Source organism: Pseudomonas sp. AK181 (assembly GCF_051122975.1).
Classification (GTDB): domain Bacteria; phylum Pseudomonadota; class Gammaproteobacteria; order Pseudomonadales; family Pseudomonadaceae; genus Aquipseudomonas; species Aquipseudomonas lactis.
In genome coordinates, this window is the sequence record NZ_CP146348.1 from 2,104,625 (window position 1) to 2,160,386 (window position 55,762).

Here is a 55,762-nt window from a genome sequence, read left to right on the forward strand (position 1 = left end):
TGGGCAATTGGGTCTTCATGCCGAGCGCGGGAATCACGTTCAGGCTCACCAGTACGAAAAACACCAACAGGAACATCATCACGTCGATCATCGGGATCAGCTCGATGTGCGCCTTGCGTTTCTTGGGTTCGTCCCAGGTTCTCATTCCGTTACCCCGTCATTGAATTAGGGGCAAAACGCTAACAGCCAAAAATGACCGATTGGTTAACTTTAATTGACCGTTTAGAGGCTCTAGGACGCGTCTTTCAGAAAACTTACCGGTCAGTTTTCAAGCGTAATGAAACTGACACTCGGGGCATCCATGCTTGAGAAATTTATCTTGAGAGCCGGCTCCCATGCCCACTGCACTGCCTCAATTGACGACCCCGCGACTGTTGTTGCGCGCCCTGCAAATGCACCAGGCGCAGGTGCTTTTTACGCTTGCCAATGGGCCGAAAATTGCCGACAACACGGCGAACATTCCATCGCCCTACACCTTGGAAACCGCTCAGGATTTTATTGCCGGGATCGCTGACAAGTACCGCACCGGTGAGCTGTTGAACCTGGGGATGCATGTGCGCGGCACCAACGAATTGGTCGGCATGGTCAGCCTGCGTATCAATGCTCGGCATCACTATGGGCATTTGGGTGGCTGGGTGGCCGCGCACTGCCGTAACCAGGGGTATGCGGCGGAAGCGGCGAGCGCGGTGATGGACTTCGGCTTCGCCGAGCTAGGGTTGCTGCGCGTGGGCAGCCAGTGTTTCGCGCGCAACAAGGAATCGGCGCGGGTCATGGAGAAGATCGGCCTGCGCTATGAAGGCTGCATGCGCCAGGCGTTTTTAAAGAACGGCGTGTATGAGGACATGCTCGGGTTTGCCACCGTGCGTGACGACTGGGAGCGCTGCCGGTGAGCGGCGAGGTCGACCACGGCCGGCGCCGGGTCCTCGGCGGGCTGGCGGTTGCCACGGCGTTTTCTATTCTCAGCCCGTTTGCGCGCAGTGCCGGGGTGGATTATCCGTTTACCCTTGGCGTGGCTTCCGGCGACCCGCTGCCGGATGGCTTTGTGATCTGGACGCGCCTGGCGCCGTTGTTCAATGCTGCGGATGGCCGTGGCGGCCTGAGTCGCTCGGTGCCGGTGCGTTGGCGGGTGGCCAGCGATGCGGCGATGACGCGCATTGTGAAGCGGGGCGAAGTACTGGCGACGCCGCGTTTCGCTCACGCAGTGCATGTCGAAGTGGCGGGGCTGGCGGCGGATCGGCCGTATTGGTACCAGTTTGAAGGGCTCGGTGCGCAGAGCCCGGTGGGCCAGTCGCGCACGATGCCGCCGCTGCACGCGATGGCCACGGCCCGGCTGGGCTTTGTGTCCTGCTCGCACTGGGAGCGTGGCTATTTCAGCGCCTACCGACACCTGGCCGCCGAGCAGCCGGACCTGGTGTTTTTCCTCGGTGATTATATTTACGACAGTTCCTATGCGGCGGAGTCGGGCAAGGTGTTTCGTTCCCACGGCAGCGGCAATGCGCAAAGCCTGAGCGATTACCGCAACCGCTACGCACTGTACAAGACCGATCCAGACCTGCAGGCCCTTCACGCCGCGGCCCCCAGCGTCGTGACCTGGGACGATCACGAGGTACAGAATGACTACGCCAACCGCTGGTCCCAGGACCCGAAGGTGGCGGTGGCGCAGTTTCTCAAGCAACGGGCCGCGGCGTACCAGGCGTTTTACGAACACATGCCCCTGCGTGCCAGCAGCGTGCCGAAGGGGCCGGACATGCGCATCTACCGGCGCCTGGATTACGGCCAGCTTGCGCGTTTCCATGTGCTTGACGGTCGCCAGTACCGTTCCGAGCAACCGTGCATCGCGGCCAATGGCAGCCACCAAGGGCATATTGTCACCACCCCTTGCAGCGACCTGCGTGACCCTGGCCGCACGTTGCTCGGCTGGCAGCAAGAGGCCTGGCTGGACCAAGGATTTGCCCAGTCCAAGGCGCAGTGGAATGTCATCGCCCAGGATTTGCTGGTGGCGCCGCTGATGCAGCGTGACCTCACCAACCATAAGCTTGGCCGCTGGACCGATGGTTGGGATGGCTACATGGCTAACCGCTCACGGATGCTGGCGTCGATCGTGCGCAACCGGGTGAAGAACCCGGTGTTCTGGGGTGGGGATATTCATTCGTTCTGGGCCACCGACCTGCATGCCGACGCCGACAGGCCAGACTCGGCGGTGGTCGCCACCGAGTTTGTCGGCTCGTCGGTCACCTCCGACGGCCCGCCCTATGACGCGTTTATGAAGATCATGCCGCTCAACCCCCATGTGAAGTTCTTCGACAGCCGTCAGCGTGGCTATGTGTCGGTGGAGTTGGCGGCCAACACCATGTTGACGAATTTTCGTGCGATCAGCGACCCGCGTGACCCGGCGGCGACGGTGTCGACATTGAAGTCGTTCGTCAATGAACCGGGCCAGCCGAGCATGGCCCTGTAGGAGCGAGCTTGCTCGCGAAAAACTCACAGGCACCGTGTGCAACCTGACTGCTCGCGTTATCGTTGACGTTCTTCGCGAGCAAGCTCGCTCCTACAGTGTCAGGGTGTCAGCGAGGCTGTAGCGCACCGACAGTGCACCTTTTTTCTCTGACAACGCCAAGATCGTTACCTGGCCCAGTTCGCCCAACGTTTGAACATGGGTGCCGCCACAGGCGTATGCGGGTAATTCGCCGAAGCCGACTTCGCGGGTGCCGTCTTCCAGGGTCATATGGCGGGGATAGTCGGCGGCGATCCATGTATTAACCCACTGCTGGAGCGTCTGCGCATCCATGTCTTGCGCGGCCTGGCCACGGATAAAGGTGATCTTGCCTTCGCCCGGCCAATGGTGGGCCTTGATCGGCATCCAGCCCAGGCGTTCGCCAGCATTGCCAATCAAGTGCCCCGCCGAATGCAGGCGCGTGTGCAAGGCGCGGCGCTGTGCGTCGACTCGCGCAATGGCGGGTCCTGGTTCCAGGGGGCGGTCGACATAGTGCACCACCTGTTCGGCTTCCTGCATGACTCGCAGTACCTGGCTGTCGCCGAGCCAGCCGGTGTCGAACGGCTGGCCACCGCCTTGGGGATGGAAAATCGTCGACTGCACAATCACGGCGAATTGCTCTTCGTGCGGGGTGCAACTGAGCACTTCCAGCTCGGCCGTCAGGTGGTCGTGGGTAAAAAACAGGCGCTCGGTCATCATCTACATCCGCATCAGGGTTCTGTGGGCAGTATAAATAGTGCGCAGATGAGTGATAATCTGCTCAATTATCAATGGACCTGTGCGTCATGAGCATCAATCTTCCTTTGCCGTTATTGGGTGAAATGGCGATTTTCGTCAAGGTCGTGGAAACCGGCAGCTTCTCCGAAGCGGCGCGGCAACTCAGCGTTTCACCTTCGGCGGTGAGCCGCAGTATCTCGCGCCTGGAACACGCCCTGGCCACGCGCCTGCTGCAACGCACCACGCGCAAGCTGCGCCTGAGTGAGGGCGGCGAGGAGGTGTTCAAGCGTTGCCAGGAGATGGTCAACGCAGCGCGCTCGGTGATGGAAATCAGCGGGCAATTCACCCATGAAGCCGAGGGCCTGGTGCGGGTCAGTGTGCCCAAGGCGGTGGGGCGATTCGTGGTGCACCCGCATATGCCGGAATTCTTGCGGCGCTATCCCAAGGTGGATGTGCAATTGATCCTGGAAGATCGGCATGTGGATTTGATCGACGACAACGTCGACTTGAGCATCCGCATCACCGACAGCCCGCCGCCGGGCTTGGTCGGGCGCCAGTTGTTGCCCATCGAACATTTGCTGTGCGCGACGCCGCAGTACCTGGCCGAGCACGGTACACCGAGCCATCCCCATGATCTGCTTGGGCACAGTTGCATCTATCTGGGTGAGACACCGGGAGATTCACGCTGGAAGTTTCGCCAGGCTGGCAAGGCGGTAACGGTCGGCGTGCGCGGCCGGTATGCGGCTAATCACACTGGGGTGCGGCTGGAGGCGGCGTTGCAGCATGTCGGGATTGCCAGCTTGCCGTATTTCACCGCACGGCATGCGTTGGAAGCGGGGGAGTTGGTGCAGGTGTTGCCGGGGTGGGATTTTATTGCCTCGTACCATGGCGAGGCGTGGTTGCTGCATTCGCCCACACGGTACATGCCGCCGAAGTTGCGGGTGTTTATCGATTATCTGGTGGAGTGCATGGCCAAGGAGCCGACGCTGCGCCGACGGTAGGAGCGCGGTTGCTCGTTCCAACGCTCTGCGTGGGAATGCCACCTTGGACGCTCCGCGTCCTGCCTTTATGCCTGTGCACGGGTGACGCAGAGCGTCACAGGATGGGTTCCCACGCAGCGCGTGGGAACGAGCATAGTTGTCAGTGTTTGCTCTGGTCCTGAGGCATCGCCAGCAGCTGTTTTTCCTGGTTCCAGTCGAACGGTTCGTCGTTCTGTTCGGCTTCATAGCGACGTTCTTCCAGGGCCTGGTACAGGTCCAGTTCTTCGTCGGGCATGAAGTGCAGGCAGTCGCCGCCAAAGAACCACAGCAGGTCACGGGGCACCAGGTGGGCGACTTGCGGGTAACGCAGGATGACCTGGCTCATCAGGTCCTGGCCAAGGTACTGGCTTTCGATCGGGTCGATTGGCAACAGGGCGCGTAGTTCATCGAAGCGCTCCAGAAACAGTGCGTGGCTTTCCTCGGGCACCTGTTCGGCTTCGCCGACGGCAACCAGGATGCTGCGCAAGTGGTCGAGCAAGACGAGATGATCGGCAACGACGTTGGACACGAGATAAGGCCTCTAAAGCAAAAACGGGCGCGAGAGTATAAGCCTCTCGCGCCCGTTTTTATATGACCGCTCGACTCAGCGGACTTTACCCTCTGCCTGCATCAGCTCTTCCTTGCTGAAATCATCCACGTCGATCACCTTGCGTCGCGCAGCTTCGGCATCGCGCAGAGTTTGCGCCTCGGCCGGTTGCAGCACGCCGGCCTGCAACGCCGCGTCGATGACGTGCTCACCGGCCACCGGTTTGACCTGGCCGCTCTTGAGCGCGCTGTGGAGTTTCTTCTGCAAGGGGTGGCTGGCACCGAGCAGGTCGTAGGCATGTTGCAGGGCGCCCACCGGATCTTCTGCCGATTGCGGGCGATAACAGCCGGCCAGCAACTCTTCCAGGGTCGGGTCGCCCTTGGCGCGGCCGATCACGGCGGCCACTTCGGCATCCAGCGCGTCGGACGGCCCGGTATGACGACGCCCGAATGGGAACACAATCACCCGCAGCAGGCAGCCCAGCACCTTGTTCGGGAAGTTGCTCAGCAGCTCATCCAGTGCACGTTCCGATTCACCCAGGCTTTCTTCCATGGCCCAGGCAAACAGCGGCTCCAAGTGGTCCGGCGAGTCCAGGTCGTGGTAACGCTTGAGCGCCGCCGAGGCCAGGTACATGTGGCTGAGCACATCACCCAGGCGAGCGGACAGGCGTTCGCGGCGCTTGAGCTCGCCACCCAGCAACATCATGCTCAGGTCGGCCAGCAGGGCAAAGGCAGCCGCCTGGCGGTTCAGGGCACGGAAGTAACCCTGGCTCAACCGGTTGCCCGGGGCTTTTTCGAAGTGCCCCAAGCCCAGGTTCAGCACCAGAGTGCTGGCGGCGTTGCTTACGGCAAAGCCGATGTGTTGCATCAGCAGGCCGTCGAATTCCTTCAACGCCTGGTCATGGTCTTCGCGACCGGCCAGGGCCATTTCCTTGAGCACGAAGGGATGGCAGCGAATCGCGCCCTGGCCGAAGATCATCAGGTTACGCGAGAGGATATTGGCGCCTTCCACGGTGATGAAGATCGGTGCGCCCTGCCAGTTGCGGCCCAGGTAGTTGTTGGGCCCCATGATGATGCCCTTGCCGCCGTGCACGTCCATGGCGTGGCTGATGCACTCGCGGCCGCGCTCGGTCAGGTGGTACTTGAGGATCGCCGACAGCACCGACGGCTTCTCGCCCAGGTCCACAGCGTTGGCAGTGAGCATGCGTGCGCTGTCCATCAGCCAGGCGTTGCCACCGATGCGTGCCAGGGCTTCCTGGATGCCTTCGAAGGCCGACAGTGGCACGTTGAACTGTTCGCGCACCTGGGCGTATTGCCCGGTCACCAGGCTGGTGAACTTGGCGGCACCTGTGCCGACCGCGGGCAGCGAGATTGAACGGCCGACCGACAGGCAGTTCATCAGCATCATCCAGCCCTTGCCGAGCATTTCCTGGCCACCGATCAGGTATTCCAAGGGGATGAACACATCTTTGCCGGAGTTGGGGCCGTTCATGAAGGCGGCGCCAAGCGGCAGGTGACGACGGCCGATTTCCACGCCAGGGGTGTCGGTAGGAATCAACGCGAGGCTGATGCCCAGGTCTTCTTCTTCGCCCAGCAGGTGGTCCGGGTCATGGGCTTTGAAGGCGAGGCCAAGCAAGGTCGCGACCGGGCCGAGGGTGATGTAGCGCTTCTCCCAGTTCAGGCGCAGGCCGAGGGTTTCCTTGCCTTCCCATTCGCCTTTGCAGATCACCCCGGTGTCGGGCATGGCGCCCGCATCGGAGCCGGCCAGCGGGCCAGTGAGGGCGAAGCACGGGATGTCGTCGCCACGGGCCAGGCGCGGCAGATAGTGGTTACGTTGTTCCTCGGTGCCGTAGTGCAGCAGCAGCTCGGCCGGGCCCAGGGAGTTGGGGACCATCACGGTGGAGGCCAGGTCACCGCTGCGGGTTGCGAGCTTCATGGCGACCTGGGAGTGGGCATAGGCGGAGAAGCCTTTGCCACCGTACTCCTTGGGAATGATCAGGGCGAAGAAGCCATGGGTCTTGATGTGTTCCCAGGCTTGCGGCGGCAGGTCCATGGCCTGGCCGATTTCCCAGTCGCTGACCATGGCGCAGAGTTCTTCGGTGGGGCCGTCGATGAACGCCTGCTCTTCCTCGGTCAATTGCGCCTTGGGGTAGGCCAGCAATTTGTCCCAGTCGGGGCGGCCACTGAACAGTTCGCCGTCCCACCAGACGGTACCGGCATCGATCGCATCGCGCTCGGTCTCGGACATCGGTGGCAGCACTTTCTGGAACCAGCTGAACAGCGGCTTGGTGAAGTATTGGCGGCGCAGGTCAGGCAGCAACAAAGGCGCGGCCACCACGGCCAGGAGCACCCAGAAGATCAGCAGCAGCCAACCCGGTGCGTGGCTCCAGGCGCCCATCGCCAGCAGGTAGACGGCGACCACGCCCAGGGCGGGCAGGGGGGCAGTACGGCGGTGTGCCAGGTAGGCAATGCCGACCACCAGCACCAGTATCCACAACAACAGCATATTCAATCCTCCGTGAACCAGGGGCGAAACCACCAGGGAGCTTAGTCGGCATCCGAACAAGCCGGGTGATCAGGGTGTAACAAGGTGTACTGGGCAACCCATCAGCCGGCGCCGGCATTTGGCCGAATCGTCGTTATCTCTCGGGCAGGCCTGGTGGTTAAACTCCAGGCTCCCCTCGGAGATCAAGCTCATGAATACGTACTTGAGTCCCAGCCGCTTCATCGATAGTGACCACCCTGTGGTGGTGGAGTTCGCCGAGAAACATCGCGGAACCCGCCCGGATTTAAGTGACCAGGCAGTCAGTCTTTACTACGCGGTGCGTGAGGCCATTCGCTACAACCCCTACACCTTCAGCCGTGACCCCGACACCCTGAACGCCAGCTTCGCCCTGGCGGCTGGCGAAAGCTACTGTGTGCCCAAGGCCACCTTGCTCGCTGCTTGCGCACGTCACTGTGGTATCCCTGCGCGCATTGGTTTGGCGGACGTACGCAACCACCTGTCCACACCGCGGCTGCTCGCCCTGCTCAAAAGTGACGTGTTCGCCATGCACGGTTATACCGAGCTTTACCTGAACGGCCGCTGGGTCAAGGCCACTCCGGCGTTCAACCAGCAACTGTGCGAAGTGTTCGACGTGCCGCCGCTGGAATTCGATGGCCTGCACGACAGCGTGTTCCACGCGTTCAATCGCCAGGGCCAGCGTTCGATGGAGTACGTGGTGGACCACGGGCAATTTGCTGATGTGCCCGAAGCATTTTTCTTCGCGCACATCCGCCAGTGTTACCCGCACTTGTTTGGCGACGATGCGCCCACCTTGCTCGGTGATATGCAGGGCGATTTAAGCCGCGGCTGAACCGGCGTATGCTGCTGCCTTCATCAAGCCATGTTCATCAACGATAAGGCGCGGTCATGCTGAAGATCTGGGGTCGTAAAAATTCATCAAACGTCAGGAAAGCACTGTGGTGCGCCGAGGAACTCGGCCTGGACTATGAAGCAATTGATGCGGGCGGGGCTTTTGGTGTGGTCGATACCCCGCAATACCGGGCCATGAACCCCAATGGCCGGGTGCCGGTGATCGAAGATGGCGACTTTGTGCTGTGGGAATCCAACGCCATCGTGCGTTACCTGTGCGCCAAGCAGGCATCGGACTTTTACCCCAGCGACCTGCAAGCCCGGGCCAATGCCGAGAAGTGGATGGACTGGACCACTTCCACGCTCGCCGACCCGTTCAAGGCGGTGTTCTGGGGCATCGTGCGCACCCCGGCTGACCAGCAAAACTGGGACAGTATCAATGCCGGGCGCCAAGCCTGTATCGATGCGCTCAAAACCGTCGAACAAGCCCTCGCCGAGCAACCCTACCTGTCCGGCCAGGCGTTCGGCATGGGCGATATTCCCTTGGGCTGCTTCATCTACGCCTGGTTCGAGATGCCCATCGAACGTCCCGCCATGCCCCATCTGGAGGCCTGGTACCAGCGCCTGCAACAGCGCCCGGCCTACCGCAAGGCGGTGATGACCGCGTTGACTTAATACACACTATTAATACGGGTGACTGTACTTGTGCGGCATGGGCACGCACCATGCTCGCACTGCATCGCAGGTTGAACTACCTGGGGTATGCCTTCATCTATTCTTTCTATTCCCTTCTTTGGTGCGTATTCCCATATGAGTTCCGCTCTGTCCATCCGGCAGCTAACCAAAACCTACGGCAACGGTTTCCAGGCCCTGAGTGGTATCGATCTGGACGTTGCCGAAGGTGACTTCTTCGCCTTGCTCGGCCCCAACGGTGCCGGCAAGTCCACCACCATCGGCATTCTCTCCACCCTGGTCAACAAGACCAGCGGCACGGTGAATATCTTCGGGCATGACCTGGACAAATCCCCGGCGGCGCTCAAGCGCTCCATCGGCGTGGTGCCCCAGGAATTCAATTTCAACCAGTTCGAAAAGACCTTCGACATTGTGGTGACCCAGGCTGGCTACTACGGCATTCCGGCGAAAGTCGCCAAGGAACGCGCCGAGCAGTACCTGACCCAATTGGGCCTGTGGGACAAGCGCGACGTGCCTTCGCGCTCGTTGTCCGGTGGCATGAAGCGCCGCCTGATGATCGCCCGCGCCCTGGTGCACGAGCCGCGCCTGTTGATCCTCGACGAACCTACCGCCGGCGTGGACATCGAGCTGCGCCGCTCGATGTGGACCTTCCTCACCGAACTAAACGAGAAGGGCATCACCATCATCCTCACCACCCACTACCTGGAAGAGGCTGAGCAGTTGTGCCGCAACATCGGCATCATCGACCACGGCACCATTGTCGAGAACACCAGCATGCGCAACCTGCTGGGCCAGTTGCATGTGGAGACCTTCCTGCTCGATCTGAAAAACAACCTGTCGGTGGCGCCGCAGTTGCTCGGCTACCCCAGCCGGCTGGTGGACAGCCACACCCTGGAGGTGCAGGTGGATAAGGCCATGGGCATCACCGCGTTGTTCACCCAGTTGGCGACTCAGAACATCGAAGTGCTGAGCCTGCGTAATAAAACCAATCGCCTTGAGGAGTTGTTCGTGTCCCTGGTGGAGAAAAATCTGGCGAAGGTGGCGGTATGAGTTCCGAACTGCAACCCAACCTCGTCGCGCTGCAAACCATTGTCTATCGCGAAGTGAAGCGCTTCACCCGGATCTGGCCGCAAACCCTGCTGCCGCCAGCGATCACTATGGTTTTGTACTTCGTGATCTTCGGTAACCTGATCGGCCGGCAAATCGGCGACATGGGTGGTTTCACCTACATGGAGTACATCGTGCCGGGCCTGATCATGATGTCGGTGATCACCAACTCCTACGGCAACGTAGTGTCGAGTTTCTTTGGCAGCAAGTTCCAGCGCTCCATTGAAGAGCTGATGGTCTCGCCGGTGTCACCGCACACCATCCTGATCGGCTACACCTTGGGCGGCGTGTTGCGTGGCCTGATGGTGGGGGTGATCGTGACGCTGCTGTCGCTGTTCTTTACCCACCTGCAGGTGCATCACCTTGGGGTCACTATCCTGGTGGTAGTCCTCACGGCGACGATCTTCTCGCTGCTGGGGTTTATCAACGCCGTGTTTGCCCGCAACTTCGATGATATTTCCATCATCCCGACCTTCGTGCTGACGCCGCTGACCTACCTGGGCGGGGTGTTTTACTCCATCACCTTGCTGCCGCCGTTCTGGCAGACCGTGTCCCTGGCCAACCCGGTGCTGCACATGGTCAACGCCTTCCGCTACGGCATTCTGGGCGTGTCGGATATCAAGATCAGCGTGGCGATCACCTTCATGATCGTGGCCACCATCGTCTTGTATATCGGTTGTGCGCGGTTGCTGGTGAGTGGGCGTGGGATGCGTACCTGATGTGGGATTGGAAATAACAAAACGGCCTCATCAGAGGCCGTTTTTTATTGGATGCACACCGAATAAATGTGGGAGCTGGCTTGCCTGCGATGGTATCGACTTCGCTTGACGGGTGTACCGAGGTGTCTGCATCGCAGGCAAGCCAGCTCCCACATTTTGCTCGGTGCACGCGCTTTAGTTTTTCAGTGCCAGTTCGATCAGGGCATGCAGTTCTTCTACCGCCAACGGCTGGGCCGAAAACAGAATACGAAACACCGTCGGTGCGGCGAGCAGGTTGATCAAATGGTCAACGCTCGGCGGCTGTTCCTGCGGATAACGATCCACGATCACCTGCAACTGCCCACTCAGGATGCTCACGCAATACCCAGGCGTGGGGCTGCTTTGCACGTCGCGCATCATGTTGCGGCCTACGTCCGAACTCATCTCATCCAGGTATTGCTCGGCCCAGGCTTGCAGGTCGCCACGCAGGCTGCCGGTGTTGGCCGGTTCGGTATCGGGGCGCATACGGGCCAGGGCGACGTCGGCGAGCAGTACTGACAGATCGCCCCAGCGCCGATAAATGGTCGACGGCGTGACGCCTGCACATGCCGCAATCATCGGCACAGTGACGCTGGACCGCTCATGGGTTTCCAGCAGTTCGCGCACCGCCCTGTGGACGGATTCTTGTACCCGGGCACTACGGCCCCCCGGGCGGAGGCCTTCTTTAATCGCCATGGGCAAGACCTTAACACAAAGAATTTGCTTTAAGCGCCAGCGAGTAGCACACTTCACAAAAGCAAAATATTAGCTTTAGCGGAGCGTGCCCATGTCCAGCGTCATCTCTCAACGGTCCAGCCTGGCGTTTCTGGTGATCACCGTGCTGACCTTTCTCGCTGCCTCCAGCGCGCCGACGCCGTTGTACCAGGTGTATCAAGACCACCTGCATTTTTCGGCGGCCATGCTCACGGCCATCTTCGGCGTGTATGCCGTGAGCCTGCTGGCGGCGCTGCTCACCGTGGGCTCGCTGTCGGATTATCTGGGGCGCAAACCGGTGATCTTCGCCGCGCTGCTGCTCAATATCGTGGCGATGTTGCTGTTTATCGTTGCTGACAGCACCAGTTGCCTGCTGGCCGCACGCGCGTTGCAGGGTTTTGCGACCGGCACGGCGACCGCGGTATTGGGTGCGACGCTGCTCGACACCGACCGCATGCGCGGCCCGATGCTCAACAGCCTTGCACCGATGCTCGGCATGGCCAGTGGTGGCCTGGGCAGTGGGCTGCTGGTGGAGTTCGCGCCGTGGCCAACCCAATTGATCTATTACACCCTGCTGGGCTTGATGGTGTTGCAGGCCCTGTATGTGTGGCGCCTGCCTGAAACGGTCAGCCGCATACCGGGTGCCTTTAAATCGCTGGCGCCGACTCTGCATGTGCCACCGCAAGCGCGCCGCGCGTTGTGGCTGGCGATGCCATTGAATGTGGCGGTGTGGGCGCTGGGTGGGTTCTTTTCCTCGCTGGCGCCGTCGTTGGTGCGCGTCGCCACGGGTTCGACCTCGCACTTGATCGGCGGCGGGCTGGTGGCGGTGGTGACCTTGAGCGGTGCGGTGATGATCTACAGCCTGCGCAACCACGCGGCTGACAGGGTGATGCGCGTGTCGGCTGCACTGCTGGCCATGGGCGTGGGGTTGCTGCTGGTTGCCGTAAACACCGCCAGCCTGTGGCTGTTCTTTGTCGCCAGTGTGATCGCAGGCCTGGGCTTCGGCGGCGGTTTCATGGGCAGTGTGCGCAGTATCGTGGGCCTGGCGTTGCCCCATGAGCGGGCGGGCCTGATGTCGGCGTTCTATGTATTGAGCTACCTGGCATTCTGCATACCGGCGTTATTGGCGGGGAACCTGAGCCGTGTGTTTGGCCTGATCGCGACCACGGACGGCTACGGTGCGGTGCTTATCTTGCTGTCTCTCGGCGCGCTTGTTGGGTTGTTGTGGCGGGACACGGCGCAGGCAAGGGCGAGGGCATGATTGCGATGAATATAGGTAAAATAGATAACAGTTAGAGATATTACCCGTTATATAGATATTCGATCAGGTTCTATCATGGCTTCAACCTCACATGAGGAAGAGGATTAACCCATGACCTGCTCGACCACTCACCGCTACAAACCCTTCAGTCACCTGGCCCGTCCCCGGGAAGTGATTCGCCAGTTCACCCCGAACTGGTTCGCCGCGACCATGGGCACCGGCGTGCTGGCGCTGGCCTTGGCTCAGTTGCCAGTCAACTTGCCAGGTTTGCACGCTGTCGCCGAGGGCTTGTGGCTGTTCACCATCGGCCTGTTTGTACTGTTCAGCGTGCTCTATGCCGCCCGCTGGGTGATGTTTTTCCACGAGGCGCGACGCATCTTCGGGCACTCCACCGTCTCGATGTTTTTCGGCACCATCCCCATGGGGCTGGCGACCATTCTTAATGGCTTGCTGCTGTTTGGTCTGCCGCGCTGGGGCAGTGATGTCATCCCGCTGGCCGAAGCCCTGTGGTGGCTGGACGTCGCCATGTCCCTGGCCTGTGGCGTGCTGATCCCGTTCATGATGTTTACCCGCCAGGAGCACAGCATCGACCAGATGACCGCCGTCTGGCTGCTGCCTGTGGTAGCAGCCGAAGTGGCGGCGGCCAGCGGCGGCTTGCTCGCGCCGCACCTGTTAGACGCCCATTCTCAACTGGTGACGCTGGTGACCAGCTACGTGCTGTGGGCGTTTTCCCTGCCGGTGGCGTTCAGCATCCTGACCATCCTGATGCTGCGCATGGCCTTGCATAAGTTGCCTCACGCCAATATGGCGGCGTCGAGCTGGTTGGCGCTGGGCCCCATCGGCACCGGTGCCCTGGGCATGTTGCTGCTCGGTACGGATGCCCCTGCGATCTTCGCCGCCAATGGCCTGGCCAGTGTCGGTGAAATGGCCCACGGCCTGGGCCTGATTGCGGGCATCACCTTATGGGGCTTCGGTTTGTGGTGGATGTTGATTGCGGTGTTGATCACCCTGCGTTACCTGCGCGCCGGTATCCCGTTTAACCTGGGCTGGTGGGGCTTCACCTTCCCGCTGGGCGTCTATGCCCTGGCGACGCTGAAATTGGCGAGCCTGCTGCAGCTGGAATTTTTCAATGTGTTTGGCAGTGTGCTGGTGGTTGCGCTGGCGCTGATGTGGCTGATCGTGGCCAAGCGCACCGTGCAGGGCGCTTATAAAGGCGAGCTTTTTGTTTCGCCTTGTATTGCCGGGCTAGCGAATAAGTAAGCAGGATTAGGTAAAGTCGTGGCCTGATAAATAAAGGCCACGCAGGAACACGGACGACGATGAGCCATCCTTCCCAATTTACCTTGCTGCGCACGCGGCGCTTCTTGCCGTTTTTCATTACTCAATTGCTGGGCGCGTTCAACGACAACATCTTCAAGCAGTCGCTGATCCTGGCCATTCTTTACAAGCTCACCATCGAGGGCGACCGCTCCATCTGGGTCAACCTGTGCGCCTTGTTGTTTATCCTGCCGTTCTTCCTGTTCTCGGCGTTGGCTGGGCAGTTTGGCGAGAAATTCAACAAGGACGCGTTGATCCGCGCGATCAAGATCGGCGAGATCGTGATCATGGCGGTGGGCGCGGCGGGCTTTTTGACCAATCATCTTGAGCTGATGCTGCTGGCGCTGTTTGCCATGGGCACGCACTCGGCACTGTTCGGCCCGGTGAAATACTCGATCATGCCTCAGGCATTGCACGACGATGAGTTGGTCGGCGGTAATGGCCTGGTGGAGATGGGCACGTTCCTGGCGATTCTGGCTGGCACCATTGGTGCCGGGATCATGATGTCTTCCACTCATTACGCGCCGGTGGTGGCGGTGGCGATTGTGGCCGTGGCGGTGCTGGGCTACCTGGCCAGCCGTAGCATCCCGCGCGCGGCGGCGTCGACACCGCAACTGCGCCTGGACTGGAATATCTTCACGCAGTCCTGGGCGACGTTGCGCATGGGCCTGGGGCAGACGCCGGCAGTGTCGCGCTCGATTGTCGGCAACTCATGGTTCTGGTTTGTCGGCGCGATCTACCTCACGCAAATCCCGGCCTATGCCAAGGAATGGTTGTACGGCGATGAAACCGTGGTGACCTTGATCCTCACGGTGTTCTCGGTGGGCATCGCCCTGGGCTCGATGCTGTGCGAAAAACTCTCCGGGCGTAAGGTGGAAATCGGCCTGGTGCCGTTTGGCTCGTTTGGCCTGACCGTATTCGGCCTGCTTCTGTGGTGGCACTCCGGCGGCTTCCCGCAGAACGTGCAAGCCAACGATTGGCTCGCGGTGCTCAGCTATGGCCAGGCGTGGTGGGTGCTGCTTGATATCCTCGGCCTGGGTGTGTTCGGCGGCTTTTACATCGTGCCGCTGTATGCGCTGATCCAGTCGCGCACCGCCGAGAACGAACGGGCTCGGGTGATCGCCGCCAACAACATCCTCAATGCACTGTTCATGGTGGTTTCGGCCATCGTTTCGATCCTGCTGTTGAGCGTGGCCAAGCTGTCGATCCCCGAGTTGTTCCTGGTGGTGTCGCTGCTCAACATCGCGGTTAACACTTACATCTTTAAAATCGTCCCCGAGTTCACCATGCGCTTCATGATCTGGCTGCTCAGCCATTCCATGTACCGCGTGGAGCATCGCAACCTGCAAGCCATCCCGGATGAAGGCGCGGCGTTGCTGGTGTGCAACCATGTGTCGTTTGTCGATGCGCTGTTGATTGGCGGTGCAGTACGTCGGCCGATTCGCTTTGTCATGTACTACAAGATCTACCGCTTGCCGGTGCTCAACTTTATCTTCCGCACCGCCGGGGCGATTCCGATTGCCGGGCGCCATGAAGACATTCAGATCTACGAACAGGCGTTCGCGCGGATTGCCCAGTACCTCAAGGACGGCGAGTTGGTGTGCATCTTCCCGGAAGGCAAGCTGACCGCCGATGGCGAGATGAATGAGTTTCGCGGTGGGGTGACACGCATCCTGGAGGAGACGCCGGTGCCGGTGATCCCGATGGCGTTGCAGGGGTTGTGGGGGAGTTTCTTCAGCCGCGATCCTAACAAGGGCTTTTTCCATCGGATCTGGTCGCGGGTGGTGTTGGTGGCGGGTGAGCCTGTGGCTGTGGAGGCGGCGACGCCTGAGCAGTTGCGGGTTGTGGTGGGTGGTTTGCGGGGGAGTGTCAGGTAGTTTTTCGTTGTTTGCCAGGGCCTCTTCGCAGGCAAGCCAGCTCCCACCTTTTGCATTGTGAATACAGTCAAATGTGGGAGCTGGCTTGCCTGCGATAGCGGTAGTGGCTTATGTCGAGATCTTGAGGCCAATCAGCCCGCAAATAATCAACGCCACACTGGCCAACCGAAACAGCGCCATGGATTCTCCAAACAGGATAATTCCTGCAATCACGGTGCCCACGGCGCCGACGCCGGTCCAGATGGCGTAGGCGGTGCCCAGCGGCAGTTCCTTCATGGCCAGCCCCAATAGCCCAAGGCTGACGGCCATGGCGGCAATCGTCAGGGCGGTGGGCAGCGGCTTGCTGAACCCGTCGGTGTACTTCAGGCCGACGGCCCAGCCCACTTCAAACAACCCGGCAAAAAACAGAATGATCCAGGACATGATGACCTCGCTTCTATCAAAGTGGGGTCGTCCCCGGGTAAGCGCTTGATAGCGTCGCGAGGTCGTCCCCGCGAAGTTCGGTAGAGTGCCGAAATTGAACCAGGCGATCAAGCTACGGCGTGGTTTCCAGGGCGCGCCGGTCTTCCTTTTCGCTCATGCGGCGGAAATAGGTCGACAGCAATGCGCCGGAAATATTGTGCCAGACGCTGAACAACGCACTGGGCACCGCCGCCAGTGGCGAAAAGTGCGCACTGGCCAGCGCGGCACCCAGCCCGGAGTTCTGCATGCCCACTTCCAGGGCCAGCGACTTGCGTTGCGCCAGGGGCAACTTGAACAGGCGCCCGGTGAAGTAGCCCAACAGGTAACCGAAGCTGTTGTGCAGCATCACCACGGCCATGATCAGCAGGCCCGACTCGGCAATCTTGCCTTGGCTTGCAGCAACCACGGCCGCGACGATGATCACAATGCTGACCACCGATACCAGTGGCAGCACGTCCACCGCGTGCCTTACCCGATCACCGAGCAAACGCTGGGCGACCACGCCCAGTACGATGGGCAACAGCACCACTTGCAGGATCGACCAGAACAGCTCCATGAACGACACCGGTAGCCAGGCCGAGGCCAGCAGCCAGATCAATGCCGGTGTGAGCAGCGGCGCGAGGAGGGTGGTGACCGCGGCAATCGCCACCGATAACGCCAGGTCACCCCGGGCCAGCCACGTCATGACGTTGGACGACGTGCCGCTTGGGCAGCAGCCGACCAGGATCACACCAACGGCTATTTCCGCTGGCAAATGGAACGCCTGGCACAGCAACCATGCCACGCCCGGCATGATCACGAAATGCGCGACCACGCCCAGCGCCACGCGCCACGGGTGGCGAGCGACTTCGGCGAAGTCTTCCAGTTTCAAGGTCAACCCCATGCCGAACATCACCAGGCCCAGCAGTGGGACGATGGCGCTTTTCAGGCCGATGAACCAGCTGGGTTGGAGAAAGGCGACGACGGCGAAGATCAACACCCAATAGGCGAAGGTGTTGCCGACGAAGCGGCTCAAGGCGGCGAGTGCTCGCATGGGGAGGTCCTTGTTATTAGAGTGTTGGATAGGGCGATGCAATCCAATGTGGGAGCTGGCTTGCCTGCGATAGCGGTGTATCAGTCGGCACTACTCGGGCTGACACTCCGCTATCGCAGGCAAGCCAGCTCCCACACTGACCGTGCCCACAGTGGATCGGTGTTGTTTAGATGCCCTGTGGTGTCTCTTCGCCGCCCAGTGCCTCAACCAACGCCGGCAGGAAATCGCCGAAGGTCAGCATCATCAAGGTAAAGCTGGCATCCAGTTGGCCCAGGGCTTCATCACCACCGTCCTGTTCCGCCTGGTCTTGCAGCAGGTCTTCGAACTTCAGGCGCTTGACGGTCATCTTGTCGTCGAGCATGAAGGACAACTTGTCCTGCCACGCCAGGGACAGTTGGGTCACGACCTTGCCGGTGGTCAGGTGCAGCTGGATCTCTTCGCTGGTCAGGTCCTGGCGCTTGCAACGCACGATGCCGCCGTCTTCGTGGGTGTCGCGCAGTTCGCATTCGTCGAGAACGAAGAAGTCATCGGCCGGTTTCTGGGTGGTGACCCAGTCGGTCATGATTGCAGTCGGAGCGGTTTTTACCGTCAGCGGGCGGACGGGCAGGGTGCCGATCACTTCGCGCAGGGTGGAGAGCAGGTCTTCGGCGCGCTTGGGGCTGGCCGAGTTGACCAGGATCAGGCCCTGTTTTGGCGCGATCGCAGCGAAGGTCGACGAGCGACGGATAAAGGCGCGAGGCAGGAAGGCCTGGATGATTTCATCCTTGATCTGGTCGCGCTCCTTCTTATAGACCTTGCGCATCTGCTCGGCTTCGATCTCTTCCACTTTCTCTTTAAGTGCATCACGCACCACGCTACCCGGCAGGATGCGTTCTTCCTTGCGGGCGGCGATCAGCAGGAAGTCGCCGCTGACGTGAACCAGGGGAGCATCTTCACCTTTACCGAAAGGTGCGACGAAACCGTAAGTGGTCAACTCCTGGCTTGCACAAGGGCGCGCCAGTTTGGTGGCCATGGCCGCTTCCAACGCCTCGGCATCAACAGGCAGATCTTGGGTCAGGCGATAGATAAGCAGGTTCTTGAACCACATGGGGTGAGTCTCTCCTCTATACAAAGGGGGGCATTATTCTCTTGATCAGGCCGCAGGCCAACCCTGCCTAAGCCATTGGAAGGGCTGAAAAAAAAGATTTAAGAAAGTGCTTGCCAGACTTAAGGTCGCTCCGTAGAATGCGCGCCACACCGAAACGAAGGGTGATTAGCTCAGCTGGGAGAGCGTCTGCCTTACAAGCAGAATGTCGGCGGTTCGATCCCGTCATCACCCACCATTCGCTTCAAGTGTTACGCGCAGCGGTAGTTCAGTCGGTTAGAATACCGGCCTGTCACGCCGGGGGTCGCGGGTTCGAGTCCCGTCCGCTGCGCCATATTCGGTCACCTGGAACGCTGAACGCCAGGTAACCACAGAAAGCCCGCTCATCGAGCGGGCTTTTTTCTGTCCGAAATATGGCAAAAAATCGTGCGCTAAACTTTTTTTAAATAAATTGCATTTAAATCAAGACATTACGATTTTTTGGTGTATGATGCGCCCACACCGAAACGAAGGGTGATTAGCTCAGCTGGGAGAGCGTCTGCCTTACAAGCAGAATGTCGGCGGTTCGATCCCGTCATCACCCACCATTCGCTTCAAGTGTTACGCGCAGCGGTAGTTCAGTCGGTTAGAATACCGGCCTGTCACGCCGGGGGTCGCGGGTTCGAGTCCCGTCCGCTGCGCCATATTCGGCAACCTGGAACACTGAACGCCAGGTAGCCACAAAAAACCCGCTCATTGAGCGGGTTTTTTTTCGCCTGCGATTTAACGCACCTTACGGTGCGTTGCGGCTGTGGCGGTAGTCGCTGACGGCTTCGTACACCGCTTTGCGCAACCGGTTGATGCCGCCGATGGGGCGGTGCGCTTCCAAGCCGAACCAGGGGTTGAACGACTGGTTATCGCACGCCAGGTTCTGCGCTGGCGTGTCGAAGTCTTGGGCGGGAATCCTGACCTTGGCCACGGTTTCATACGGTGCGTCGCTTTCCTTCCATTCGATGCTGGTGTCTTCGATGGGCATGAACGCCTGCGGGTTTTGCCGCTGGATCTGCAGCACAAAACACGCCTCTACACGGTCGGTGGACAGTTGCTGGTTGAGCGCGCTGCGCAGGAAGTTGGGCAGGTCCTGGTTCTGTTTTGGCAACACATAATCCGGGCAACTTTGCGGGTCGGGCGCGACGCGAAACTTGGCGTTGGCCGTGCCGAACTTATAAGGCGACACTGAAAAATAGGTCGTTTGCGTCGGGCTGGCCGGGGCGGGCGCCAGGGTTGCCAGGGCGATAAACAGGTGACGCACTTGCCAGCTGCGCGGGTCGAGCTTGGGAAAGAACGCCAGGACCTTCTTGCCGTCCGCTTGCGCACCGATGTTCTGCGCGTACTCCGCAACATCGCTGACAAAGAAGTTCGGATGGCTGAACATCACGAAATCCTGCTCGGTGCGCGCTTGCTGGTCGGCCATCAGTTGCTTGCCCGGCACATCCAACAGCTTGATCGCCATGCCGCGGGCATCGCGGATGCTGTCGAATTGCGGGTAGGCGTTGCCGTTGGACAGGCGCATCGTCGCCTGCCAGGTCTTGCCCGGCTCGGCGAACACACCCTGGCGCAAGGCCGGGTCGAGATCCGCCAGGACGCTGACCTCGGCTTTCACACAGCCATGGGCCTTGGCATGGGCATCGCGCAGGTAGCGGGTACCTTCGCGATGCTGGTCAACGATGCGCACGGCCGTCTGGATGATGCCTTGGGTCATCGCCGCTTCACCCGGCGGGATCTGTTCCTTCACCGACACCGGGCCCCTGTGCTGCCAGGCGAACCAGGCCATGGCCAGCACCCATCCCAGCAGGCCCAGGCCCAGCAGCCACAACAGGGTTTTACCCACAAAGGCGCCAAGGCGCAGCCAGAGACGAGCAAGCATGGAGCGGTCCTTGTTTTGCGATCGGATAATCATGGCAGTTGTTGCTCCAGCGGGCCGCCCAGCACCTTGAGGTATTCGAGCAGCGCCCAGCGTTCCTGCGGCAGCAAGCCCCGGCCGATCACGCCATTGCCACGTTCGCCGGCACGGAATTCGTGGCCGCTGTTGTGGTTGCCGGTGATTCTGGTATCGAACAGGAAGGCATTTTTGAAGGCGGTGGTCTCAAACCCCAGGTGGCGCGGGTCGTAGTTGAAGGTGCCTTTATAGAAGGTGGTGCTGCGTTCGTCCTGGGGCGAGAGCAGTTGGTAAATCGTCGGCACCGAACCGTTGTGCAGGAACGGCGGTGTGGCCCATACGCCGGCCAGTGGTCGCGCTTTGTAGGCGCGCAACTCGCGCACGCCGATGGGCAGGCCGAACCCGTCCAGGCCTGGACGCTCAGCCGGGGTGACGCCGGCCGCACGGTAGGCATGCTCTTCGACGAAGGCGGTGACATAGGCCAGGCCCTGGGCTACCGACATTTTTTTCAGGTCCAGCGGCGCGGTGGGGGTGGGGTGCAGTTCGACATTGAGTTGGGCCAGTTCGGCCGGGTCCCATTGCAGGGCACTGAGGTCATAGCGTTGGTCGGCAATGTTGTTGGCTGTGCCGGGGTCGGTGCCGATGTAGTCCACCGGCAGCATTTTCAACTGCTGCACCGGGCGGCCGTTTTCTTGGGTAACGGTGGGCAGGTGGCAGCCGGCGCAGTTCTCGGCAAAGAGTGTGCGGCCCTGGGCGGCGAGGGGTTTGTCGATGGCACCGAACAAGTCTTGCGGCCAGGTCGGCGGCTTGAGGCGTTGCAGGGTTTCTTCGATCAAATGCAGGTCGCGCACCCGTACGCTGGACGGGTAGCGGGCGTCGCCTTTGAGCGGTTGCCCGGCTGCGTCGAAGAACGCCAGGGTCGCGCCAACGCCAAGGGCTTCGCCTATGTTGCGCGCCATGGGCTGCTGGGCCGAGCCATTCCACTGCACCCAGTCGAAGGTCCAGATGTCCCATAGCTGCGGGTAGTCCACTGGGGCATTGGCGACGCGATAATTGTCAGGGGAAATAGCGTCGCCAAAACTGGCGTTGGCGATGCGCCCAAAGGCGTCAGTACGGCCCGGGCCCTCTTCGGTGGGGTAAAGGCCGCGATGGGTGTCATTCCAGGCGACTTTGAGGAACTGGTTCAGCGATTGCTTGAAGTCTTTGCGCAGTTGATCGCGCTGAGCATCGTACTGATCCCCCAGCACCTTGTGGGCAAAGCGCTCGAACTTCCATGGGTTGTAATAGGTAGCAGCCAGGCTGGCGACCAGGGCCTGGCCGAAACTGCCGCCGCGCAACGTGGGAACGCTGGAGGGCAGCACGTGCTGCGCCGAGCCACCGTCGATGCGCAGGGCCTGGCCCTTGAAGTGCAATTCGCCGGTATGGCAGGCCGCACAGGTGATATCCAGGTACTGAGCCTTGCTGTCGGCGTTCTGGTGCCGGGCGAAACCTACCGGCAGGTTGCCAGGGTTTTGCGCGGTGGGCGTCTGCTTGGGGTCGACCAGGAAGCCAAAGCGCGCCAGGTACTCCGGCGCGGCAAAGCGTTGCTCGGAGAATGGCAGCTCCAGGGCGGTGAACCAGTCGTAGTGCAGGCCTTTTACTTGGGTGCCCTGGGGCGTGAAGTAGTAGGTCTGGCGGTCGTCGGCACTCCATTGCTCCTGGTAGTGCACCTGCTTCACGGGCACGTAGTCCGGCAGCTTGGGGTTGAGGGTGTAGTAGAGCACCACGGCCAGAATCAGGCCCAGTGCGATCAGTATCAGGAGTAAAACACGGGAAAAAATGCGCAAGATAACTATCCTTGTCGAATTGTCGCGTTGTTATGCCACTGCGCCACAGGTGCGGCAAGTAGCAATTGGCCCGCTATCAGGCGGTCCCGCGATCCGTCGCGGGGCCCCATGATAAAGGGAAATGCTTTTAAACACGTGAACTTATCAGAAGTTTCCTGCTCACATGCCGGTAGCCATTGGTCGTGGCCGCCTGATAAGCTCGCGACTTTATTCGAATGCCCTTATGGCGCATGAACAAGGAAATAGCATGAAACAGCATCGGTTGGCGGCGGCGGTGGCCCTGGTTAGCCTGGTACTTGCGGGTTGTGATTCGCAGACCAGCGTAGAGCTGAAAACCCCGGCGCAGAAAGCTTCCTACGGCATCGGCCTGAACATGGGCAAGAGCCTTGCCCAAGAAGGCATGGACGACCTGGACTCCAAAGCTGTTGCCCAAGGCATCGAAGATGCCGTCGGCAAGAAAGAGCAGAAGCTCAAGGACGATGAGCTGGTTGAGGCGTTTGCCGCACTGCAAAAGCGTGCTGAAGAACGCATGACCAAAATGAGCGAAGAGTCGGCAGCCGCTGGCAAGAAATTCCTCGAAGACAACGCCAAGAAAGACGGCGTCGTCACCACCGCTTCCGGCCTGCAGTACAAGATCGTGAAGAAGGCCGACGGCGCCCAGCCTAAGCCCACCGACGTGGTGACTGTTCACTACACCGGCAAGCTCACCAACGGCACTACCTTTGACAGCTCCGTAGATCGCGGTAGCCCGATCGACCTGCCGGTCAGCGGCGTGATCCCGGGTTGGGTCGAAGGCCTGCAACTGATGCACGTTGGCGAGAAGGTCGAGCTGTACATCCCGTCCGACCTGGCCTACGGCGCCCAGAGCCCGAGCCCGGCGATCCCGGCCAACTCGGTGCTGGTATTTGACCTGGAGCTGCTGGCCATCAAGGACCCAGCCAAGGCAGAAGCGGCTGACGCACCTGCTGCACCAGCCGCCAAGAAGTAATCGGCGCCTGAACACACAACGCCCCGTCTCGACGGGGCGTTGTTGTTTTCGGCGTTGGTCAAACGACGCAAAATTCCCTGTGGGAGCTGGCTTGCCTGCGATGGCGGCCTCCCAGCCGACACCAATCTACCTGACACCCCACGATCCAAATGTGGGAGCTGGCTTGCCTGCGATGGCGGCCTCCCAGCCGACACCAATCTACCTGACACCCCAACGATCCAACTGTGGGAGCTGGCTTGCCTGCGATGGCGGCCTCCCAGCCGACACCAATCTACCTGACACCCCACGATCCAAATGTGGGAGCTGGCTTGCCTGCGAAGACGGCCTCACAGTCGACACCGTAATACCGATTACATATCCATTCCTGCGGTAACGGCCACCTAGGGTTCCGCTCTGACAGCGGCTCACTTTTGAAAAGCGCAAAAGTAAGCAAAACGCTCTTGCCCCACCACTCGGCACCTCGCCTAGGCTCGGTGTGCCCGAACGCAGGCTTGAATCCGTGGGCCGCCGCCACGCGCCATCCATGGCGCGGGGCGGCTAACCCGGCGTCCTGCCGGGTTACCCACGAATTCAAGCCTGCGTTCGGCCAGCGTGGTTTAACGGGGCGCCTGAGATCAAGATCACAAGCAGAGCAAGATCAAGAGCGGCTCGCTTCGCATCGTGGTTACCTGGGGCGGCACATTTGATATCTCTGTCGATTGAACGGCCGCCATCGCAGGCAAGCCAGCTCCCACAGTTGGAGCCCGGGGTGTTTGGGAGATAGGCATCGGCTGGCAGGCTGCCACGGAGGGCAGCGTCGTACTGGAGTCGTACAGATATCTATGACTCTCGCAAGCCAGGCAGCCCCTGATTGAAGCCTCTGCAAATCCAACCGAACGTCCGCAACCGGACACAGTCTGATATAAGACTCGAGCACGGGTAGCCGCACATACATGCCAAGTCAATGAATTCTTGGGTTTTTTTGATGTGCGCAAAAAACGCCCGATCTGACTGTAGGCCTTGTAGTCCGTGGCTTTCAGCCGATAAAACAGGCTCTGTTCACAAGGTTATCCACAATTTGTGTGGATAACCTTTTATGTCGCCTGGAACTGGAGTGCCCTATGAAACCACCGTTCAATTTCACCCGTTTCCTGCCGATGGCCGCGCGCTTGCTCGGCCGTGGGCGTTTGCCAACCCTGTTGTTTGCCGTTGCAGCCAAAGGCTCAAGCCAAGGCAATCGGCTCGGCCAGCTCAAGGATGATCTTAAGTTGCTGCAGGCCCTGTGCCTGGCTTACTGGCGCGGCGAATACCGTGCGATCAGCCCTAAGGCGTTGATCTCGGTGGTGGCGGGGCTGATGTATTTTCTTAGCCCGATTGATGCGATTCCGGATTTTCTCCCCATGTTCGGCATGCTCGACGACATCGCCGTGCTGGCGTGGGTCATGAAGACCCTGAGCGGCGAGCTGAGCGCTTTTCGCGCCTGGCGCGATGCACAACGTCCGGAAAAACTCGCGGTGGTTGAGCGGCTGCCTGCGACGCCTGAGCTGCTGGCCCGGGAAAACCCGCAAAAAAACTAATGTCGCCAGCTATCCCCTGCGACCTTTGTGGCTGTTAGGATTACACTCTTAAGGAAATAACTTACTTAGTAAGTGTTTTTATCCTACGGGGCAGTCATGGATATCCAGATCATTTCACGCGATGGCGAACCCGAGTATGCGGTGTTGCCATGGGACCAGTACCAGGCGCTGCTAAAAGCCGCCGGTCAGTTGCAACCGCCACGCGCTTCTCCTTCTGCTGCGCCCACCGCCTCCGAGCAGGACCTGCGCCCGCTTGCAGCCCTGCGCGGCCTGCGTGAGGCCAAGGGCCTGGCGATCGAGGCCCTGGCACGTACCGTGGGCATCAGCCCTTCGTATCTTGGATTGATAGAAAGTGGTGAACGCCAGCCGGATGCCGCCATTCGCCGCAGCCTGGCCTGGGAATTGGGCGTTGCAGGTTGGAGGGATGAGTCTTGAGCCTACGTATCAGCCGTCAACACTGGGATGGGTTAATCAATGAATTGGACCAGGCGCGTCGCCAGCGCCATTTGCTGACATATCGTGCGCTGCTGGAGCGCCTGCAATTCCCCACGCCGGCCATGCAGACCCTGGCTGCGGCCTTGGAGCACCTGGCGGCGCTGGATGCCAAGGCGGAGCAACCGCTGCGCAGTTCCCTGGTGATCAGCCAGGGCGCCAGCCGCCTGCCGCGCACCGGTTTTTTTGAGTGTGTGGAGCGTCTGGGGCGGTTCAGCGGGCCTTCCGATGGTGTGGCCGCTGCGTCCTGGCATGCATCCGAAGTGGTGCGGGTGTTCGAGTACGAGTACCCGGAATCCGCCGAGGCCTAGAGCGCCTGGGTGCAGCTGTCCATGCTGTCGATCACGTGGATGCTGTAGCCCGCCACATCCTTGGCATGGTGCTTGGCTTGTGAAGCCAGCTCTGCCAACTGGCTGGCATCGAGTTGCGCACAGGCCTGTGGATACAAGTGCACCACGCCGATGGACAGCGACAGCAATGCAAATTCCTGGCGCGCGCCCTGGCGGTTGAGGGCCACGAAGCAGCCAGCCTCAAGGTGCTCTGCGCGGTAGAAGCGTCGGCATTGGGTGTGGAAGTCGTCCAGCAGCTGGTTGAGGCGCTTGCGCCAATCCTGCGGGCCCAGCACCAGCAGAAAGTCATCGCCGCCAATATGCCCGACAAAGTCGCGGCTGGGGTCTACCCGATCGTTCAGGCACTGCGCCAGGCACAGCAGCACTTCATCCCCACGCCCGTAGCCGTAGATATCGTTGAACGGCTTGAAGCTGTCGATATCCACATAGCAGATCACCGACTCGCGCTGTTGCTGCAGCAGCCGGGTGAGGCACTGCTGGATCGGCACGTTGCCAGGCAGCAAGGTCAGCGGGTTGGCGTAGCGGGCCTGCTGGATTTTCAGTTCGGTGATCAATTTGAGCACGTCGATAACCCGGCCCAGCCCCAGATAATCACCGTTCAGGGTGATGATGAAGTCCTCTTCGATGCGTTGTCGTGCGCGGCTGGTCAATAAGCGGCTGACCTGCTGCAAGGACTGGCTCAGTTCCACTGCCAAAAAGTCATCGCTCATCAAGCGGCTGATGGGTTTGCGCGCGAACAAATCGGTGGCGAACGGCTTGAGCAACGCGTCCGACAGCGAATGCCGGTGCACAATGCCGACCGGGCGACCGCAGCCGTCCAATACCGCCAGCGAGTTGAGGTTGGCCTGGCGGCGGAATGATTCCAGCACTTGGGCGGTGGCGGTGTCTTGATCCACGGCGGGCTGCTCATTGAGCAGGGCGCTTAGGTCACTGCCTTCGTCATTGAGGGCCAGCATGGCGTTATCCGGTTTGGGCAGCATCAGGCGCGCTTCCTGCGGCGGCTGTTCTTGAGGGCGGCAGAGCAGGTAGCCCTGGACCAGGTCGACGCCCATTTCGGTCAACACCGCCAGTTCTTCCGGCAACTCGATGCCTTCGGCAATCACTTGGGCGCGGGACGCCTTGGCGATCTGCAGGATGGAGCCGACAAACTCGCGCTTGAGGGCGTCCTGGTGAATGCCGTCGATAAAGTGCCGGTCGATCTTCACGTAGTCCGGGCGCAGTTCCGACCACAACCGCAAGCTCGAATAACCGGCGCCCAAGTCATCCAGTGCGATGGCAAAGCCCATGTCGCGGTAGTGGTGCAAGGCGGTTTGCAACAGCGCGAAATCGTCGGTGGGCGCCTGCTCGGTGAGTTCGATCACCACGTGACTGGGAGAGATGCCGAAATCGCGCAACAGTTGCAGGGTGCGCCCTGGCTGATGCGCGTGCTCCATCAAGGATTCCGGCGAGATATTGAGGAACAGCTTGCCGGGCAGTTTCTGCTCGCTGAAGCGCCGGCATGCGCTCTCTCGACACGCCATGTCCAGTTCGCTCAGGCGCCCGGCATGGCTGGCCACCGAGAACAGCGCGACGGGGGAGTGCAGCGGGCTGTTGGACGGGCCGCGACTGAGGGCTTCGTAACCGAGGATGCGCCGCTCTGACAGGCAGATGATCGGTTGGAACAGGCTGTGCAAACTGCCTTGAGCCAGGATTGAGCCCAATGCATTCAGCTGTTCGGTCATGGTCATGGCGGTCTCGATCAAAAAAAAGGACCGCAGGCGTAAACCTGCGGTCCTTTTATTTCACGACAGAATGATGTCTATATGATGACACTCCGAGGAGCGATCACATTAAATCGCCATCATTTATTGCTTGGCCACCTGCTTGGTGATTTTCAGGTAATCCAGCAGGATCCGGCCAGTCTCAGCCAAGTAGGCGTCGTCTTCCGGCTTGGTTTTATCCGCCTCGGTCGGCAGCGCGTCTTCATCTTCTTTCTTCAGCTCTTTGAGCGGGTCTTCACCCTTGGCCTTGCGGCGGGTGTTTTCCAGCACCAGTTGCTGATTCTCGATGCTGGAGTGCTGTGCACGGCGATCCGCTTCGTTGAGGCTGACGGTCTTCTCTTCCATCAACTTCTTGGCCAGGGCCAGCTTGTCGCGGATAAACACGAACTCGGCATCCTTGGCGGAGCGGGTGTCGTGATCAGCCTTCAACTGAGCCAGGAACGGCTTGAACGGATCCGACGCCGGCTTGATCGCGGGGCGGATGGTGTCCCACGGCATGGCTTCAGGCAGGGCGCTTTCGCCGATTTCCTTGGTGTCGATGATCGACGGGAAATCGATATCCGGCAGCACGCCCTGATGCTGGGTGCTCTGCCCGGATACCCGGTAGAACTTGGCCAGTGTCAGCTTGAGCTCGCCATGGTTCAGCGGCTGGATGGTCTGCACGGTGCCTTTGCCGAAGGTCTGGCCGCCGATGATCAGTGCACGGTGGTAGTCCTGCATGGCACCGGCGAAAATCTCCGAGGCCGAGGCCGAGAGGCGGTTGACCAGCAGCGCCATTGGCCCTTTGTAGAAGGCACCCGGGTTCTCGTCTTCCAGCACGTCGACACGGCCGTCAGCGTTGCGTACCAACACGGTCGGGCCTTTGTCGATAAACAGGCTGGTCAGCTCGGTAGCTTCCTGCAGGGAGCCGCCGCCGTTGTTGCGCAGGTCGATGACCACGCCGTCGACTTTCTCTTTCTGCAGTTCTGTGAGGATTTTCTTCACGTCGCGGGTGGTGGACTTGTAGTCCGGATCACCGGCACGGAACGCCTTGAAGTCCAGGTAGAAGGCCGGGATTTCAATCACGCCCAGCTTGTAGTCCTTGCCATCCTGCTTGAGGTTGAGGACTTTCTTCTGCACGGCCTGGTCTTCGAGCTTCACCGCTTCACGGGTGATGGACACGATCTTGCTGGTCTGGTCGTTCGGTGCATTGGTGTGCGGAATCACTTCCAGGCGCACCACGCTGCCTTTTGGCCCACGGATCAGCTTGACCACTTCGTCCAGGCGCCAGCCGACCACATCGACCATCTCTTTGTCGGCCTGGGCCACGCCGATGATCTTGTCGGCCGGTGCCACTTGCTTGGTTTTGTCAGCAGGGCCTGCCGGCACCAGACGTACGATCTTCACCTGGTCATTGTCGCTTTGCAGGACGGCACCGATGCCTTCCAGGGACAGACTCATATTGATATCGAAATTTTCCGCGTTATCTGGCGACAGATAATTGGTGTGCGGGTCGTAGGACATCGCAAAGGTATTAATGTAGGCCTGGAAGATATCCTCGGCACGGGTCTGGTCCAGGCGTGCCAGCTGGTTCTTGTAGCGCTTGGTCAACAGCTCTTGAATGGCCTTGGGCTCTTTGCCGGCAATCTTCAAGCGCAGCACTTCGTCCTTGACGCGTTTGCGCCACAGGTCGTCCAGGGCTGCGGTGCTGGTCAGCCAAGGGGCGTCCTTGCGGTCCACCAGCAGGGTTTCTTTCTGGGTGAAGTCGAGCTTGTCGACGCCTTTGTTCAGCTCACCCAACGCGAAGTCCAGACGCGCTTTGACGCGGTCCAGGTAGCGCTTGTAGATAGTGAAGCCAGGCTGCAGGTCGCCGCTCTTGAGGAAATCGTCGAATTGCGTCTTCCACTTGTCGAACTCAGCGATATCGCTGGCCAGGAAGTAGCTGCGCGACGGGTCCAGCAGCTTGAGGTAGCTGTCGTAGATGATCACTGAGCGAGCGTCGTCCAGCGGCGGCTTGCTGTAGTGATGGCGCTTGAGCAACTCGACGACGTTAAGGCTGGCAATCACCTCATCGCGATCAGGCTGAAGGTTGTCCCAGCTATTGGCTGCGAACGTATTGGTCGACATCGACGCGAAGCCGAGACCAATGAAAAAAGCGAGGGCGGTGCTGGGGAACAGATGCTTCATGCTGATTCGACGCGGGGGCAATTGATAACGCATATTAGGCCGTCTTTGAGGGAGCCGGTTCCATATGGTCCGGTCGCATAATGCAAAAAGCCCGGCGCTACAGCTCCGGGCTCAGTCCAGACTCACTATGGAGGCACTGTGAAAGCATTGCAAGGCGTTGACGGTGATGTGGAGGGCTAGAACAACCCCGTCCTACGTTCGGTGTAGTCCATATTGCCAACGGCCTGAGCGAATCCTGGATTGAAATGCAGTCAGTGTGGGAGCTGGCTTGTCTGCGATAGCGGTGCACCAGATGAAGAATTCTTCACTGTTGCACCGCTATCGCAGCATAGGTATCGACACAACTTCGATACGACGCTGGACCTGTGGCGAGGGAGCTTGCTCCCGTGACGACCGGATAGCCGACGCTGTTCTAACTGACGCGCCGCGATCCAAATGTGGGAGCTGGCTTGCCTGCGAAGACGGCCTAACAGTCAACACAGTTGGACAGGGTACATATCCGTTATTTAGGTAACGGCCACTTAGGGTTCCGCCCTGACGGCGGCTCACTTTGCAAAAGCGGCAAAGTAAGCAAAACGCTCTTGCCCCACCACTCGGCACCTCGCTTGGGCTCGGTGTGCCCTCACTCCGGCTTGAATCCGTGGGCCGCCGTCATGGGCCATCCTTGGCCCAGGACGGCTAACCCGGCGTCCTGCCGGGTTACCCACGGATTCAAGCCTGCGTTCGGCCAGCGTGGTTTAACGGGGCGCCTGAGATCAAGATCAAAAGCAGATCAAGAGCAAGATCAAGAGCGACTCGCTTCGCATCGTGGTTACCGTCTGCTGTTACAACCCACAAAGTTGTGTACATACCGATGGCTATCGCAGGCAAGCCAGCTCCCACAGGTTGATCTCTATTGAGTCAGGTCCAGTGGTGGATGGGCCAGCCGGCCTGTTCGGCATGGGCGCGCAATACGGGGTCCGGGTTCACCACCTGCGGGTGATCCACCTTGAGCAGCAGCGGCAAATCATTGCGCGAATCCGAGTAAAAATACGCACCTTCAAGGGTTTCACCTTCCTGCTCCAGCCATTCCACCAAGCGCGTGATCTTGCCCTCGCGATAGGTCAGCACGCCTACGGTCTTACCGCTGTACACGCCGTGGCTGACTTCCAGGTTAATCCCCAGCACTTCCTCGATACCGATACGCGCCGCAATCGGCGTGACCAGGTGAGTGCCCGAAGCAGAAATCACCAGGATCCGGTCGCCGTTCGCGCGGTGGCGGGCGATGGTCTTGGTGGCGTCGCTGTAGATCAGCGGCTCGATCACGTCTTCGACCCACGGCTCCACCAGGTGCTCGATTTCTTCCGGGGTGCGGCCGATCATCGGCTCCAGGCTGAAATCCATGAAATCTTCCATCCGCAGATGGCCCTGGCTGTAGGCGTCCATCAGCTCGTTGTTCCGGCGCATGAATGACTCAGGGTCGACCCAGCCGAGGCGGCCCATCTGTTCGCTCCACAGCGTGGCGCAGTCGCCGTGGATGAGGGTGTCGTCCAGATCAAAAATTACCAATGCCATCGGTGATGCTCTCTCTCAATAGGTCGCTGCCTGTCAGGCTACTTCACACAGTGCGCTGGGGTCGATGGAAAGTGCCAGGCGCTGGCCATCCGGGTGCAGGTCGTCGGCCGAACGATTGAGCACGTCCACTACCAGCTCGACGCCGCGGGCTTCGATGCGGTAGCGAATCACGTTGCCCAGCAGGCTGTGGCTACGCACCAGCGCATCGAGCTCGCCGCTGCGGCTCAACTCGATGGCCTCGGGGCGAATCGCGATGCGCCCGCTGATCGGCCGTTGCAGCAGTTGGCTGGCCTTGTCTGCATCGAGCAGGTTGTAGTTGCCGATAAACCCGGCAGCAAACGCATCCACCGGCGCGGTATAGAGGGTTTCGGCATCGCCGCTCTGCACGATCTTGCCCTGGTTCATCAAGAAGATGCGGTCGGACATGGTCAGCGCTTCTTCCTGGTCGTGGGTCACGAAGATCGTGGTCAGCCCCAGCTCGCGCTGGATCTGGCGGATCTGTTCGCGCAAATGCTTGCGAATCCGTGCATCCAATGCCGACAGCGGTTCATCCAGCAGCAGCAGGCGCGGGCGGGTCACCAGTGAGCGGGCGAGGGCGACGCGCTGGCACTGGCCACCGGACATCTGGTGCGGATAGCGGCCGGCCAGGTCCTTGAGCTCCACCAGTTGCAGCACTTCTTGCACGCGCTTGTGGCTGTCGTCGGCGTTGACCTTCTGCATGCGCAGGCCGAAGGCGACGTTCTGCTCCACGGTCATGTTGGGGAACAGCGCGTAGCTCTGGAATACCATGCCGATCTGGCGTTTCTGCGGGCTCAGGGGCACGATGTCCTGGCCATCCAGGAGGATTTGGCCACTGTCCACCGGGGTAAGCCCGGCGATACAACGCAGCAGGGTGGATTTGCCGCAACCGGACGGGCCGAGCAGGGTGACGAACTCGCCCTTGGCGATCTCGCAATTGATATCGCCGAACACCGGGGTGCCGGTGTAGCCTTTTTGCAGGTGTTGGACGCTGACGAAGCTCATTGGCTTTTGTCCTTGTTCAAGAGCGTGGCGGCCCAGGTGAGCACCAGCACAAAGAAGAAATAGGAGATCACCACGGCACTGGTGAAATGGCCGCTGCTGTTGCGCATGTTGTTGAGGTACACCTGCAGGGTTTCGTAGCGGGTGCCGACGAGGATGTTGGCGAACACGAACTCGCCGAACAGGAACGAGAACGACAGCAGCAGCGCCACCATCAGGCCCTTGCGCAGGTTGGGCAGCACCACCAGGATCGCGGCCTGCCAGGTGCTGGCGCCGAGCAGTTGCGACGCGTCCATCAGGTCGCGCAGGTTGATGGCTTGCAGGTTGTTGGTGATCGCGCGGTACATGAACGGCAGCGCGACGGTGAAGTAGCAGCCGATCAGAATCCACGGCGTGCCCACCATCGCCAGCGGCCCGGAACCGTACAGTTGCAGCAAACCTACCGAGGACACCACCGGCGGCACCGCAAAGGGCAGCAGGATGAGGATGTTCATCAGCGCGTCGAGCTTGGGAAAGTGGTAATGCACCACGAACAGCAGCGGCAAAATCAACACCACTGAAAGGATCAATGCGCCCACGCAGACCAGTAACGATTGCCCGAAGGCCATCAGAAAGCGCGGGTCGCTCCACAGCTGTACATACCATTTCACGCTGAAGCCGGCGGGCAGGATGGTTGCCGACCAACTGCTGGAAATCGAGTAGACAAAGGTGCCTACCAACGGCAGCACCAGGATCAGGAACAACAGGTACACCACCACCCGGTGGTAGAGGGAGGCCGAGCCGGCTTCAGCGCGAGACATGGTAGCTCCTCTTGAGCAGCAGTTGATGCACCACCGTGACCACGGTCATCAGCGCCACCAGCACCACGGCCAGGGCGCTGGCCAGGTTCGGGTCCAGCGACACATCGCCAGACACCAGGCCGGCAATGCGAATCGGCAGCACGTTGAAGTTGCCAGTAGTAAGCGCATAGACCGTGGCATAGGCGCCGAGGGCGTTGGCCAACAGGATCACAAAGGTACCGAGCAGGGCCGGGGTGAGCACCGGCAGGCCGATATGCCGCCAGAACTGCCAGCCATTCGCACCGAGCAGGGCGGCCGACTCGCGCCAGTCTTCGCGCAATGCGTCGAAGGCCGGGTAGAGCAGCAGCACGCCGAGGGGAATCTGGAAGTAGGTATAGAGGATGATCAGGCCGGTTTTGGAGTACAGGTTGAAGTCCTCAATGATCCCGGCTTGCTTGAGCATGAGGGTGATGCTGCCGTTGAACCCCAGCAGGATGATGAACGCGAAGGCCAGGGGTACGCCGGCGAAGTTGCTGGTCATGTTGGCGAACGCGGTGACGAAGTTGCGCAGCGGCGAATCCACCCGGCGCAGCGAGTAGCTGCCCAGAGTGGCGATGATGATGCCGAAGATGCTGGAGTAGAAACTGATCTCCAGGCTGAACTGGATCGCCTGTCGGTAGAACTTAGAGGTGAAGATGCGGGTGAAGTTTTCCAGGCTCCAGCCGGCCTCTTCGGTTTGCAGGCTGCTGATGAGCACCCACACCAGCGGCGCGATCTCGAACACGATAAAGAACAGTGCGAAGGGCAGCAGACATAGCAGGGCCAGCCATTTGCCGCGGGTCAATGCATTCACTTGAGCAACTCCCGGCACACAGGTTTGTCGTGGGGCACGCCCAGCAGTTCGCAAACGGTGCCGCACAGGTCGGTCTGTTTCGGTGCTGCATGACTGTCCAGGCTGAAGGCGTCACCGATCACAAACAATGGCACTTCCCGTTCTTCGCGCAACAGGCCGTTGTGGGAGCGGTCGTTGTTCATGCCGTGGTCGGCGGTGACCAGTACCTGGTAGCCGGCATCGAGCCAGCCTTGCAGGTAGTCGGCCAGGATGATGTCCGCCGAGCGTGCGCTGTTGCGGTATTGCGCGGTGTCGAGGCCGTGCTTGTGGCCGGCATCGTCGATGTTCATCGGGTGCACCAGCAAGAAGTTTGGCGCGTGCTTGAGCCGCAGGCTTTCGGCATCGGCGAACAGGTGGGAATCGGGGTAGTGGTCATTCCAGTAGAAATGCCCGTGCTGGATCGCCAGCGCCTGGTCGTCGGTGTGACGATCGCGGGCGGCGAGAAAGGGCGTGCGGTTATACAGCTCGCTGACCCAATGGTAAGCCGCCGCCGCAGTGCTCAAACCTGCATCGGTGGCGTAATGGAAAATGCTGCGCTGGGTGGACAGGCGCGAGACGTTGTTGTGCACGATACCGCTTTGAATCGGCGGCACGCCGGTGAGGATGCACTCGTACAGCGGGCGGGACAGGGCAGGCAGTTCACATTCCAGTGTGTAGAGGGCTGCGCGTCCTGCGCCGACATAGGCCTGCAAGTGCCCCATGGCGTGCCGGGCGACCTCGAAGTTGAGGCCGTCGAGCACCACAAGGATGACGTTGTGCTTCATGGGGGCTGGGGCTCCGCAACAGATGGTATGGCTCAGTATTAACTTGGAATGGGATCAAATGTGGGAGCTGGCTTGCCTGCGATGGCGGTGTATCAGTGGACACAAATATTGAATGTCAGCCCGCTATCGCAGGCAAGCCAGCTCCCACACTGACCGCCTTTGGATCAGAGAGACCGATTACTTCATTTCTACGATGACCTGCTCATTCCACATCTGTGGCAGCTTCTTGGAGGTCGCTTCCCAAGCATCGGCATCCTTGATCGGCTGCGGGTTGGCCTTGGTGTACTGCTCGCCCGGGATCAGGTTCTTGGCAACGTCTGCCGGCAGTTTCAAGTCGGTTTCAGCGCGGATCGGACGCGCATTGCCACGTGCCAGGTTGAGCTGGCCGGCATCGCTGAAGATGTATTCGCGGGTGAGCTTGGCGGCGTTCGGGTGCTTGGCGTATTTGTTGATGATGGTGGTGTAGCCGGATTTAACCGAGCCATCCGAGGGGATCAGCACCACGTAGTCATCCGGGTTGGCCATCTTGGCCTTGTAGCTAAGGCCGTTGAAGTCCCAGACGAGGCCCACTTCGACTTCGCCTTTTTCCATGGTGGCGATGGTCGGGTTGGACAGCGAAAGGCGACCCTGCTGAGCGATCTTGGTGAAAAATTGCAGGCCCGGTGCGATGTTTTTCTCGTCGCCCTTGTTGGCGATGGCCGCGGCGAGTACTGCGTTCGAAGCCTGGGCGGCGGTGCTCACGTCACCCACCGATACTTTGTACTTGCCGGTTTGCAGGTCAGCCCAGGTGGTAGGCACTTCGGAGCCATGCAGCAGCTTCTTGTTGACGATAAAGGCAATGGTGCCGGTGTAGGCCAGGGCCCAGTGACCGTCCTTGTCTTTCGCCCAATCCGGCACCTGGGCCCAGGTGGACGGCTTGTACGGCTGGGTGACTTCCTGCTTCACCGCGATAGGGCCGAAGGCCGCGCCCACGTCACCGATATCGGCGCTCGCGTTGTCTTTTTCGGCTTTGAACTTGGCGATTTCCTGGGCCGAGCTCATGTCGGTGTCGATGTGCTTGAGGCCGTAGGTCTTGGCCAGGTCTTCCCAGGTGCCTTTCCAGTTGGCCCAGTCATCGGGCATGCCGACGCTGTTGACGGCGCCTTCCGCTTTGGCGGCGGCTTCCAAGGTTTTTAGATCGGTATCAGCAGCCATGGCGGCGGTGCACATGGCAATGGTCGAGCCTAACAGTGATGCCAGGAAAAGCTGTTTCATCCGAAGCTCCTTTGGGCGTTTTCAACGCGGCGTTTTATCTGAACGTTAGCGGTGGTTTGGTCTAGGTCAGCAATACCTGAGCCAATCTAGGCCCCCTGGATGACAGTTTCATGTCGATGTCGTTTTTGAAGCGCTGATGTCGCTCAGCTCCGACTTAGCGTAGACCATGCCCAAGTGCCCGCAGGCCCTGGACTTGGCCGATGTATTGCAGGGTGTGGTAGAGGCAGTCGACAGCCTTTGTCATCTGTCGGTCATCTGGAGTGCCTAGGCTGGCACACAGCAGCAAAAGCCCAGATAGAGCGCGTTTTGTGCACCTGAACGGTGCTGGTCTAGTCCAGATAGGTAACGTTGATGCGTGATGAGGCAATCAAGGCGGTAACTTCCATCGGCCTGGCGCTGCAAGAGCAGATCGACCATGGCCTGTTGCCGCCTGCCAGCAAACTGCCCGCCGAACGCAAGCTCAGCGAGTTGTTTGGTACCACTCGGATTACCGTGCGGGAAGCCTTGTTACAACTGGAAGCCCAAGGGCAGATCTACCGTGAAGAGCGTCGGGGCTGGTTCGTCTCGCCGCCCCGGCTGGCCTATAACCTGATGCAGCGCAGCCATTTTCACGCCATGGTCAGCGACCAGGGGCGTGAGGCTTCCACGCAGGTCATTTCCGCACGTTTGCAACCGGCGTCGGCGGCGGTGTGCGCTTGGTTGCAATTGCCGGCGTTGTCGAGCGTGATCCAGATTTGCCGGGGCCGCAGGATTGACGGACGCCTGGTGTTGTACGTGGAGCACTACCTGAACCCCCAGTATTTTCCGGGGATCCTGGCGTGTGATTTGAATCAGTCGATGACTGAGTTGTATGCGCGCAAATATGACTTGCACTACGGTCGGGTGCGGTTCGAGATTGTGCCGACCTCACTGCCGGTGGAAGCGGCCGCTGCGCTGCGGGTCTCGGTGGGCAGCCCGGGCTTGCGTATCGCCCGGGTCAACTACGACCAGCATCAACGCCTGATCGACTGTGACCTGGAGTTCTGGCGGCATGATGCGATTCATGTGGGGGTGGATGTGGTGTAGCGGCTGATGCACCGCGATCCAATGTGGGAGCTGGCTTGCCTGCGATGGCATCGACTCGGTATGCCTGATAAACCGAGGCGCCCGCATCGCAGGCAAGCCAGCTCCCACATTGAACCGAGTTTATCGCTGACGGATCGGTGGCTTGCCTAGGGCGTAAGTGCCTTGATCACTTGGTCCACATTGCTTTCCAGCTCTGTCACCGGGTCGGCACCGTCCACATTCAATACCAACAGCCTGGAGCCGCCGGCAGTGACGGCGGCTTTGACCGCATCACTCGGTTGACGGTGATGCAGCACCACCGCTACGTCGTTGTCCTTCAACGCGCTGCTGAGTTTTTGCAGCGCCTCAGGCGTCCACTCGGCATCGGGCCGTGCATCGGTGCTGAGCACTTCCAGGTTCAGGCTGCTGACTAGGTACGCAAAGTGATCGCTCAAGCTGACCACACTCAGGTTGTCGGCCTTGGCCAATCGCGCTTCGCTGTCGGCGGTGAGCTTGAGCAAACGCTGTTTGAGCGCGGCCAGGTTGGCGTCGATCCTGGGTTTGGCTGCCGGGGCCAGGCGGCCCAGGTCGGCGGCCATTACGTCGGCCATGCGCCCCATGTTGTTGCTTGATTGCCAGGGTTGGCTGTTCAAGCCATCGGTGACCCCCGGTTGTACTGCGATACCCGGCAAGCCACCGTCCACCGGGCGTGCGGCATCAACTTCGACGATGCGGATATTGCTGCGCCGTGCCACGGGGTACAGCGGGTCATCGGCCCACAGCGAGCGCAGGCCGATGGCCGCGTCGGCGTCCAGCGCCAACTTGTTCAGTGCCGCAGCACCGCGGCCGGTGAAGTAGGACACCTGCCGCGAACCCGGCAGGTTGGCCGGCGCGGCGCGTTCAAGCGCTACGTCGGTGCCTTTAAGCAGCGCCTCGGCCAGGCCGTAGGTAATCGGCAGCGAGGCCAGCACCTTGACCGGCTGCTTGGCCTTGGTCAGGGCCGCGTGACCGAGACCCTGGTTGACTTTGAAATCCTTGGCGTCGAAACCGTCGACGGCCAGCGCCGACGTACTGATCAGGCAAGCGATGGCCAAGGCCAATGGGCGAAAGACAGGGCGCATTATCCAAGATTCCCTTTGAGGCTGGGCACAACGCCACGGGCGATGGCGGCGAAGGCGAAGGCGATACCGGCAACCAGAATGATGGCGGCGCCGGAGGGGATGGGCAGGTCAAAGATGATCGGCAGCAGGATGCCGCACAGGGTGCTGACGGTAGCGATCAGCACCGAGATCCAGAAAAACCCTTTGAGTGACTGGCTCAACAGGCGCGCCGCAGCGGCAGGAATCACCAGCAAGGCACCGACCAGGATTGCGCCGATGACCTTGACCGCGGCCACGGTGATCAGGGTCACCAGGATCACGAACAGGTAGTCCAGGCTTTTCACCGCCACCCCACGCACTGCCGCCAATTGCGGGTTGAAGCTGGCCAGCATGATGCGGTTGTACAGCGGCAATGCCAGGGCCATCACCAGCGAGCCGACAATGGCCAGCACCAGCAGGTCGTTGCCGTTGACCGTCAGCACCGAGCCAAACAGCACGTTCTCGAGAATGTGCACGTTAATCTTGCCGGCCAGGATCAGCAGCAGGCTTGCCCCCAGTGCCAGGGATACCGACAGGAACACGCCGATCAAGGTATCGGGCGCCAGGCCGGTGCGGTTACGCAGGTAATTGAGCAGGATGCCGAACAGCAGGCAGTAGCCAAACAGGCTGCCATAGGGCCCGGTATAGGGTTCGCCCAGCAGGATGCCCACGGCCACGCCGGTCAGCGCGGCATGGCCGACGGCTTCGGAGAAAAACGCAAAGCGTTTGACCACCACCAGCGTACCCAGGCCCCCGAGTACCGGGCCGATCAACAAGCCGGCGAGCAGGGCGTTGACCACAAACCCGTAGGCCAGGGCTTCGGGCAGGTAACCGGAAGAGGCCCAGCCCTGGACCATCAAGCGAAAGGCTTCATAACTCATGGCGCCGGGCTCCGAGGGTGGGTGGAGAAAAGAGTGAGCAGGCGGTCCGGGGTCAGCGCCTCTTTCGGTGTGGCGTCGAACAGCACGCGGCGGTTAAGACCAGTGACGCGGTCGGCCAGGCGGCCCACGGCCTCCAGGTCGTGCTCGATCCACAGCACGGTAATCCCAGCCAGGCGCCAGTCGGTCAACAAGCGTTCGAACACCTGGATACCGGCCTCATCGAGAGCCGACATCGGCTCATCCAGCACCAGCAATTGCGGCGCCGGAATCAGCCCCTGAGCCAGCAGCACGCGCTGACGCTCACCGCCGGACAGCGCGCCCATGCGGCGCTTGCGCTTGTCTTGCATGCCGACGCGCTCAAGGGCATCGCCAATCGCCGCCGCGTAATGCCTGGACAGGCTGAGAAACGCCGGGCGACGCTGGCACATGGCAGCCATGAAATCGTCCACGGTCATCGGCAGGCCCCGGTCAAATTCCAGCGCCTGGGGCACGTAACCGATGGTGCCGGGTGTGGTTGGCCACTCCAGGCTCAAGCGCCCCTGATGGGGCGTTTGCCCCAGCAGGGTCTTGATCAGCGAGCTTTTACCGCCGCCATTGGGGCCGACCAGCGCATGGATGCTGCCCGGCTGTACCTGGAAACTCACGCCGTCGAGGATCACGGTGCGCCCCAGGGTCAGGGAGACCTGGTCGAAGTTCAGAGTGGGGCCGACGCTGACGGCGTTCAGTTGCTGCGCCGCGGTCATGCTCCCGACTCCTGAATCGCGCGTACCACGGTATTGAGGTTGCCGGTCATCTCTACTTCGTACTTCTCGGCGCTGTATTCGCCGTAGGAAATATGCGACAGCGGGTACAGCTTGACCCCGGATTCACGCTGGATGGTATCGACGTAGGTGGATGGGAAGTCCATCTCCGAGAAGATTACTTTCACATCCAGGGCGCGCAGTTCGTCGATGGTCTTTTTCAGCTGGCTGGGGCTTGGCTCGATACCGTGGGCCGGCTCGACCACGGCGGTGACTTCCAGGCCAAACTCGCGCAACAGGTAGTCATAGGCCGCGTGCACGGTGGCGACGCGCAGGTCCGGGTTGGGCGCGCTGGTCAGCTTGGCCAGGGCGTCGGCACGCATCTGGCGCAGGCGCTTGCCGTAGGCGCGGGCGTTCTGGGTGTAGGTTTTGGCGTTGTCCGGGTCGAGCTTGCCCAACTCACGGGCAATGTTATTGACCTGGGCAATCGACGCGCTGATCGACAGGAAGGTGTGCGGGTTGACCACCTTGCCCGCACCGCGTGCCGCGTTACCGGTAGCGGCGAGCAGCGGCACGTTGGCGTTGGCTTCGATCACCTTGATGTCCGGGCGCTCGCTGGTGGCGATCATGCGGTCGGCGAAGTCGTCATGGCCGACGCCGTTGAGCACGATCACATCCAGGGTGCCGATGCGCTTGATGTCTTCGGCGCGCGGCTCGTAGGCGTGAGGGTTGAAACCGGCGGGAATCAGCGGCACCACTTCGGCTTTGTCGCCCACGATATTGGCTACGTAGCTGTAATAGGGGTGCAAGGTAATGCCGATACGCAGGCGCTTGGCGGCCTCGGCGTTGGCTAGTGGGGCGAGCATCAGGCTGAACAGGCCAACCATTAACAGGCGTAACAGGGGCGATGACATAGACATGGGCAATCGGTCTTCTCGTTCAGTGACGGTGCTGGCGGGTGACGCCGGCATCGAATTGCGCGACCACCTGCTGCCAGCCGGCCGCGATCAGCGCCTGGTCAGTGAGGTCGGACGGGGCGGCAAGGTTGGCGCTGCGGTTGAGCCAGATATCCGGCTCACTGCCCTGCACGCGCATCAGCAGCGAACCGCTGGTGGCCGGCGCCTGGCTCAAGCCCAGGTAGGCGGCGGGTGCCAGCAACTGCCAGCGATGGCCGCCACGGCTGACCGAACTGGCGTCCTGGGCAAACGGCGCGAAGCCTTCTTCGGCCAGTTGCTCAGGCGTCGGCAGGGCGCTGTGCTCCTGCTGCAACAGGTGGATTTCATCCAGGGTCACCCGCAAATCGGCATAGATGCCTTGCTCGGCGGCGCTCAGGTCGCGGCGGGCATCCAACTGGTGGCTTGGCACCGCCGCGACTTCCTGGGTTTCCCCGTGCAGCGCCACGACTGTACCCGCCACCGCGAGGATGATCAGGCACAACAGCAGCACATAAAGGGTTTCGTGGCCCGCGCCAGCGGGGCGTACAACCTGTGTGGTACTCATTGCGACGGGATATCCGCTTGGTCGATTTCTACCACGTGGCCGGGGCCGGCATCGAACAGCACGTAGAACTCGGCGGCTGGCTTCTTGAAGGTCAGGGTCGAATCCTCGCCGAGCTTGCCCGGCACCAGGATGGTTTCGTCGTAGCCGATCACATCCAGGGTTACGCCGGGGGCGCCACTGCCGTCGGAGAAACCGCCTTTGCACTGGATCTGCTCGCCGGGGATTTCCTTGCATTCACACATCGGGTTGTGGGCAAAGGCGGTGGTACTCAGGCCGGCGCACAGCAACAGCGCGGCGCGGGTGAGGCGCTTGAACGTCATGGTTTGACTCCTTGCTTGTTCAGCCAGGCAATGGTGGCAGGCGAGGCCTGGCTCAGCGGGATGGAACCCTGGTGCATGCTGCCGTCCCAGCCTTCCATGGTCACCCATATTTCGGCGTCCACCGGGGTGCGTTCTGGTATGGGCAGGGCGGCGCCCATACGGTACGGCGTGCCGAAGAAGATCACCCCGGCGGCGCGCAGGCTGCGGGGTTTGCCGATACGCAGGTAAGTGGCCTTGACCTGCTCGGCACAGGCGTCACACAGGGCGGCGTTGAAGAACTTCATCGGGCCAGCCGGGTTCGGGCTCGGGCCTTTGTTACGAAACTCAGCCAGCGTGAGGCTCCAGGGGCCGACTTGCACCTGCCCGGCCACGCGCTCGCCGATGCCGGTATCCCCGCGAAACAGTGCGGCGTCGGCAAAGTACTTGGGCATGAACCCCAACGGCACCAGCAACAGCAGGATGTTGATATGGAAACGCCATTTCAGCCAAAAGGCGCGCAGCGGGGACGGCGGTACGGTCGCGACCTTGCTCATCGCTGGGCCTCCGAGGTTTTAGCGTGCATGGCCGGGATGGAAGCGGATTGACGTTGCGTCTTAGTTTCCCGCTTGAGGGCGTTGAGGGTGGCCAGGGCGGTGCGCTTGGTCCAGATCAGCAAGCCGCTCAATACCATCATGCTCAGCACCAGGCCGAAGAATGCCCAGATCAGCTTGATCCACAAGCCGCCGAAGTCACCGGTGTGCAGCGGGCGCATCGACTCGGTGACAAATTCCAGTTTCGAGCGGTCGGACAGCAGGTGCGCGGCGGCGACCTCCCCGTCATAGGGGTTGATCTGCGCAGTCTGGTACATCAACGGATACCAGCCCCGTCCGCCGATCTGCAGGTGGCTGTAAGCATTCATGGGAAGGCTGATGAAACTTGGCTCCAGGCCGGGGATACGCTGCGTGGCGATTTTGATCGCGTCATCGACGGGAATCATCGGCGCCGGTACGCCAGGCGCCGACATTGGCACCTTATCCCGGGCAATCACCGGAATGACGGGCTCGGTGGAAATCGAAATGTGGTTGTCCCCCAGGATGGCACGGATCAGGAACCAGATGCCGGTGACGGCAATCACAGCAATGAACCAGATCGACCAGATGCCGCTCAACCGGTGGAAGTCGCCCCAGAAAATCCGTGCACCGTGGCGCACACGCAGTGTCGGGCGTAGGAAGCCCTTCCAGAACTTCTTGTAAACCACCAGTCCTGTGACCAGTGAAGCAAGCAACGGAATACCGAGGGCAGAGACCAAATACCAGCCCCAACTGTAGCCGTTGGTGAACGGTACAAGCCACCAACCGTGCAGGGCGCGAGTGAATTCCTGGAAATTGAACGAAGGGCTTATGCCCTGAATTGCTCCGGTGTAGGGGTTGACGTAGACCTCGACCGAGCGCCCGTCGGGATAGCTGAGGTCTACGCTCAGAGCGAAATGGGATTCGTCGGGGCGGCTGATTGACTGAACGAACACCCGGGGCTCTTCGCGTTTGATGGCGGCGATCACTTGGTCGTAGCTCAACGGCTGAGCGTCATCCGACGGCTTGCTGGCGCGGATATCCGGGTTGGCCAGCCACACGATTTCCTGGCTCACCACGGCCAGGGTGCCGGTGACGCAGACGATCAGTACAAAGAACCAGATGGGCAACGCCAGCCAGCTATGGACGAGAAACCAGAGTTTGGAGCGTGACTTCTTCGACATATCAATGAGGGTCTTGATCGGAGGGGGCGATGGAGGCCCGGAAAAGGCCAGTCGTAGCTTTTGCTGACGCGACAGGCTGTATCTAAGTTAAGACGGATGAGAATGAGAAATCCCTAAGGGGGATATGAAAGAAAATGTTTCAGGATCGCTTTCAGGGGGGCGTAACCTTTGGGATAGAGCTGCCTGAGATCACGGCCTGCCAGTAGACGCCTTTCTATCTGACGCGCTGAGGTCTAAATGTGGGAGCTGGCTTGCCTGCGATAGCGGTGGTTCAGTGACAGACTCATTGACTGACGCGCCGCCTTCGCGAGCAAGCCCGCTCCCACATTGGTTGTGTATTGCGCTGCAACTATCCGCCTTGCTTGAACATTTTCATGGCACGCTGACGGATCTGTTCCTCGGTCAGGTCTTCCTTATGGGTGGCCAGGAACCACAGGTGCCCGAACGGATCCTTCACACTCGCCGAGCGATCCCCATAGAACTGATCCTGCGGTTTGGACACCTCGCTGGCGCCGGCATCAACCGCCTGTTTGAATTGTTTGTCCACGTCATTCACATACAGGTGCAGGCCGACACTGGGATGTGCGTCCGGGTTGCGCAGGGCCGTTTCGTCGCAGGGCGTGCCCAGCATGATCACCGCTTCGCCAATGCGCAGCTCCGCATGGCCGACCCTGCCGTCAGGCATGTCCAGGCGCATGAACACTGAGGCGCCAAAGGCCTTCTTGTAGAACTCGATCGCCTTTGCGGCCTCATTGATGCCCAGATAGGGTGTAATGCCGTGATAACCCTCGGGAATAGCTTTAACGCTCATAACGTTCTCCTTGAGTCGAGGTACGAGCATTTCACTATAGGCCACGTAATGCGTAGCCTGCGGGCAGCCGACGAGGTGCTTTTTATCAAGGCTGTGTGGTGGGCTCCAGCAACTGGGCGCCTGGCCCATGCTCAGCGAGCTTATCGTCCTGATTGCGCAACGGGCACGCCTCCATCGACAAGCACCCGCAACCGATACAGCCATTGAGCTTGTCGCGCAGTAGCATCAGCTTGTTGATGCGCTCATCCAGGTCTTCGCGCCACAACGCCGACAGGCGCTCCCAGTCTTGAGCATTGGGTGTGCGCCCATCGGGCAAGGCCTGCAATGCCTCGCCAATGTTGGCCAGCGGAATGCCCAAGCGCTGGGCGATCTTGATCAGCACCACCCTGCGCAGCACATCCCGTGGGTAACGCCGCTGGTTACCGGCATTGCGATTGCTCTTGATCAGCCCTTTGGCCTCGTAGAAGTGCAGGGCAGTTACCGCCACGCCGCTGCGGGCAGCGAGTTGACCGACGCTGAGTTCCTTAGTGAGCATGAACCTCTCCCAAACAGTGCTTGACCTCGACTTAACTAGAGGTTTTACCCTGCGTGGCATCGAATCGCAAGATTCTGCCTACAGAGAGAGGGGAGTTTTCATGCCGGTATCAGAGAAGAGTCGCAGCTTCACTCAACTGATCGAATTTCACATCGAACCCCGTCAGCAATCTGCTCTGGTGGCCGCCTTGACCACCCAGAGCGAGCGTCTGGCCGTGCGCCATGGCGGCTTCTTGAGTGCCAGCGTACAGGTCAGCGATGACGGGCGCAGGGTGCTCAATTATTTGCAGTGGCAATCGCGCGAGGAGGGTGAGGCCGCCTTCAAAAGTTTTGAGCAAGGCGGCGAAGATTTCTGGACGCTGATCCGTGCTCACCGGGCCACGGCCGTGACCTTTGGCGCATTTCAGGTACTGCGCAGTTTTGAGCGAAGTCAGGACGATGCCTTGCACTGCCGACTAAATGGATAGATGCAGCATCCGTTCGCCTTGCACATTTTCCCCGGGCCTGCGCTTGTTTACCGCCAGTTCGCCGATCTTGATCAGGCGAGCGCGAGCGACGTTGCGGCTCAGTCCCAGCAAGTTGGCGGTGTGCACTTGGTTGTGGTGGCTGAAGTGATAAGCAGCGCGCAATAAAGCGTCCTCGACCTTTTCATGCAGGGCGCCGGACTGTTCCTCGAAGAGCTTTTGAAACGCCCGCGCCAGCAGAGCTTCTGCACTGGGATCGGCGTCGCTGTCGTTCTGGCGTTCGATGCGCAGGCCCGATAGGCGCAGGTCGTCGGGTTCGATCACAGCGTTGCGGCAGATCAGCAGGGTGTGATGAATCACGTTCTCCAGCTCACGAATATTGCCCGGCCAGCTGTAGCGCTTGAGTTTATGCTCGGCCAGGTGGCTCACGCTGATCGGGCTGTAACCCAGGCGCTGGCTGTAGGTTTGGATGAAGTGCCGGGTCAGCGGCAGGATATCGCCGGTACGTTCGCGCAGCGGGCGCAATGCCAGGCTGACGACATTGAGGCGGTAGTAGAGGTCTTCCCGGAAACGCCCGGCGTTGATGGCTTTCTCCAGCTGTACATTGGTGGCGGCCAGGACTCGCACATCGATTGCAATGCTCTTGCGCGAACCCAGGCGCACCACTTCGCGCTCCTGTAGCACCCGCAGCAGCTTGACCTGGATGGCCATCGGCAAATCGCCGATCTCATCCAGAAACAAGGTGCCGCCGTCAGCCTCTTCGAACCAGCCGGCCTTGGCGCTGAGGGCACCGGTAAAGGCGCCTTTCTCATGGCCGAACAACTCGGCTTCCACCAGGGATTGCGAAAAGGCCCCGCAGTTCACCGCCACGAAGGGCCGGTTGCGCCGCGTACTGAGGTGATGGATATGCCGCGCAACAAGTTCTTTGCCGGTGCCGGTTTCGCCAATGATCAGCACGCTGGCTTCGCTGGGGGCCACTTGCTGGATATGGTCGAGCAGGGCCTGGGACTTTGGGTCTTCGAAGACCTGGGCTGTGGCGCGGATCGAGGTGGCTAGGGCAGGCGAGGGCGGCAGGGTGAACAGCTGCATGGTGACCTCTCATGGGAATTCGGGCTTTGTTGAAGGGCTGTTGCCTGATGGGCAGCGGGCTGCGCGCAAGGTCTTTATAGAGGTAGCGTCTTAATTCGTAAATGAAGGTGTTTCTATATTTATAGAACTTAAATGAATATGTAGGCGTTTCCGCCGTAGGCGCCGATACGCGTGATAGCGACTATCACGGACGATGATTTTTCAGCGAGAAGGGCCGGGAGTAGCCTGTGTTCATTGACTCGAAACCACCTTCGCAGGGCCATCGCCATGAACCGTCTCCTCGCTGTTTCCTTTTTACTTGTCACCTCTGTCCTTGCGGGTTGTGCGACCCAGCCTTCCCCGGAGTTGCGTCCCTATACGGCCGAGGAAACCAAGCAGTTGGCCCTGGAGGCCCTGGGCCGTCGCGGCTTGTCTTTTGATGACTATCAACGCCAGCGTGCCGCGTTGCTTGGTCAGCCAAAGCAGCCTTTCGGTTATGATCGCCAGGGCGAAATGAACGCCGAGCGCAGCGTGGTCCTGCATGGCCGCCCCAGTTGAGCGCGCTTCTTGCAGCAAAAAGCCCGAGGCTTCCCACAAGGAACCTCGGGCTTTTTGTTTGCCATGTGGCTACTTCAGCCTGTTAAGCTCAATTTCAGGAGCGTTCCTACGCACATTTAAATAAAGTTACCTTCTTTAATGGCATTCGATCGGTTAAACCTGACGACCTCTGTTCCGGTCGATGCCCCCCGAGACGCTGCTCTTGGGAATACGCTCTGCGAGTTTTAACCTCATGAATAAACGTCCGTTGTATTTCGACTATGCCGCCACCACGCCGGTGGATGAGCGAGTTATCCAGGTGATGGTCGAGTGTCTGGGTTTCAACGCCCACTTCGGCAACCCTGCGTCCAGTTCCCATGCATTCGGCCAAGCGGCCCGGCAGAAGGTTGAGCAGGCGCGTCGCCAGGTGGCCGAGTTGGTGGGGGCGCAGGCCGAGCAGATCGTTTGGACCTCCGGTGCCACAGAATCCAACAACCTTGCGCTCAAGGGCGTGGCCCAGGCCCGTGGTGTGGCGGGTGGGCATATCATCACCAGCCAGATCGAACACAAGGCCACGCTGGACACCGCGAGGCAATTGCAGGAAGCCGGTGTGGCAGTGACTTACCTGGTACCGGATGCAGACGGCTTGATCAGCGTCGAGGCGGTCAGCGAAGCCTTGCGCGAGGACACCTTTCTTGTCTCGCTGATGCTGGTCAACAACGAACTGGGAACCCTCAACGATATCCCGGCCATTGGCGCGCGGGTGCGTGAGCAGGGCGCGTTGTTCCATGTGGACGCGGCGCAAGGGGCGGGCAAGGTGGCTATCGACCTGGCCCAGTGGCCGGTGGACCTGATGTCGTTCTCTGCTCACAAGCTGTATGGACCCAAGGGCATCGGCGCGTTATATGTCGGGCCGCGGGCGCAGCAGAAGGTATTGGCGCAGATTCACGGGGGTGGCCACGAAGGCGGTTTGCGCTCCGGCACCCTGGCGACCCACCAGATTGCCGGCATGGGCACGGCGTTTGCCCTGGCGGCGGCGTCGTTCGCCGATGAGAAGGCCACGATTGTCGCGTTGCGCCAGCGCTTGCTGGATCAGCTGGCGTCGGTTGCCGGGTTGCGTCTTAATGGCAGCCCAACCCAGCGTATTCCGCACACGCTCAGCCTCACCTTCAGCGAAGGCGAATTCAATTCAGCCGCATTGAGTGCAGGCATTGCCTTTTCCGCGACCTCAGCGTGCAATTCGGCCAGCAATGCGCCGTCCCATGTGCTCCTGGCCTTGGGGCATGACGCTCGCAGTGCCGCTCGCACTATTCGCTTGAGCCTGGGCCGGTTCACCACCGAGCAGGATATCGACCAGGCCGCGCAGTTGATCAAGGCTGCGTTGGCGAGCGCGCCGGCATTCTGGGCGGTCTGATTTATCATTCGCAACACATAACAATTATTAGTGGTTAGCAGGAGACACAATGAGTACGCAGCCTTTGACCCATGGAACGGTTCCCCAGCGCCTGGCGCACACCCGTGAATTGATGCGCCGCGAAGGCATTCATGCCCTGCTGGTGCCATCGGCGGACCCGCACCTGTCCGAATATTTGCCGGGTTACTGGCAAGGGCGTCAGTGGTTGTCCGGCTTTCATGGTTCGGTGGGCACCCTGATCGTCACGGCGGAGTTTGCCGGGGTCTGGGCGGATAGCCGTTACTGGGAACAGGCGACCAAGGAACTCAAGGGCAGCGGTATCGAGCTGGTGAAGCTGCAACCGGGTCAGCCTGGGCCGCTGGAGTGGCTGGCTGAGCAAACCCCTGAGGGTGGCGTGGTGGCGGTGGACGGTGCGGTCATGGCCGTGGCCTCGGCACGCACCCTGGGTGGCAAGTTGGCCGAGCGTGGCGCGCGTCTGCGTACCGATATCGATGTACTCAATGAAGTCTGGCAAGACCGCCCGGCGCTGCCGAACCAGCCCATCTATCAGCATCTGCCGCCCCAGGCCACCGTCAGTCGTGGCGAAAAACTGACCGCCTTGCGTGCCAGTTTGAAAGACAAGGGCGCCGACTGGCATTTCATCGCGACGCTGGATGACATCGCCTGGCTATTCAACCTGCGCGGCGCTGATGTGTCATTCAATCCGGTGTTTGTGTCCTTTGCCTTGATCAATCAACAGCAGGCCACTTTGTTTGTGGCGTTGGGCAAGGTCGATGCGCAACTGCGGGCGGTGCTTGAGCAGGATGGCGTGACCCTGCGTGATTACAGCGAGGTGGCGCAAGCGCTGCGAGCGGTACCGGCGGGCGCAAGCTTGCAAGTGGACCCCGCCCGCGTCACTGCCGGCTTGCTGGAAAACCTCGACGCGGGCGTCAAGCTGGTTGAAAGCCTCAACCCCACCACACTGGCAAAATCCCGCAAGAGCCTGGCAGACGCGGAACATATCCGCCAAGCCATGGAGCAGGATGGTGCGGCGCTGTGCGAATTCTTTGCCTGGCTCGACAGTGCCCTGGGCCGCGAGCGCATTACCGAACTGACGATTGACGAACACTTGACCGCGGCACGTACCCGCCGCCCAGGCTATGTATCGCTGAGCTTCAACACCATTGCCGCCTTCAATGCCAACGGCGCGATGCCGCATTACCACGCCACCGAAGAAGAGCATGCGCTGATCGAAGGTGATGGCTTGCTGTTGATCGACTCGGGCGGCCAGTACCTGGGCGGAACCACGGACATCACGCGGATGGTGCCCATCGGTACACCGAGTGAAGAACAAAAGCGCGATTGCACGCGGGTACTCAAGGGCGTGATTGCCCTGTCCCGTGCGCAGTTCCCCAAGGGCATTCTTTCACCGTTGCTGGATGCCATTGCCCGGGCGCCGATCTGGGCAGAAGGCGTGGACTACGGTCACGGTACAGGCCACGGCGTAGGGTATTTCCTCAACGTGCATGAGGGCCCGCAGGTGATTGCCTATCAAGCCGCTGCAGCGCCACAAACGGCGATGCAGCCAGGGATGATCACTTCAATTGAGCCGGGTACTTATCGCCCTGGTCGTTGGGGCGTGCGCATCGAGAACCTGGTGTTGAACCGGGAAGCGGACAAGACCGAGTTTGGCGAATTCCTCAAGTTCGAAACCCTGACCCTGTGCCCGATTGATACCCGGTGCCTGGAGCCGTCGTTGCTGACGGCGGATGAGCGTGAATGGTTCAACGCGTATCACGCCCAGGTGCGTGAGCGTTTGAGCCCGCTGCTCGATAGTGCAGCGCTTGAATGGTTGCAGGTGCGCACTGCGGCGATTTGATCGGATGCAGCCGGGGCATTGCCGGCTGCAATCGACATCTAGCTGAGGGCTTCACGCACAAAGTCCAGACGGTCCTGGCCAAAGAACAGCTGGTTTCCTACAAAGAAGCTGGGAGCGCCGAACACGCCGCGCTTAATGGCTTGTTCGGTTTTGTCCTTGAGAGCGTCCTTGACGGCTGCATCATTGGACAGGGCCAGTACCTGGTCGGGATCGAACCCCTGTTCGGTGAGCACATTGGCCACGACCTCTGGGTCGCCCAGGTGACGGCCTTCCACCCAGAGTGCGCGAAACAGGCAGTCGATGAAGTCGAGGAAGCGCTCAGGCTGGTGGATTTGAATGCCGGTGACAGCGCGCATCAGCAACAAGGTATTGATGGGAAAGTGCGGGTTGAACCTGAGCGGTACGTTGTAGCGTTTGGCGTAACGCGCCAGGTCATCGAGCATGTAGCGACCCTTGGCGGGCACCGTGATCGGCGAGGCATTGCCCGTGGCCTTGAATACACCGCCCAATAGCATCGGTTGATACACCACCTGTGCGCCGGTTTGGGCACACAGCGCTGGCAACTGGGTATAGGCCAGGTAAGTGGCGGGGCTGCCGAGATCAAAGAAAAACTCCAGGGTTTTACTCATGGTCTGTACTCGCTGCTTATTGTTATAGGGGCAGTCACCAGGTTTCGTTCCAGGGGCGCAGGTCCAGTTCGAACGTCCAGGCGTCCCGTGGCTGGTTGTGCAGAAACCAGTAGTTGTCGGCAATATGGTCTGGGTTGAGGAGGGCGTCCTGATCCTTGAGGGCGTACTTTTGCGGGAAATTCTCGCGGATGAAGTCGGTATCGATGGCGCCGTCGACCACCACATGGGCAACATGGATGTTCATCGGGCCTAACTCCCGCGCCATGCTTTGTGCCAGGGCGCGTATCCCGTGTTTGGCGCCGGCGAAGGCGGCAAACCCTGCGCTCCCGCGCAAGCCGGCGGTGGCGCCGGTGAACAGGATAGTGCCGCGGTTACGCGTGACCATGCGTTTGGCGACTTCCCGTGCGTTCAAGAAGCCAGAGAAGCACGCCATCTCCCAGATCTTGAAGTACTTGCGCGCGGTTTCTTCCAGAATGCTGCAAGGCACATTGGCGCCGATGTTGAAGACGAACGCTTCAATAGGCCCCAGTTCGGTTTCGATTTGCTCGACCAGTGCGATCACGTCTTCTTCTTTACGTGCATCACAGGCAAAGCCATGGGCTTCACCGCCGGCTGACTGAATGCTGTCTACCAGGGGCTGCAGTTTGTCGGCGCTGCGGCGGGTGACGCAGGCGATGTAGCCTTCGCGGGCAAAGCGTTTGGCTATGGCGCCGCCTGTTGCGTCACCGGCACCCACGACTAATACGATTTTCTTGTTGTGCGGCATGGGAACTCCATTAACTCGATGGTCGAGCAGGAGTTTAGCCTTCATGCCGCAAATGGCCGGGATTTAAAGATGAGCAGTCAGGACAGACTGCTCGGGTAACTATTTGCAGATGACGATCATGCTACGGCTGGTATAGCCGGCAGGGTTGAGACCGAAGGGGTAGTCCCCAGGCTCCTCGGAGTTATCGCCGGATTTGGCGATCACCCGGTACCCCTTGGCGCCGCATGAGTTGGCTGCACTGGTGTAGCACTGGTCCCAGGAGGAGGACAGGCCCGAACAGTTGATATGCAGCCCTTTCTTACCCCGTTTCACTTCTGTTTTTGTGGTTGCAGCACAGCCAGCGATGCCTACAACCAGCAACAGTATCAAAATTCGTTTCATTCCCATCCTTAATAGCCGCCCTGCAAAAGAACAGAGCCGCTTTACTCGCTCTCGAGCGAAGCGTTCATGCTGTCCGTGTCGAAATTCTCCATGAATGACATTCGGTTACGACCTAAACATGGCCTAAATGAGCGGCAAATACCAGAGCTGGCTTTAAAGATGATCAGTCAGCGGGTACTAACGGTTTGGATTCGTTGCGCATCGTCAACGTAGCGCCTACGGACGCCAGGATAATGCACGTGATGGCCAGCCATTGGGCCAGAGATAAATGCTCATGCAGAAAGAACAGGCCGGAGAGGGCGCCGAACGCTGGTTCGATACTCATCAAGGTGCCGAACGTACGGGCGGGAAGGCGCGTGAGTGCAACCATCTCCAACGTGTACGGCAAGGCCGTGGACAGAATCGCGACGCCGATGGCGATAGGGATCAGGGCGGGGGTCAGCAGCGCGGCGCCAGCATGCACGATGCCGATCGGCGCGACGAACAGGGCGGCAATCATCACGCCGAGTGCGGCGGTCTGAACACCATTGTCGTTCCCAGCCTTTTGGCCAAACAAGATATAGAGGGCCCAGCATCCGCCTGCGCCCAGCGCGTAAGCCGCGCCGACCCAGTCGATACCGCTACTGGCCTCGCCCATTGGAATCAACAGCAGTAGGCCGATGATCGCCAGGGCAATCCACAGGAAGTCGACAGCCCGGCGCGAGGCATAGATAGCGACGGCAAGCGGGCCTGTGAATTCCAGCGCTACTGCAATCCCCAGCGGTACGGTGCGAAGGGACATATAGAAGAGGAAGTTCATGCCGCCCAGCGCCATCCCGTAAATGATCACCGTGCGCAGGGACTTGGCCGTCAGCGTGGCGCGCCATGGGCGTAATAGCACCAACATGATCACACTGGCGAAAATCAAACGCAGAGCGGTGGTGCCTTGTGCGCCAACAATAGGGAACATGCTTTTGGCCAATGACGCACCGGATTGGATGGACGCCATGGCGATCAATAGCAGGCCGATCGGAAACAATGCGGATGCGAGGCTGCGAGGAGGGGTGGTCATTGCGGGAGTTCTTCCGAAGTCATGATCAATAAATACGTGGCGCTATGATGCTTAACTGTCAGCGTGTGAGCAATATATTGCGCAAAAACTGACTCGTAGCTATCTATATAGTGGAAGTAGCGGGTTTTTGAGGTTTTTGATAGAAAAACCGAATAATTGGGTTGACGGCAGATTCTGGAAGCCTATAATTCGCCCCACTTCCGGCGCAGTCGAAACGGAAAACTCATTGGTAAACAATGAGTTACGCAGTTCTCGACAGCAAGCTGCTTCAGTTCATCGAAGTCAAAAGGAAGTTGAAAAAGAGGTGTTGACAGCAGCGTGTAACGCTGTAGAATTCGCCTCCCGCTTACGAGAGATCGCAAGCGCAAGTGGTTGAAGTTGTTGAAGAATTCTTCGAAAACTTCTGAAAATAACCACTTGACAGCAAATGAGGCTGCTGTAGAATGCGCGCCTCGGTTGAGACGAAAGATCTTAACCAACCGCTCTTTAACAACTGAATCAAGCAATTCGTGTGGGTGCTTGTGGAGTCAGACTGATAGTCAACAAGATTATCAGCATCACAAGTTACTCCGCGAGAAATCAAAGATGTAACCAACGATTGCTGAGCCAAGTTTAGGGTTTCTTAAAAACCCAAAGATGTTTGAACTGAAGAGTTTGATCATGGCTCAGATTGAACGCTGGCGGCAGGCCTAACACATGCAAGTCGAGCGGTAGAGAGAAGCTTGCTTCTCTTGAGAGCGGCGGACGGGTGAGTAATGCCTAGGAATCTGCCTGGTAGTGGGGGATAACGTTCGGAAACGGACGCTAATACCGCATACGTCCTACGGGAGAAAGCAGGGGACCTTCGGGCCTTGCGCTATCAGATGAGCCTAGGTCGGATTAGCTAGTTGGTGAGGTAATGGCTCACCAAGGCGACGATCCGTAACTGGTCTGAGAGGATGATCAGTCACACTGGAACTGAGACACGGTCCAGACTCCTACGGGAGGCAGCAGTGGGGAATATTGGACAATGGGCGAAAGCCTGATCCAGCCATGCCGCGTGTGTGAAGAAGGTCTTCGGATTGTAAAGCACTTTAAGTTGGGAGGAAGGGTTGTAGATTAATACTCTGCAATTTTGACGTTACCGACAGAATAAGCACCGGCTAACTCTGTGCCAGCAGCCGCGGTAATACAGAGGGTGCAAGCGTTAATCGGAATTACTGGGCGTAAAGCGCGCGTAGGTGGTTTGTTAAGTTGGATGTGAAATCCCCGGGCTCAACCTGGGAACTGCATTCAAAACTGACTGACTAGAGTATGGTAGAGGGTGGTGGAATTTCCTGTGTAGCGGTGAAATGCGTAGATATAGGAAGGAACACCAGTGGCGAAGGCGACCACCTGGACTAATACTGACACTGAGGTGCGAAAGCGTGGGGAGCAAACAGGATTAGATACCCTGGTAGTCCACGCCGTAAACGATGTCAACTAGCCGTTGGAAGCCTTGAGCTTTTAGTGGCGCAGCTAACGCATTAAGTTGACCGCCTGGGGAGTACGGCCGCAAGGTTAAAACTCAAATGAATTGACGGGGGCCCGCACAAGCGGTGGAGCATGTGGTTTAATTCGAAGCAACGCGAAGAACCTTACCAGGCCTTGACATCCAATGAACTTTCTAGAGATAGATTGGTGCCTTCGGGAACATTGAGACAGGTGCTGCATGGCTGTCGTCAGCTCGTGTCGTGAGATGTTGGGTTAAGTCCCGTAACGAGCGCAACCCTTGTCCTTAGTTACCAGCACGTAATGGTGGGCACTCTAAGGAGACTGCCGGTGACAAACCGGAGGAAGGTGGGGATGACGTCAAGTCATCATGGCCCTTACGGCCTGGGCTACACACGTGCTACAATGGTCGGTACAGAGGGTTGCCAAGCCGCGAGGTGGAGCTAATCCCATAAAACCGATCGTAGTCCGGATCGCAGTCTGCAACTCGACTGCGTGAAGTCGGAATCGCTAGTAATCGCGAATCAGAATGTCGCGGTGAATACGTTCCCGGGCCTTGTACACACCGCCCGTCACACCATGGGAGTGGGTTGCACCAGAAGTAGCTAGTCTAACCTTCGGGAGGACGGTTACCACGGTGTGATTCATGACTGGGGTGAAGTCGTAACAAGGTAGCCGTAGGGGAACCTGCGGCTGGATCACCTCCTTAATCGACGACATCAGCTGCTCCATAAGTTCCCACACGAATTGCTTGATTCATTGAAGAAGACGAAAAGAAGCAGCCCGAAATTGGGTCTGTAGCTCAGTTGGTTAGAGCGCACCCCTGATAAGGGTGAGGTCGGCAGTTCGAATCTGCCCAGACCCACCAATTTTGTGTGGGAAACGCCTGTAGAAATACGGGGCCATAGCTCAGCTGGGAGAGCGCCTGCCTTGCACGCAGGAGGTCAACGGTTCGATCCCGTTTGGCTCCACCACTACTGCTTCTGTTTGTATAAAGCTTAGAAATGAGCATTCCATCGTTGTGATGGTGAATGTTGATTTCTAGTCTTTGACTAGTTCGTTCTTTAAAAATTTGGGTATGTGATAGAAAGATAGACTGAACGTTACTTTCACTGGTAACGGATCAGGCTAAGGTAAAATTTGTGAGTTCTCTTAACTGAGAAATTCGAATTTTCGGCGAATGTCGTCTTCACAGTATAACCAGATTGCTTGGGGTTATATGGTCAAGTGAAGAAGCGCATACGGTGGATGCCTTGGCAGTCAGAGGCGATGAAAGACGTGGTAGCCTGCGAAAAGCTTCGGGGAGTCGGCAAACAGACTTTGATCCGGAGATGTCTGAATGGGGGAACCCAGCCATCATAAGATGGTTATCTTGTACTGAATACATAGGTGCAAGAAGCGAACCAGGGGAACTGAAACATCTAAGTACCCTGAGGAAAAGAAATCAACCGAGATTCCCTTAGTAGTGGCGAGCGAACGGGGACTAGCCCTTAAGTGGCTTTGAGATTAGCGGAACGCTCTGGAAAGTGCGGCCATAGTGGGTGATAGCCCTGTACGCGAAAATCTCTTAGTCATGAAATCGAGTAGGACGGAGCACGAGAAACTTTGTCTGAATATGGGGGGACCATCCTCCAAGGCTAAATACTACTGACTGACCGATAGTGAACTAGTACCGTGAGGGAAAGGCG

General features: G+C 59.8%; 52 protein-coding genes, 6 tRNA genes and 2 rRNA genes (2 of these 60 cut by a window edge). 27 read left to right on the forward strand and 33 right to left on the reverse strand.

Annotation, left to right across the window (positions count from 1 at the left end; all coding sequences use genetic code 11):
- On the reverse strand, positions 1–145 hold the 5' end (the start) of the coding sequence (locus V8689_RS09875; protein ID WP_014717774.1) for an ExbD/TolR family protein. The gene continues 263 nt to the left of window position 1, outside the view; only the first 145 of its 408 coding nucleotides appear in the window; it begins with the start codon at positions 143–145; its stop codon lies off the left edge, out of view.
- Between the two features lie 190 nt (positions 146–335).
- Here V8689_RS09875 and V8689_RS09880 point away from each other — a divergent pair, with 190 nt between their 5' ends.
- Both V8689_RS09880 and V8689_RS09885 read left to right on the forward strand, forming a co-directional pair.
- A complete protein-coding gene (locus V8689_RS09880) occupies positions 336–890 on the forward strand; it encodes a GNAT family N-acetyltransferase (protein ID WP_056788451.1) in 555 nt (184 codons plus the stop codon).
- A complete protein-coding gene (locus V8689_RS09885) occupies positions 887–2,458 on the forward strand; it encodes an alkaline phosphatase D family protein (protein WP_056788447.1) in 1,572 nt (523 codons plus the stop codon). Before V8689_RS09880 ends, V8689_RS09885 begins: the two co-directional genes overlap by 4 nt.
- 90 nt (positions 2,459–2,548) lie before the next feature.
- On the opposite strand, the gene V8689_RS09890 is transcribed toward V8689_RS09885, so the two are convergent.
- Entirely contained in the window at positions 2,549–3,190 is a 642-nt protein-coding gene (locus V8689_RS09890) for a hypothetical protein (protein WP_056788623.1), read from the reverse strand.
- A gap of 89 nt (positions 3,191–3,279) precedes the next feature.
- Between V8689_RS09890 and V8689_RS09895 the strand changes: the two genes are divergently transcribed.
- Positions 3,280–4,212, forward strand: coding sequence for a LysR family transcriptional regulator (locus V8689_RS09895; protein WP_056788444.1), 933 nt, complete (start codon positions 3,280–3,282; stop codon positions 4,210–4,212).
- A gap of 139 nt (positions 4,213–4,351) precedes the next feature.
- Here the strand turns inward: V8689_RS09895 and V8689_RS09900 are convergent, their stop codons facing one another.
- Both V8689_RS09900 and V8689_RS09905 read right to left on the reverse strand, forming a co-directional pair.
- Positions 4,352–4,759 carry a PA2817 family protein gene (locus V8689_RS09900; RefSeq protein WP_056788442.1) on the reverse strand — a complete coding sequence of 136 codons (408 nt, stop codon included), beginning with the start codon at positions 4,757–4,759 and terminating at the stop codon, positions 4,352–4,354.
- Between the two features lie 75 nt (positions 4,760–4,834).
- Positions 4,835–7,282 carry an acyl-CoA dehydrogenase gene (locus V8689_RS09905; RefSeq protein ID WP_056788440.1) on the reverse strand — a complete coding sequence of 816 codons (2,448 nt, stop codon included), beginning with the start codon at positions 7,280–7,282 and terminating at the stop codon, positions 4,835–4,837.
- 190 nt (positions 7,283–7,472) lie between these two features.
- On the opposite strand from V8689_RS09905, the gene V8689_RS09910 reads away from it, so the two are divergent.
- The 4 genes from V8689_RS09910 to V8689_RS09925 all read left to right on the forward strand — a co-directional run bounded on the left by V8689_RS09910 (position 7,473) and on the right by V8689_RS09925 (position 10,650).
- The gene (locus tag V8689_RS09910) at positions 7,473–8,132 is read left to right on the forward strand and encodes a transglutaminase-like domain-containing protein (protein WP_056788438.1); all 660 of its coding nucleotides are present in this window, start codon (positions 7,473–7,475) and stop codon (positions 8,130–8,132) included.
- A gap of 56 nt (positions 8,133–8,188) precedes the next feature.
- Positions 8,189–8,806, forward strand: coding sequence for a glutathione S-transferase family protein (locus V8689_RS09915; protein ID WP_056788436.1), 618 nt, complete (start codon positions 8,189–8,191; stop codon positions 8,804–8,806).
- 135 nt (positions 8,807–8,941) lie between these two features.
- Entirely contained in the window at positions 8,942–9,874 is a 933-nt protein-coding gene (locus V8689_RS09920; protein WP_014717781.1) for an ABC transporter ATP-binding protein, read from the forward strand.
- Positions 9,871–10,650 (forward strand): ABC transporter permease, encoded by a 780-nt coding sequence (locus tag V8689_RS09925; protein WP_003190115.1) that lies wholly within the window; start codon positions 9,871–9,873, stop codon positions 10,648–10,650. Before V8689_RS09920 ends, V8689_RS09925 begins: the two co-directional genes overlap by 4 nt.
- 174 nt (positions 10,651–10,824) lie before the next feature.
- Here the strand turns inward: V8689_RS09925 and V8689_RS09930 are convergent, their stop codons facing one another.
- Complete coding sequence (locus V8689_RS09930) at positions 10,825–11,364, reverse strand: TetR/AcrR family transcriptional regulator (RefSeq protein ID WP_056788434.1); 540 nt, start codon at positions 11,362–11,364, stop codon at positions 10,825–10,827.
- Between the two features lie 91 nt (positions 11,365–11,455).
- Between V8689_RS09930 and V8689_RS09935 the strand changes: the two genes are divergently transcribed.
- The 3 genes from V8689_RS09935 to V8689_RS09945 all read left to right on the forward strand — a co-directional run bounded on the left by V8689_RS09935 (position 11,456) and on the right by V8689_RS09945 (position 15,837).
- Complete coding sequence (locus V8689_RS09935; protein ID WP_056788432.1) at positions 11,456–12,643, forward strand: MFS transporter; 1,188 nt, start codon at positions 11,456–11,458, stop codon at positions 12,641–12,643.
- Positions 12,644–12,754: 111 nt separating this feature from the next.
- Entirely contained in the window at positions 12,755–13,903 is a 1,149-nt protein-coding gene (locus V8689_RS09940) for a TDT family transporter (RefSeq protein ID WP_056788430.1), read from the forward strand.
- 59 nt (positions 13,904–13,962) lie between these two features.
- Positions 13,963–15,837, forward strand: coding sequence for an MFS transporter (locus tag V8689_RS09945; RefSeq protein WP_056788428.1), 1,875 nt, complete (start codon positions 13,963–13,965; stop codon positions 15,835–15,837).
- A 108-nt stretch (positions 15,838–15,945) separates the two neighbouring features.
- Here the strand turns inward: V8689_RS09945 and sugE are convergent, their stop codons facing one another.
- The 3 genes from sugE to rdgC all read right to left on the reverse strand — a co-directional run bounded on the left by sugE (position 15,946) and on the right by rdgC (position 18,419).
- On the reverse strand, positions 15,946–16,260 hold the full coding sequence (gene sugE, locus V8689_RS09950) for a quaternary ammonium compound efflux SMR transporter SugE (RefSeq protein WP_010211634.1): 315 nt from the start codon (positions 16,258–16,260) through the stop codon (positions 15,946–15,948).
- A 112-nt stretch (positions 16,261–16,372) separates the two neighbouring features.
- Positions 16,373–17,332, reverse strand: a complete 960-nt coding sequence (locus tag V8689_RS09955; protein WP_003190129.1) for a bile acid:sodium symporter family protein — start codon at positions 17,330–17,332, stop codon at positions 16,373–16,375.
- Positions 17,333–17,498: 166 nt separating this feature from the next.
- The gene (rdgC, locus tag V8689_RS09960; RefSeq protein WP_020301078.1) at positions 17,499–18,419 is read right to left on the reverse strand and encodes a recombination-associated protein RdgC; all 921 of its coding nucleotides are present in this window, start codon (positions 18,417–18,419) and stop codon (positions 17,499–17,501) included.
- Between the two features lie 159 nt (positions 18,420–18,578).
- On the opposite strand from rdgC, the gene V8689_RS09965 reads away from it, so the two are divergent.
- The 4 genes from V8689_RS09965 to V8689_RS09980 all read left to right on the forward strand — a co-directional run bounded on the left by V8689_RS09965 (position 18,579) and on the right by V8689_RS09980 (position 19,099).
- Positions 18,579–18,654, forward strand: a tRNA-Val gene (locus tag V8689_RS09965).
- A gap of 19 nt (positions 18,655–18,673) precedes the next feature.
- Positions 18,674–18,750, forward strand: a tRNA-Asp gene (locus V8689_RS09970).
- A 177-nt stretch (positions 18,751–18,927) separates the two neighbouring features.
- A tRNA-Val gene (locus tag V8689_RS09975) sits at positions 18,928–19,003 on the forward strand.
- Positions 19,004–19,022: 19 nt separating this feature from the next.
- Positions 19,023–19,099 (forward strand) — tRNA-Asp (locus tag V8689_RS09980).
- Between the two features lie 89 nt (positions 19,100–19,188).
- Here V8689_RS09980 and V8689_RS09985 read toward each other — a convergent pair.
- Together V8689_RS09985 and V8689_RS09990 are read right to left on the reverse strand one after the other, a co-directional pair.
- Positions 19,189–20,322 carry a catalase family protein gene (locus V8689_RS09985; RefSeq protein ID WP_056788620.1) on the reverse strand — a complete coding sequence of 378 codons (1,134 nt, stop codon included), beginning with the start codon at positions 20,320–20,322 and terminating at the stop codon, positions 19,189–19,191.
- Positions 20,323–20,351: 29 nt separating this feature from the next.
- Positions 20,352–22,160 carry a di-heme-cytochrome C peroxidase gene (locus V8689_RS09990; protein WP_056788426.1) on the reverse strand — a complete coding sequence of 603 codons (1,809 nt, stop codon included), beginning with the start codon at positions 22,158–22,160 and terminating at the stop codon, positions 20,352–20,354.
- Positions 22,161–22,407: 247 nt separating this feature from the next.
- Between V8689_RS09990 and V8689_RS09995 the strand changes: the two genes are divergently transcribed.
- From V8689_RS09995 to V8689_RS10010, 4 genes are all read left to right on the forward strand, one after another.
- Complete coding sequence (locus V8689_RS09995; protein ID WP_003190133.1) at positions 22,408–23,148, forward strand: FKBP-type peptidyl-prolyl cis-trans isomerase; 741 nt, start codon at positions 22,408–22,410, stop codon at positions 23,146–23,148.
- 1,100 nt (positions 23,149–24,248) lie between these two features.
- Positions 24,249–24,704 (forward strand): YkvA family protein, encoded by a 456-nt coding sequence (locus tag V8689_RS10000; protein WP_056788425.1) that lies wholly within the window; start codon positions 24,249–24,251, stop codon positions 24,702–24,704.
- Between the two features lie 96 nt (positions 24,705–24,800).
- Positions 24,801–25,139, forward strand: coding sequence for a helix-turn-helix domain-containing protein (locus tag V8689_RS10005; RefSeq protein WP_044273065.1), 339 nt, complete (start codon positions 24,801–24,803; stop codon positions 25,137–25,139).
- Entirely contained in the window at positions 25,136–25,507 is a 372-nt protein-coding gene (locus V8689_RS10010; protein WP_003190138.1) for a hypothetical protein, read from the forward strand. Before V8689_RS10005 ends, V8689_RS10010 begins: the two co-directional genes overlap by 4 nt.
- Here the strand turns inward: V8689_RS10010 and V8689_RS10015 are convergent.
- From V8689_RS10015 to V8689_RS10050, 8 genes are all read right to left on the reverse strand, one after another.
- Complete coding sequence (locus tag V8689_RS10015; RefSeq protein ID WP_032892566.1) at positions 25,504–27,273, reverse strand: bifunctional diguanylate cyclase/phosphodiesterase; 1,770 nt, start codon at positions 27,271–27,273, stop codon at positions 25,504–25,506. The two genes, V8689_RS10010 and V8689_RS10015, sit on opposite strands and share 4 nt — an antisense overlap.
- Positions 27,274–27,390: 117 nt before the next feature.
- The gene (locus V8689_RS10020; protein ID WP_223816873.1) at positions 27,391–29,472 is read right to left on the reverse strand and encodes a carboxy terminal-processing peptidase; all 2,082 of its coding nucleotides are present in this window, start codon (positions 29,470–29,472) and stop codon (positions 27,391–27,393) included.
- A gap of 900 nt (positions 29,473–30,372) precedes the next feature.
- On the reverse strand, positions 30,373–31,026 hold the full coding sequence (locus tag V8689_RS10025; protein ID WP_056788423.1) for an HAD family hydrolase: 654 nt from the start codon (positions 31,024–31,026) through the stop codon (positions 30,373–30,375).
- Between the two features lie 33 nt (positions 31,027–31,059).
- Positions 31,060–32,049: an ABC transporter ATP-binding protein gene (locus tag V8689_RS10030; RefSeq protein WP_056788422.1), complete on the reverse strand. Its 990-nt coding sequence runs from the start codon at positions 32,047–32,049 to the stop codon at positions 31,060–31,062.
- Positions 32,046–32,846 carry an ABC transporter permease gene (locus V8689_RS10035; RefSeq protein WP_020301071.1) on the reverse strand — a complete coding sequence of 267 codons (801 nt, stop codon included), beginning with the start codon at positions 32,844–32,846 and terminating at the stop codon, positions 32,046–32,048. Before V8689_RS10035 ends, V8689_RS10030 begins: the two co-directional genes overlap by 4 nt.
- Positions 32,833–33,678, reverse strand: a complete 846-nt coding sequence (locus V8689_RS10040; protein ID WP_056788420.1) for an ABC transporter permease — start codon at positions 33,676–33,678, stop codon at positions 32,833–32,835. The genes V8689_RS10035 and V8689_RS10040 overlap by 14 nt, the downstream gene beginning before the upstream one ends.
- Positions 33,675–34,481 carry an alkaline phosphatase family protein gene (locus V8689_RS10045; RefSeq protein ID WP_056788419.1) on the reverse strand — a complete coding sequence of 269 codons (807 nt, stop codon included), beginning with the start codon at positions 34,479–34,481 and terminating at the stop codon, positions 33,675–33,677. The genes V8689_RS10040 and V8689_RS10045 overlap by 4 nt, the downstream gene beginning before the upstream one ends.
- Before the next feature lie 177 nt (positions 34,482–34,658).
- The gene (locus V8689_RS10050; RefSeq protein WP_003190150.1) at positions 34,659–35,735 is read right to left on the reverse strand and encodes an ABC transporter substrate-binding protein; all 1,077 of its coding nucleotides are present in this window, start codon (positions 35,733–35,735) and stop codon (positions 34,659–34,661) included.
- Between the two features lie 351 nt (positions 35,736–36,086).
- On the opposite strand from V8689_RS10050, the gene V8689_RS10055 reads away from it, so the two are divergent.
- Entirely contained in the window at positions 36,087–36,800 is a 714-nt protein-coding gene (locus tag V8689_RS10055) for a UTRA domain-containing protein (RefSeq protein WP_034135004.1), read from the forward strand.
- Positions 36,801–36,946: 146 nt separating this feature from the next.
- Here V8689_RS10055 and V8689_RS10060 read toward each other — a convergent pair whose 3' ends face one another.
- From V8689_RS10060 to soxR, 10 genes are all read right to left on the reverse strand, one after another.
- Entirely contained in the window at positions 36,947–37,900 is a 954-nt protein-coding gene (locus V8689_RS10060; protein ID WP_056788416.1) for a metal ABC transporter solute-binding protein, Zn/Mn family, read from the reverse strand.
- The gene (locus V8689_RS10065; RefSeq protein ID WP_003190154.1) at positions 37,900–38,799 is read right to left on the reverse strand and encodes a metal ABC transporter permease; all 900 of its coding nucleotides are present in this window, start codon (positions 38,797–38,799) and stop codon (positions 37,900–37,902) included. The genes V8689_RS10060 and V8689_RS10065 overlap by 1 nt, the downstream gene beginning before the upstream one ends.
- A complete protein-coding gene (locus tag V8689_RS10070; protein WP_056788415.1) occupies positions 38,796–39,542 on the reverse strand; it encodes a metal ABC transporter ATP-binding protein in 747 nt (248 codons plus the stop codon). The genes V8689_RS10065 and V8689_RS10070 overlap by 4 nt, the downstream gene beginning before the upstream one ends.
- Positions 39,539–40,459 carry a metal ABC transporter substrate-binding protein gene (locus tag V8689_RS10075; RefSeq protein ID WP_003190157.1) on the reverse strand — a complete coding sequence of 307 codons (921 nt, stop codon included), beginning with the start codon at positions 40,457–40,459 and terminating at the stop codon, positions 39,539–39,541. The genes V8689_RS10070 and V8689_RS10075 overlap by 4 nt, the downstream gene beginning before the upstream one ends.
- A gap of 19 nt (positions 40,460–40,478) precedes the next feature.
- Positions 40,479–41,039 carry a DUF6162 family protein gene (locus tag V8689_RS10080; protein WP_014717807.1) on the reverse strand — a complete coding sequence of 187 codons (561 nt, stop codon included), beginning with the start codon at positions 41,037–41,039 and terminating at the stop codon, positions 40,479–40,481.
- Positions 41,036–41,359 (reverse strand): hypothetical protein, encoded by a 324-nt coding sequence (locus V8689_RS10085; RefSeq protein ID WP_014717808.1) that lies wholly within the window; start codon positions 41,357–41,359, stop codon positions 41,036–41,038. Before V8689_RS10085 ends, V8689_RS10080 begins: the two co-directional genes overlap by 4 nt.
- Positions 41,356–41,892 (reverse strand): hypothetical protein, encoded by a 537-nt coding sequence (locus V8689_RS10090; RefSeq protein WP_056788413.1) that lies wholly within the window; start codon positions 41,890–41,892, stop codon positions 41,356–41,358. Before V8689_RS10090 ends, V8689_RS10085 begins: the two co-directional genes overlap by 4 nt.
- A complete protein-coding gene (locus V8689_RS10095; RefSeq protein WP_056788410.1) occupies positions 41,889–43,091 on the reverse strand; it encodes a PepSY-associated TM helix domain-containing protein in 1,203 nt (400 codons plus the stop codon). The genes V8689_RS10090 and V8689_RS10095 overlap by 4 nt, the downstream gene beginning before the upstream one ends.
- Before the next feature lie 349 nt (positions 43,092–43,440).
- Positions 43,441–43,902: a VOC family protein gene (locus V8689_RS10100; protein ID WP_056788407.1), complete on the reverse strand. Its 462-nt coding sequence runs from the start codon at positions 43,900–43,902 to the stop codon at positions 43,441–43,443.
- Positions 43,903–43,987: 85 nt separating this feature from the next.
- Positions 43,988–44,437 (reverse strand): redox-sensitive transcriptional activator SoxR, encoded by a 450-nt coding sequence (gene soxR, locus V8689_RS10105; protein ID WP_056788405.1) that lies wholly within the window; start codon positions 44,435–44,437, stop codon positions 43,988–43,990.
- 100 nt (positions 44,438–44,537) lie between these two features.
- On the opposite strand from soxR, the gene V8689_RS10110 reads away from it, so the two are divergent.
- Complete coding sequence (locus V8689_RS10110) at positions 44,538–44,903, forward strand: antibiotic biosynthesis monooxygenase (protein WP_056788401.1); 366 nt, start codon at positions 44,538–44,540, stop codon at positions 44,901–44,903.
- Here the strand turns inward: V8689_RS10110 and V8689_RS10115 are convergent.
- Positions 44,892–45,989 (reverse strand): sigma-54 interaction domain-containing protein, encoded by a 1,098-nt coding sequence (locus V8689_RS10115; protein ID WP_056788398.1) that lies wholly within the window; start codon positions 45,987–45,989, stop codon positions 44,892–44,894. The two genes, V8689_RS10110 and V8689_RS10115, sit on opposite strands and share 12 nt — an antisense overlap.
- 267 nt (positions 45,990–46,256) lie before the next feature.
- On the opposite strand from V8689_RS10115, the gene V8689_RS10120 reads away from it, so the two are divergent.
- The 3 genes from V8689_RS10120 (at position 46,257) to V8689_RS10130 (ending at position 49,777) form a co-directional block, all read left to right on the forward strand.
- Positions 46,257–46,526, forward strand: a complete 270-nt coding sequence (locus V8689_RS10120; protein ID WP_056788394.1) for a hypothetical protein — start codon at positions 46,257–46,259, stop codon at positions 46,524–46,526.
- 232 nt (positions 46,527–46,758) lie between these two features.
- Positions 46,759–47,919, forward strand: coding sequence for a cysteine desulfurase family protein (locus V8689_RS10125; RefSeq protein WP_056788391.1), 1,161 nt, complete (start codon positions 46,759–46,761; stop codon positions 47,917–47,919).
- A gap of 49 nt (positions 47,920–47,968) precedes the next feature.
- Positions 47,969–49,777: an aminopeptidase P family protein gene (locus V8689_RS10130; protein WP_056788389.1), complete on the forward strand. Its 1,809-nt coding sequence runs from the start codon at positions 47,969–47,971 to the stop codon at positions 49,775–49,777.
- 38 nt (positions 49,778–49,815) lie between these two features.
- On the opposite strand, the gene V8689_RS10135 is transcribed toward V8689_RS10130, so the two are convergent.
- The 4 genes from V8689_RS10135 to rhtA form a co-directional block, all read right to left on the reverse strand.
- Entirely contained in the window at positions 49,816–50,406 is a 591-nt protein-coding gene (locus V8689_RS10135) for a 2-hydroxychromene-2-carboxylate isomerase (RefSeq protein WP_056788386.1), read from the reverse strand.
- A gap of 34 nt (positions 50,407–50,440) precedes the next feature.
- Positions 50,441–51,172, reverse strand: coding sequence for an SDR family oxidoreductase (locus V8689_RS10140; protein ID WP_056788382.1), 732 nt, complete (start codon positions 51,170–51,172; stop codon positions 50,441–50,443).
- 99 nt (positions 51,173–51,271) lie between these two features.
- Entirely contained in the window at positions 51,272–51,553 is a 282-nt protein-coding gene (locus V8689_RS10145; protein WP_003190182.1) for a hypothetical protein, read from the reverse strand.
- A 163-nt stretch (positions 51,554–51,716) separates the two neighbouring features.
- On the reverse strand, positions 51,717–52,604 hold the full coding sequence (gene rhtA / locus V8689_RS10150) for a threonine/homoserine exporter RhtA (protein WP_038449645.1): 888 nt from the start codon (positions 52,602–52,604) through the stop codon (positions 51,717–51,719).
- Between the two features lie 642 nt (positions 52,605–53,246).
- Between rhtA and V8689_RS10155 the strand changes: the two genes are divergently transcribed.
- The 4 genes from V8689_RS10155 to V8689_RS10170 form a co-directional block, all read left to right on the forward strand.
- Positions 53,247–54,783: ribosomal RNA gene (locus tag V8689_RS10155) — 16S ribosomal RNA — on the forward strand.
- A gap of 82 nt (positions 54,784–54,865) precedes the next feature.
- Positions 54,866–54,942, forward strand: a tRNA-Ile gene (locus tag V8689_RS10160).
- A 30-nt stretch (positions 54,943–54,972) separates the two neighbouring features.
- A tRNA-Ala gene (locus V8689_RS10165) sits at positions 54,973–55,048 on the forward strand.
- A gap of 247 nt (positions 55,049–55,295) precedes the next feature.
- Positions 55,296–55,762 (forward strand): 23S ribosomal RNA (locus V8689_RS10170) (it continues 2,425 nt past the right edge of the window).
- The 16S and 23S rRNA genes sit together here with 2 tRNA genes alongside, the layout of an rRNA operon.

Excerpts from the sequence above, each read along its gene's own strand:
- V8689_RS09880 (WP_056788451.1), top strand. The coding sequence starts at position 336 with ATGCCCACTGCACTGCCTCAATTGACGACCCCGCGACTGTTGTTGCGC.
- V8689_RS09890 (WP_056788623.1), bottom strand. The coding sequence starts at position 3,190 with ATGACCGAGCGCCTGTTTTTTACCCACGACCACCTGACGGCCGAGCTG.
- V8689_RS09895 (WP_056788444.1), top strand. The coding sequence starts at position 3,280 with ATGAGCATCAATCTTCCTTTGCCGTTATTGGGTGAAATGGCGATTTTC.
- V8689_RS09905 (WP_056788440.1), bottom strand. The coding sequence starts at position 7,282 with ATGCTGTTGTTGTGGATACTGGTGCTGGTGGTCGGCATTGCCTACCTG.
- V8689_RS09910 (WP_056788438.1), top strand. The coding sequence starts at position 7,473 with ATGAATACGTACTTGAGTCCCAGCCGCTTCATCGATAGTGACCACCCT.
- V8689_RS09915 (WP_056788436.1), top strand. The coding sequence starts at position 8,189 with ATGCTGAAGATCTGGGGTCGTAAAAATTCATCAAACGTCAGGAAAGCA.
- V8689_RS09920 (WP_014717781.1), top strand. The coding sequence starts at position 8,942 with ATGAGTTCCGCTCTGTCCATCCGGCAGCTAACCAAAACCTACGGCAAC.
- V8689_RS09925 (WP_003190115.1), top strand. The coding sequence starts at position 9,871 with ATGAGTTCCGAACTGCAACCCAACCTCGTCGCGCTGCAAACCATTGTC.
- V8689_RS09930 (WP_056788434.1), bottom strand. The coding sequence starts at position 11,364 with ATGGCGATTAAAGAAGGCCTCCGCCCGGGGGGCCGTAGTGCCCGGGTA.
- V8689_RS09935 (WP_056788432.1), top strand. The coding sequence starts at position 11,456 with ATGTCCAGCGTCATCTCTCAACGGTCCAGCCTGGCGTTTCTGGTGATC.
- V8689_RS09940 (WP_056788430.1), top strand. The coding sequence starts at position 12,755 with ATGACCTGCTCGACCACTCACCGCTACAAACCCTTCAGTCACCTGGCC.
- V8689_RS09945 (WP_056788428.1), top strand. The coding sequence starts at position 13,963 with ATGAGCCATCCTTCCCAATTTACCTTGCTGCGCACGCGGCGCTTCTTG.
- sugE (WP_010211634.1), bottom strand. The coding sequence starts at position 16,260 with ATGTCCTGGATCATTCTGTTTTTTGCCGGGTTGTTTGAAGTGGGCTGG.
- V8689_RS09955 (WP_003190129.1), bottom strand. The coding sequence starts at position 17,332 with ATGCGAGCACTCGCCGCCTTGAGCCGCTTCGTCGGCAACACCTTCGCC.
- rdgC (WP_020301078.1), bottom strand. The coding sequence starts at position 18,419 with ATGTGGTTCAAGAACCTGCTTATCTATCGCCTGACCCAAGATCTGCCT.
- V8689_RS09985 (WP_056788620.1), bottom strand. The coding sequence starts at position 20,322 with ATGCTTGCTCGTCTCTGGCTGCGCCTTGGCGCCTTTGTGGGTAAAACC.
- V8689_RS09995 (WP_003190133.1), top strand. The coding sequence starts at position 22,408 with ATGAAACAGCATCGGTTGGCGGCGGCGGTGGCCCTGGTTAGCCTGGTA.
- V8689_RS10000 (WP_056788425.1), top strand. The coding sequence starts at position 24,249 with ATGAAACCACCGTTCAATTTCACCCGTTTCCTGCCGATGGCCGCGCGC.
- V8689_RS10005 (WP_044273065.1), top strand. The coding sequence starts at position 24,801 with ATGGATATCCAGATCATTTCACGCGATGGCGAACCCGAGTATGCGGTG.
- V8689_RS10015 (WP_032892566.1), bottom strand. The coding sequence starts at position 27,273 with ATGACCATGACCGAACAGCTGAATGCATTGGGCTCAATCCTGGCTCAA.
- V8689_RS10020 (WP_223816873.1), bottom strand. The coding sequence starts at position 29,472 with ATGAAGCATCTGTTCCCCAGCACCGCCCTCGCTTTTTTCATTGGTCTC.
- V8689_RS10025 (WP_056788423.1), bottom strand. The coding sequence starts at position 31,026 with ATGGCATTGGTAATTTTTGATCTGGACGACACCCTCATCCACGGCGAC.
- V8689_RS10030 (WP_056788422.1), bottom strand. The coding sequence starts at position 32,049 with ATGAGCTTCGTCAGCGTCCAACACCTGCAAAAAGGCTACACCGGCACC.
- V8689_RS10035 (WP_020301071.1), bottom strand. The coding sequence starts at position 32,846 with ATGTCTCGCGCTGAAGCCGGCTCGGCCTCCCTCTACCACCGGGTGGTG.
- V8689_RS10045 (WP_056788419.1), bottom strand. The coding sequence starts at position 34,481 with ATGAAGCACAACGTCATCCTTGTGGTGCTCGACGGCCTCAACTTCGAG.
- V8689_RS10050 (WP_003190150.1), bottom strand. The coding sequence starts at position 35,735 with ATGAAACAGCTTTTCCTGGCATCACTGTTAGGCTCGACCATTGCCATG.
- V8689_RS10055 (WP_034135004.1), top strand. The coding sequence starts at position 36,087 with ATGCGTGATGAGGCAATCAAGGCGGTAACTTCCATCGGCCTGGCGCTG.
- V8689_RS10060 (WP_056788416.1), bottom strand. The coding sequence starts at position 37,900 with ATGCGCCCTGTCTTTCGCCCATTGGCCTTGGCCATCGCTTGCCTGATC.
- V8689_RS10065 (WP_003190154.1), bottom strand. The coding sequence starts at position 38,799 with ATGAGTTATGAAGCCTTTCGCTTGATGGTCCAGGGCTGGGCCTCTTCC.
- V8689_RS10070 (WP_056788415.1), bottom strand. The coding sequence starts at position 39,542 with ATGACCGCGGCGCAGCAACTGAACGCCGTCAGCGTCGGCCCCACTCTG.
- V8689_RS10075 (WP_003190157.1), bottom strand. The coding sequence starts at position 40,459 with ATGTCTATGTCATCGCCCCTGTTACGCCTGTTAATGGTTGGCCTGTTC.
- V8689_RS10080 (WP_014717807.1), bottom strand. The coding sequence starts at position 41,039 with ATGAGTACCACACAGGTTGTACGCCCCGCTGGCGCGGGCCACGAAACC.
- V8689_RS10085 (WP_014717808.1), bottom strand. The coding sequence starts at position 41,359 with ATGACGTTCAAGCGCCTCACCCGCGCCGCGCTGTTGCTGTGCGCCGGC.
- V8689_RS10090 (WP_056788413.1), bottom strand. The coding sequence starts at position 41,892 with ATGAGCAAGGTCGCGACCGTACCGCCGTCCCCGCTGCGCGCCTTTTGG.
- V8689_RS10095 (WP_056788410.1), bottom strand. The coding sequence starts at position 43,091 with ATGTCGAAGAAGTCACGCTCCAAACTCTGGTTTCTCGTCCATAGCTGG.
- V8689_RS10100 (WP_056788407.1), bottom strand. The coding sequence starts at position 43,902 with ATGAGCGTTAAAGCTATTCCCGAGGGTTATCACGGCATTACACCCTAT.
- soxR (WP_056788405.1), bottom strand. The coding sequence starts at position 44,437 with ATGCTCACTAAGGAACTCAGCGTCGGTCAACTCGCTGCCCGCAGCGGC.
- V8689_RS10110 (WP_056788401.1), top strand. The coding sequence starts at position 44,538 with ATGCCGGTATCAGAGAAGAGTCGCAGCTTCACTCAACTGATCGAATTT.
- V8689_RS10115 (WP_056788398.1), bottom strand. The coding sequence starts at position 45,989 with ATGCAGCTGTTCACCCTGCCGCCCTCGCCTGCCCTAGCCACCTCGATC.
- V8689_RS10120 (WP_056788394.1), top strand. The coding sequence starts at position 46,257 with ATGAACCGTCTCCTCGCTGTTTCCTTTTTACTTGTCACCTCTGTCCTT.
- V8689_RS10125 (WP_056788391.1), top strand. The coding sequence starts at position 46,759 with ATGAATAAACGTCCGTTGTATTTCGACTATGCCGCCACCACGCCGGTG.
- V8689_RS10130 (WP_056788389.1), top strand. The coding sequence starts at position 47,969 with ATGAGTACGCAGCCTTTGACCCATGGAACGGTTCCCCAGCGCCTGGCG.
- V8689_RS10135 (WP_056788386.1), bottom strand. The coding sequence starts at position 50,406 with ATGAGTAAAACCCTGGAGTTTTTCTTTGATCTCGGCAGCCCCGCCACT.
- V8689_RS10140 (WP_056788382.1), bottom strand. The coding sequence starts at position 51,172 with ATGCCGCACAACAAGAAAATCGTATTAGTCGTGGGTGCCGGTGACGCA.
- V8689_RS10145 (WP_003190182.1), bottom strand. The coding sequence starts at position 51,553 with ATGAAACGAATTTTGATACTGTTGCTGGTTGTAGGCATCGCTGGCTGT.
- rhtA (WP_038449645.1), bottom strand. The coding sequence starts at position 52,604 with ATGACCACCCCTCCTCGCAGCCTCGCATCCGCATTGTTTCCGATCGGC.